The sequence below is a fragment of the Thauera sp. WH-1 genome, from assembly GCF_047806685.1.
Taxonomy (GTDB): Bacteria; Pseudomonadota; Gammaproteobacteria; order Burkholderiales; family Rhodocyclaceae; genus Thauera.
In genome coordinates this window covers 55,558-111,672 of sequence record NZ_JBLQGP010000008.1, presented here as the reverse complement: position 1 = coordinate 111,672, position 56,115 = coordinate 55,558, and the positions used below count along the sequence as shown (strand labels likewise).

At 69.6% G+C, this 56,115-nt stretch carries 52 protein-coding genes (2 of these 52 cut by a window edge); 31 read left to right on the top strand and 21 right to left on the bottom strand.

Going from position 1 to position 56,115, the window contains the following annotated elements; translation table 11 throughout:
- Positions 1–2,812 carry the 3' portion of a response regulator gene (locus ACMV5O_RS10235; RefSeq protein ID WP_416163362.1) on the top strand. 248 nt of this gene lie to the left of the window's left edge, so the window shows 2,812 of its 3,060 coding nt (coding positions 249–3,060); the start codon falls outside the window, past its left edge; it ends in the stop codon at positions 2,810–2,812.
- Entirely contained in the window at positions 2,809–3,762 is a 954-nt protein-coding gene (locus ACMV5O_RS10230) for a diguanylate cyclase (protein ID WP_416163361.1), read from the top strand. Before ACMV5O_RS10235 ends, ACMV5O_RS10230 begins: the two co-directional genes overlap by 4 nt.
- A 12-nt stretch (positions 3,763–3,774) precedes the next feature.
- On the opposite strand, the gene ACMV5O_RS10225 is transcribed toward ACMV5O_RS10230, so the two are convergent.
- A complete protein-coding gene (locus ACMV5O_RS10225) occupies positions 3,775–4,662 on the bottom strand; it encodes a ketopantoate reductase family protein (protein ID WP_416163360.1) in 888 nt (295 codons plus the stop codon).
- 302 nt (positions 4,663–4,964) lie between these two features.
- Between ACMV5O_RS10225 and ACMV5O_RS10220 the strand changes: the two genes are divergently transcribed.
- The 4 genes from ACMV5O_RS10220 (at position 4,965) to ACMV5O_RS10205 (ending at position 10,535) form a co-directional block, all read left to right on the top strand.
- Entirely contained in the window at positions 4,965–6,158 is a 1,194-nt protein-coding gene (locus tag ACMV5O_RS10220) for a porin (RefSeq protein WP_416163359.1), read from the top strand.
- Between the two features lie 209 nt (positions 6,159–6,367).
- The gene (gene adh, locus ACMV5O_RS10215) at positions 6,368–7,888 is read left to right on the top strand and encodes an aldehyde dehydrogenase (protein ID WP_416163404.1); all 1,521 of its coding nucleotides are present in this window, start codon (positions 6,368–6,370) and stop codon (positions 7,886–7,888) included.
- A 91-nt stretch (positions 7,889–7,979) separates the two neighbouring features.
- Positions 7,980–8,360 (top strand): DUF779 domain-containing protein, encoded by a 381-nt coding sequence (locus ACMV5O_RS10210; RefSeq protein ID WP_416163358.1) that lies wholly within the window; start codon positions 7,980–7,982, stop codon positions 8,358–8,360.
- A 174-nt stretch (positions 8,361–8,534) separates the two neighbouring features.
- On the top strand, positions 8,535–10,535 hold the full coding sequence (locus tag ACMV5O_RS10205; protein WP_416163357.1) for a sigma-54-dependent Fis family transcriptional regulator: 2,001 nt from the start codon (positions 8,535–8,537) through the stop codon (positions 10,533–10,535).
- A 63-nt stretch (positions 10,536–10,598) separates the two neighbouring features.
- Here the strand turns inward: ACMV5O_RS10205 and ACMV5O_RS10200 are convergent, their stop codons facing one another.
- From ACMV5O_RS10200 to ACMV5O_RS10175, 6 genes are all read right to left on the bottom strand, one after another.
- On the bottom strand, positions 10,599–13,409 hold the full coding sequence (locus ACMV5O_RS10200) for a DUF6498-containing protein (protein WP_416163356.1): 2,811 nt from the start codon (positions 13,407–13,409) through the stop codon (positions 10,599–10,601).
- A gap of 13 nt (positions 13,410–13,422) precedes the next feature.
- Positions 13,423–14,031: a LemA family protein gene (locus ACMV5O_RS10195; protein WP_416163355.1), complete on the bottom strand. Its 609-nt coding sequence runs from the start codon at positions 14,029–14,031 to the stop codon at positions 13,423–13,425.
- A gap of 93 nt (positions 14,032–14,124) precedes the next feature.
- A complete protein-coding gene (locus ACMV5O_RS10190) occupies positions 14,125–16,311 on the bottom strand; it encodes a TonB-dependent receptor family protein (protein ID WP_416163354.1) in 2,187 nt (728 codons plus the stop codon).
- A gap of 162 nt (positions 16,312–16,473) precedes the next feature.
- Positions 16,474–17,463 carry a prolyl aminopeptidase gene (pip, locus tag ACMV5O_RS10185; protein ID WP_416163353.1) on the bottom strand — a complete coding sequence of 330 codons (990 nt, stop codon included), beginning with the start codon at positions 17,461–17,463 and terminating at the stop codon, positions 16,474–16,476.
- Positions 17,464–17,498: 35 nt separating this feature from the next.
- Positions 17,499–18,590 carry an AI-2E family transporter gene (locus ACMV5O_RS10180; protein ID WP_416163352.1) on the bottom strand — a complete coding sequence of 364 codons (1,092 nt, stop codon included), beginning with the start codon at positions 18,588–18,590 and terminating at the stop codon, positions 17,499–17,501.
- An 88-nt stretch (positions 18,591–18,678) separates the two neighbouring features.
- Positions 18,679–20,013 carry a hemolysin family protein gene (locus ACMV5O_RS10175; protein ID WP_416163351.1) on the bottom strand — a complete coding sequence of 445 codons (1,335 nt, stop codon included), beginning with the start codon at positions 20,011–20,013 and terminating at the stop codon, positions 18,679–18,681.
- Positions 20,014–20,348: 335 nt separating this feature from the next.
- Between ACMV5O_RS10175 and ACMV5O_RS10170 the strand changes: the two genes are divergently transcribed.
- The 6 genes from ACMV5O_RS10170 to pqqE all read left to right on the top strand — a co-directional run bounded on the left by ACMV5O_RS10170 (position 20,349) and on the right by pqqE (position 24,048).
- The gene (locus ACMV5O_RS10170; RefSeq protein ID WP_416163350.1) at positions 20,349–20,501 is read left to right on the top strand and encodes a hypothetical protein; all 153 of its coding nucleotides are present in this window, start codon (positions 20,349–20,351) and stop codon (positions 20,499–20,501) included.
- A 130-nt stretch (positions 20,502–20,631) separates the two neighbouring features.
- Complete coding sequence (gene pqqA / locus ACMV5O_RS10165) at positions 20,632–20,706, top strand: pyrroloquinoline quinone precursor peptide PqqA (RefSeq protein WP_002927495.1); 75 nt, start codon at positions 20,632–20,634, stop codon at positions 20,704–20,706.
- An 86-nt stretch (positions 20,707–20,792) separates the two neighbouring features.
- The gene (gene pqqB, locus ACMV5O_RS10160) at positions 20,793–21,707 is read left to right on the top strand and encodes a pyrroloquinoline quinone biosynthesis protein PqqB (RefSeq protein WP_416163349.1); all 915 of its coding nucleotides are present in this window, start codon (positions 20,793–20,795) and stop codon (positions 21,705–21,707) included.
- Positions 21,704–22,504 carry a pyrroloquinoline-quinone synthase PqqC gene (gene pqqC, locus ACMV5O_RS10155; protein ID WP_416163348.1) on the top strand — a complete coding sequence of 267 codons (801 nt, stop codon included), beginning with the start codon at positions 21,704–21,706 and terminating at the stop codon, positions 22,502–22,504. The genes pqqB and pqqC overlap by 4 nt, the downstream gene beginning before the upstream one ends.
- A complete protein-coding gene (pqqD, locus tag ACMV5O_RS10150; RefSeq protein WP_416163347.1) occupies positions 22,501–22,782 on the top strand; it encodes a pyrroloquinoline quinone biosynthesis peptide chaperone PqqD in 282 nt (93 codons plus the stop codon). Before pqqC ends, pqqD begins: the two co-directional genes overlap by 4 nt.
- A gap of 105 nt (positions 22,783–22,887) precedes the next feature.
- Positions 22,888–24,048 (top strand): pyrroloquinoline quinone biosynthesis protein PqqE, encoded by a 1,161-nt coding sequence (gene pqqE, locus ACMV5O_RS10145; RefSeq protein WP_416163346.1) that lies wholly within the window; start codon positions 22,888–22,890, stop codon positions 24,046–24,048.
- A 133-nt stretch (positions 24,049–24,181) separates the two neighbouring features.
- Here pqqE and ACMV5O_RS10140 read toward each other — a convergent pair whose 3' ends face one another.
- Complete coding sequence (locus ACMV5O_RS10140) at positions 24,182–24,604, bottom strand: DUF4395 family protein (protein ID WP_416163345.1); 423 nt, start codon at positions 24,602–24,604, stop codon at positions 24,182–24,184.
- Positions 24,605–24,936: 332 nt separating this feature from the next.
- On the opposite strand from ACMV5O_RS10140, the gene ACMV5O_RS10135 reads away from it, so the two are divergent.
- The gene (locus ACMV5O_RS10135) at positions 24,937–25,392 is read left to right on the top strand and encodes a class I SAM-dependent methyltransferase (protein ID WP_416163344.1); all 456 of its coding nucleotides are present in this window, start codon (positions 24,937–24,939) and stop codon (positions 25,390–25,392) included.
- Positions 25,393–25,492: 100 nt separating this feature from the next.
- On the opposite strand, the gene ACMV5O_RS10130 is transcribed toward ACMV5O_RS10135, so the two are convergent.
- The 4 genes from ACMV5O_RS10130 to ACMV5O_RS10115 all read right to left on the bottom strand — a co-directional run bounded on the left by ACMV5O_RS10130 (position 25,493) and on the right by ACMV5O_RS10115 (position 30,235).
- Positions 25,493–27,493, bottom strand: a complete 2,001-nt coding sequence (locus tag ACMV5O_RS10130) for an alkaline phosphatase D family protein (protein WP_416163343.1) — start codon at positions 27,491–27,493, stop codon at positions 25,493–25,495.
- 99 nt (positions 27,494–27,592) lie between these two features.
- Positions 27,593–28,243 (bottom strand): response regulator, encoded by a 651-nt coding sequence (locus ACMV5O_RS10125; RefSeq protein ID WP_416163342.1) that lies wholly within the window; start codon positions 28,241–28,243, stop codon positions 27,593–27,595.
- Positions 28,240–29,634: an ATP-binding protein gene (locus tag ACMV5O_RS10120; protein WP_416163341.1), complete on the bottom strand. Its 1,395-nt coding sequence runs from the start codon at positions 29,632–29,634 to the stop codon at positions 28,240–28,242. Before ACMV5O_RS10120 ends, ACMV5O_RS10125 begins: the two co-directional genes overlap by 4 nt.
- Positions 29,627–30,235, bottom strand: coding sequence for a Fis family transcriptional regulator (locus ACMV5O_RS10115; protein WP_416163340.1), 609 nt, complete (start codon positions 30,233–30,235; stop codon positions 29,627–29,629). The genes ACMV5O_RS10120 and ACMV5O_RS10115 overlap by 8 nt, the downstream gene beginning before the upstream one ends.
- A 482-nt stretch (positions 30,236–30,717) precedes the next feature.
- Here ACMV5O_RS10115 and ACMV5O_RS10110 point away from each other — a divergent pair, with 482 nt between their 5' ends.
- The 9 genes from ACMV5O_RS10110 to ACMV5O_RS10070 all read left to right on the top strand — a co-directional run bounded on the left by ACMV5O_RS10110 (position 30,718) and on the right by ACMV5O_RS10070 (position 39,044).
- A complete protein-coding gene (locus ACMV5O_RS10110; RefSeq protein ID WP_416163339.1) occupies positions 30,718–31,707 on the top strand; it encodes an ABC transporter substrate-binding protein in 990 nt (329 codons plus the stop codon).
- Positions 31,708–31,745: 38 nt separating this feature from the next.
- Entirely contained in the window at positions 31,746–32,540 is a 795-nt protein-coding gene (locus ACMV5O_RS10105) for an ABC transporter permease (RefSeq protein WP_416163403.1), read from the top strand.
- Positions 32,541–32,544: 4 nt separating this feature from the next.
- Positions 32,545–33,369, top strand: a complete 825-nt coding sequence (locus ACMV5O_RS10100) for an ABC transporter ATP-binding protein (RefSeq protein ID WP_416163338.1) — start codon at positions 32,545–32,547, stop codon at positions 33,367–33,369.
- Positions 33,362–34,123 (top strand): ABC transporter ATP-binding protein, encoded by a 762-nt coding sequence (locus ACMV5O_RS10095; protein WP_416163337.1) that lies wholly within the window; start codon positions 33,362–33,364, stop codon positions 34,121–34,123. Before ACMV5O_RS10100 ends, ACMV5O_RS10095 begins: the two co-directional genes overlap by 8 nt.
- 90 nt (positions 34,124–34,213) lie before the next feature.
- Entirely contained in the window at positions 34,214–35,203 is a 990-nt protein-coding gene (locus tag ACMV5O_RS10090) for a PQQ-dependent catabolism-associated beta-propeller protein (protein ID WP_416163336.1), read from the top strand.
- 131 nt (positions 35,204–35,334) lie between these two features.
- Positions 35,335–36,531, top strand: a complete 1,197-nt coding sequence (locus ACMV5O_RS10085) for an amino acid ABC transporter substrate-binding protein (protein ID WP_416163335.1) — start codon at positions 35,335–35,337, stop codon at positions 36,529–36,531.
- Positions 36,532–36,632: 101 nt separating this feature from the next.
- Positions 36,633–37,442, top strand: coding sequence for an ABC transporter permease (locus ACMV5O_RS10080; protein ID WP_416163334.1), 810 nt, complete (start codon positions 36,633–36,635; stop codon positions 37,440–37,442).
- A gap of 66 nt (positions 37,443–37,508) precedes the next feature.
- A complete protein-coding gene (locus tag ACMV5O_RS10075) occupies positions 37,509–38,051 on the top strand; it encodes an SRPBCC family protein (RefSeq protein ID WP_416163333.1) in 543 nt (180 codons plus the stop codon).
- Positions 38,052–39,044, top strand: coding sequence for a beta-propeller fold lactonase family protein (locus tag ACMV5O_RS10070; RefSeq protein WP_416163332.1), 993 nt, complete (start codon positions 38,052–38,054; stop codon positions 39,042–39,044).
- Between the two features lie 56 nt (positions 39,045–39,100).
- On the opposite strand, the gene ACMV5O_RS10065 is transcribed toward ACMV5O_RS10070, so the two are convergent.
- Positions 39,101–40,009 (bottom strand): MBL fold metallo-hydrolase, encoded by a 909-nt coding sequence (locus ACMV5O_RS10065; protein WP_416163331.1) that lies wholly within the window; start codon positions 40,007–40,009, stop codon positions 39,101–39,103.
- Between the two features lie 101 nt (positions 40,010–40,110).
- Here ACMV5O_RS10065 and ACMV5O_RS10060 point away from each other — a divergent pair, with 101 nt between their 5' ends.
- Positions 40,111–40,650 carry a DUF3280 domain-containing protein gene (locus tag ACMV5O_RS10060; RefSeq protein WP_416163330.1) on the top strand — a complete coding sequence of 180 codons (540 nt, stop codon included), beginning with the start codon at positions 40,111–40,113 and terminating at the stop codon, positions 40,648–40,650.
- Between the two features lie 48 nt (positions 40,651–40,698).
- Here the strand turns inward: ACMV5O_RS10060 and ACMV5O_RS10055 are convergent, their stop codons facing one another.
- The 7 genes from ACMV5O_RS10055 to ACMV5O_RS10025 form a co-directional block, all read right to left on the bottom strand.
- Positions 40,699–41,523 (bottom strand): quinoprotein dehydrogenase-associated SoxYZ-like carrier, encoded by an 825-nt coding sequence (locus ACMV5O_RS10055; RefSeq protein ID WP_416163329.1) that lies wholly within the window; start codon positions 41,521–41,523, stop codon positions 40,699–40,701.
- Between the two features lie 23 nt (positions 41,524–41,546).
- Positions 41,547–42,500 carry a quinoprotein relay system zinc metallohydrolase 2 gene (locus ACMV5O_RS10050; RefSeq protein ID WP_416163328.1) on the bottom strand — a complete coding sequence of 318 codons (954 nt, stop codon included), beginning with the start codon at positions 42,498–42,500 and terminating at the stop codon, positions 41,547–41,549.
- A 36-nt stretch (positions 42,501–42,536) separates the two neighbouring features.
- Complete coding sequence (locus tag ACMV5O_RS10045) at positions 42,537–42,920, bottom strand: hypothetical protein (RefSeq protein WP_416163327.1); 384 nt, start codon at positions 42,918–42,920, stop codon at positions 42,537–42,539.
- Positions 42,921–42,936: 16 nt separating this feature from the next.
- The gene (locus ACMV5O_RS10040; protein WP_416163326.1) at positions 42,937–43,656 is read right to left on the bottom strand and encodes a hypothetical protein; all 720 of its coding nucleotides are present in this window, start codon (positions 43,654–43,656) and stop codon (positions 42,937–42,939) included.
- A gap of 117 nt (positions 43,657–43,773) precedes the next feature.
- Entirely contained in the window at positions 43,774–44,670 is an 897-nt protein-coding gene (locus tag ACMV5O_RS10035) for a quinoprotein dehydrogenase-associated putative ABC transporter substrate-binding protein (protein WP_416163325.1), read from the bottom strand.
- 17 nt (positions 44,671–44,687) lie between these two features.
- The gene (locus ACMV5O_RS10030; protein WP_416163324.1) at positions 44,688–45,110 is read right to left on the bottom strand and encodes a c-type cytochrome; all 423 of its coding nucleotides are present in this window, start codon (positions 45,108–45,110) and stop codon (positions 44,688–44,690) included.
- A gap of 138 nt (positions 45,111–45,248) precedes the next feature.
- Complete coding sequence (locus ACMV5O_RS10025; protein ID WP_416163323.1) at positions 45,249–47,087, bottom strand: methanol/ethanol family PQQ-dependent dehydrogenase; 1,839 nt, start codon at positions 47,085–47,087, stop codon at positions 45,249–45,251.
- A gap of 410 nt (positions 47,088–47,497) precedes the next feature.
- On the opposite strand from ACMV5O_RS10025, the gene ACMV5O_RS10020 reads away from it, so the two are divergent.
- The 7 genes from ACMV5O_RS10020 to fae all read left to right on the top strand — a co-directional run bounded on the left by ACMV5O_RS10020 (position 47,498) and on the right by fae (position 54,584).
- A complete protein-coding gene (locus ACMV5O_RS10020; RefSeq protein WP_416163322.1) occupies positions 47,498–48,688 on the top strand; it encodes an ATP-grasp domain-containing protein in 1,191 nt (396 codons plus the stop codon).
- Positions 48,675–49,694 (top strand): triphosphoribosyl-dephospho-CoA synthase, encoded by a 1,020-nt coding sequence (locus ACMV5O_RS10015; RefSeq protein ID WP_416163321.1) that lies wholly within the window; start codon positions 48,675–48,677, stop codon positions 49,692–49,694. Before ACMV5O_RS10020 ends, ACMV5O_RS10015 begins: the two co-directional genes overlap by 14 nt.
- A gap of 56 nt (positions 49,695–49,750) precedes the next feature.
- Positions 49,751–50,785 carry a beta-ribofuranosylaminobenzene 5'-phosphate synthase family protein gene (locus tag ACMV5O_RS10010; protein WP_416163320.1) on the top strand — a complete coding sequence of 345 codons (1,035 nt, stop codon included), beginning with the start codon at positions 49,751–49,753 and terminating at the stop codon, positions 50,783–50,785.
- An 88-nt stretch (positions 50,786–50,873) separates the two neighbouring features.
- A complete protein-coding gene (locus ACMV5O_RS10005) occupies positions 50,874–51,779 on the top strand; it encodes an NAD(P)-dependent methylenetetrahydromethanopterin dehydrogenase (protein WP_416163319.1) in 906 nt (301 codons plus the stop codon).
- Between the two features lie 13 nt (positions 51,780–51,792).
- Positions 51,793–52,791 carry a methenyltetrahydromethanopterin cyclohydrolase gene (gene mch / locus ACMV5O_RS10000; RefSeq protein ID WP_416163318.1) on the top strand — a complete coding sequence of 333 codons (999 nt, stop codon included), beginning with the start codon at positions 51,793–51,795 and terminating at the stop codon, positions 52,789–52,791.
- Position 52,792: 1 nt separating this feature from the next.
- Entirely contained in the window at positions 52,793–53,758 is a 966-nt protein-coding gene (locus ACMV5O_RS09995; protein ID WP_416163317.1) for an ATP-grasp domain-containing protein, read from the top strand.
- Positions 53,759–54,074: 316 nt separating this feature from the next.
- The gene (gene fae, locus ACMV5O_RS09990; RefSeq protein ID WP_416163316.1) at positions 54,075–54,584 is read left to right on the top strand and encodes a formaldehyde-activating enzyme; all 510 of its coding nucleotides are present in this window, start codon (positions 54,075–54,077) and stop codon (positions 54,582–54,584) included.
- Between the two features lie 112 nt (positions 54,585–54,696).
- Here the strand turns inward: fae and ACMV5O_RS09985 are convergent, their stop codons facing one another.
- A complete protein-coding gene (locus ACMV5O_RS09985; RefSeq protein ID WP_416163315.1) occupies positions 54,697–55,209 on the bottom strand; it encodes a dihydroneopterin aldolase in 513 nt (170 codons plus the stop codon).
- Between the two features lie 379 nt (positions 55,210–55,588).
- Here ACMV5O_RS09985 and ACMV5O_RS09980 point away from each other — a divergent pair, with 379 nt between their 5' ends.
- Positions 55,589–56,115, top strand: partial view of a flavoprotein gene (locus ACMV5O_RS09980; RefSeq protein ID WP_416163314.1) — the 5' portion only. 130 nt of this gene lie beyond the right edge of the window; the window shows 527 of its 657 coding nt (coding positions 1–527); its start codon is at positions 55,589–55,591; the stop codon falls past the right edge of the window.

The following is a 56,115-nucleotide window of genomic DNA, read 5'->3' as shown; positions in this document are numbered from 1 at the left end:
CCTGCTCTCGGCCCTGTCGAGCAGCCGATTCATCCTCGATGGGCGCATCGTGCTGGCCGACGGCAGCGTCTTTGCGCGCCATGCCGACGATGCGCGGCCGACGCGCGGGGGCGAGTTCACCCCGGTGATCCCGCCGACGTTGGCCGGCCACGTCTTCAATGAGCACAGCATCACGGTGTGGGCACCGGTGTTCGAGGGCAGCCGGCCGGTGGCGAGGGTGGAGCTGCGCGCCTCGCTCGAGCAGATCCAGGCGCTGTCGAATCGCGCGCTGCGCGACTCGCTGCTGGTCCTGCTGGGGGTGCTGCTGGTCTCGCTGGCCTTCGGCTGGCTGCTGTTGCGCCGGCTGCTCGCACCGGTGGGCGAGCTGGGCGCGCTGATGCACCGGCTGGCGGCCGATGCCGGCCTGCCCGACCGTGCCCGGCCGCGCGGCGGTGAGGAGATCGCCGCGCTGGGCCGTGGCTTCAACCAGCTCATCGACACCATCCAGGCGCGCGATGCCGAGCTTGCGCAGTACCGCGGCAACCTCGAGCGTCTGGTTGAGGCCCGCACGCGCGCGCTGGAGCGCGCGATTGCGGATGCGCGTGAAGCCAATCGCACCAAGTCGGGCTTTCTGGCGCGCATGAGCCATGAGATCCGCACGCCGATGAATGCCATCGTTGGGCTCGGCCGCCTGCTGCAGCGCAGCCGCCTGTCGCGACAGCAACGTGACCAGGTCGACAAGATGCTGGCGTCCTCGGAGAGCCTGCTCGGCATCATCGATGATGTGCTCGATTACTCGCGCATCGAGGCCGGCAAACTGTCGCTCGAGTCGATTCCCTTCGAGGTGGGCGAGGTGTGCCAGCGTGCGCTGGGCGTGGTCGCGCTGCGCGCCGAGGAGAAGGGGGTCGAGCTGCTGTTCCGCTGCGCGCCCGATGTGCCGCGCCGCCTGATCGGTGACCCACTGCGGCTTGGCCAGGTGCTGATCAATCTGCTCGGCAACGCGATCAAGTTCACTCACGAGGGCGAGGTCATGCTCGCGCTCGAGCGCTGCGACGGCGCGCCGGGCCAGGCCATGCTGCGCTTGGCCGTGCGCGATACCGGCATCGGCATCGAGCCGGCCTACCGTGAGCGCTTGTTCGAGGCCTTCAGCCAGCTGGACGACTCTGTCACGCGGCGCTTCGGTGGCACCGGGCTGGGCTTGTCGATCTGTGCCCAGCTCGTGCGCATGATGGCGGGCTCGATCGAGGTCGACAGCACGCCGGACGTGGGAACGGTGTTTCGCGTCGTCGTGCCCCTGGCCGTGGCCGCGGAGGGGGTGCCGGCTGCCGAGCCGGCCCGGGCGATGCCGGCCCCGACGCGTTATCGGCGCGCACTGGTGGTCGATGACAATCCGACCGCTGCGGCGCTGCTGCTCGAGCTGCTCGAGCAGCAGGGGCTTGCCGCGCGCGCCTGCGCAAGCGGCGAGGAGGGGCTGGATGCGCTGCAGCAGGCAGCCGCTGCCGGGGCGGCCTTCGATCTGGTCCTCGTTGACTGGCAGATGCCGGTGATGGACGGGCTGCAGTTCGCCGCCCGCATCGATGGCCTCGGCCTGCCGGGCGCACGCCCGGCGGTGGTGCTGGCGATCACCGTGGGGGCCTACGAAGCGGTGGCCGAGCGCCTCATCAGCTCGGGCGTCGATTCCGTTCTGGTCAAGCCGGTGACCGAATCGGCCTTGCTCGAGGCGCTTGCCGAGGCGGCGAATCCCGCCGTCGCTCGTGATGCGCACGGGGCTGATGCAAGCGGCATTCCCGATCCGGCGCGCCTGGCGCGCATCCGTGGCGCGCGCGTGCTGATCGTCGATGACCTGCCGCTCAATCGCGAGGTGGTGCGCGAGTTCGTCAGCCTGGCCGGGCTGGCGGTGGCGGAGGCGGCCAATGGGCGCGAGGCCATCGACCGGCTGGCGGCGGGCGACATCGCCCTCGTGCTGATGGACGTGCAGATGCCGGTGCTCGACGGCCTGGCGGCAACGCGGCTGATCCGTGGCGACGCCCGCCACCGCGACCTGCCCATCCTCGCCATGACCGCCCACGCGATGAGCGGCAGCCGCAAGCAAAGCCTGGCGGCCGGCATGAACGATCACCTGACCAAGCCGATCGACCCGCAGCTGCTGTACGCGGCCTTGCTGAAGTGGATTCCCCCGGCCGACTACGCGTCCGCCGCCGAGCACGCGCCGGGCGGAAGGGCGCAGCCGGCGCTGCTGCCGCCGCTCGCGGGCATCGACAGCGAGCGCGGTCTGGCCAACCACATGGGGCGGCCCGGCCTGTACCGGCGCATCCTCAACAACTTTCGCAAGCAGTTCGAGCACGCCGCGGCGGCGCTTGAACGTGCGCTCGCGCGCGGCGACGTGGTGGCCGCGCGGCGACTCGCGCACTCCCTCAAGTCGGCCGCGGCCACCATTGGTGCGACGGCGCTGTCCGCGCTGGCCCGCCGCGCCGAGTCGGCCCTGCAGGCCGGGCAGGCGCCCGAGCCTGCGGTGCTCGCCGCGCTGGCCGCCGAGCTCGATCGCGTCCTCGCCGCGCTGGCGCCGCTGGCGTCCACCGCCGCACTGCGGCCCGCCGGCGTGGCCGACGACCTCGCACGCGCGCAGGGGCTGCTGCTGCGTCTGGGCGAGCTGCTCGAGCGCCATGACGCGGCCGCCGAGGGCGTGGTCGGCGAACTGCTCGAATGCCTGCATGACGAGGCCCAGCGCGCTCGGATTGATGTGGTGCGCGAACTCATCGAGGATATCGAGTACGAACGTGCGCTGGTGCAGCTCGATGCGCTGCGCCAGGATCTGCAACGGATGACCGGATGAATCCCGCCTTCACTGTCCTCATCGTCGACGACGAGAAACATAACCGCAGCCTGCTCACTGAACTGCTGGGCGAGGACTACCGCCTGATTCTGGCCAAGAACGGCGAGCAGGCCCTCGAGCGCGCGCGCGAGCACCGCCCCGACCTGATCCTGCTCGACGTGCTGATGCCGGGCATGGACGGCCATGCCGTGCTGCGCCAGCTCAAGCACGACGACACCACGCGCGACATCCCGGTCATCTTCATCACCGCGCTCGACTCCACCATCGACGAGGAAAAGGGGCTCGAGCTCGGCGCGGTGGACTACATCACCAAGCCCTTTCATCCGCCGATCGTGCGCGTGCGGGTGCGCAACCACCTGCAGTCGGTGCATCAGCGCCGCCTGCTCGAGCAGCTCGCGATGCTCGACAGCCTCACCGGCATCCCCAACCGCCGCCGCTTCAACGAGGTGTTCGAGCTCGAATGGCGGCGCTGCCTGCGCAACCGCGACGCGGTGTCGCTGCTCGTCATCGACATCGACCACTTCAAGCGCTTCAACGACGACTTCGGCCACACCGAGGGCGACGAGGTGCTGCGCCGCATCGCCGGCACGCTGCAGCGCGCGCTGCGGCGGCCGGCCGACTTCGTGTGCCGCTACGGCGGCGAGGAGTTCGTCATCCTGCTGCCCGGCATCCCGATGGAGGGCGCGCTCGCGCTGGCCGAGTCGGCACGCTGCGACGTCGAGGCCCAGCGCGTGCCCGCGCCCGGTGGCATGCAGCTGCCGGTCACCGTCAGCATGGGGGGCGCGACCTGCCTGCCGCAGCGCGCCGAACCCGATCATGCGCTTTTCGCGCGCGCCGACGCGGCGCTGTACGCGGCCAAGCGGGGTGGTCGCAATCGCGTGGTGTGGTCGCCGGCGTCCGCCGCGGGCGAAGCCGCCGCGCCCTTCGCAGCGGCCGCCGGGCGCGACTGAGCGCCGCCGCCTTCAGCGCGGGCGGGCCTCGAGCAGGCCGAGCAGCCGATGCACGGCCTCGTGGGTCGGCACCGCCATCCCCTCGCGCCGGGCAAAGGCGATCAGCACGCCGGTGATCGCCTCGAGCTCGGTGCGCCGGCCCGCCAGCACGTCCTGCAGCATGCTCGCGCGGTTGGCGCCGGTGGCCTCGGCCACCGCACACACGCGCGCATGCGCGGCGGCTTCGTCCAGCGTCAGCCCCTGCGCGTGCAGCACCGGCCAGGCCTCGGCCACCAGCGCATCGAGCCAGATGCGGTAAGGCGGCGCCAGCAGTTCGCCATTGCGCACGCGGAACAGCGCTGCGAGTGGGTTGATGGCGACATTGACCAGCAGCTTCGCCAGCCGCGCCGGCACGATGTCGTCGACCACGCGGGCATCGAAGCCGGCCTGCGCCAGCAGCACCGCCAGCCCTTCGAAGCCGGGTGGCATCAGCACCTCGCCGTCGCCCGACGGTGTCACCCCGCTGTCGTCACGAAACGCCCCCGCGGTGGTGATGCCCTGCGCCGTCAGCGGCAGCGCGCAGTGTGCCCGCAATACCGGCTCGGTCAGGCCGTTCTGCAGCGATAACACGCCCTGCGGCTGCATGCGCGCCGCGGTGCGCGCCGCCTCCGCCGTGTCGCCTGCCTTGACCAGCACGATCACCCACTGCGCCTGCGGCGCCGCTTCGGGCGCCCATGCCTCGGGCATGAAGTGCGCGTCGCCGACGCGTACCCCGGCGCGCAGCGCCGCAGCGGCGGCGTCACGCGCGACCAGGGCGACACGCGTGGTGCGCGCCAGCCGCGCAGCGAAGCTGAGGCCGAGCGCGCCGGCACCGATGAGGGCAATGGGGTAGCGGGCAGGGGCGGGCGGAGTCGGGGTCATCGAGGGCTCCAAGGGCGGTGGGTGGCCGCGGCGCCTGCGCGATGGCGGCCTGGCGTCGGCGCGTGCGCGATTCTAGCCGCGCGGCGGCCGCGCTGTTCCGAAGTTTCGTTTCGGATCAGGGGCGGGCAACGCCCCGGTGGAACATCTGGAGCAGGGCCACAGCCCGCCACCGACCCGCATCCCCATGGCTGGCGCGCCCTGCAGCGCGATGGCACAGCGATTGCACAAGGCCGCCCCAGGCCGGCGCTTCGCCCCGGCTCTGACGTGCAAACGACAAGACGACCATCCACGAGGAGGAAACAATGGATAACACGACGATGCGAAAGGGATCCCGGGCAGCGCAGGGCAGGCGGCTCGGCCTGCTGGCCGGGGCGCTGATGGCGCTCGGCATGGGGCCGGCCCATGCGGTGAGCTTCACGCAGGGGGATGCCACGCTCGACATCAACGGCACCATCAACGGCTTCTACTCCCACCGCAGCGCGGAATCGGGCGGGGTCAAGACCAACAACTCGGCGCTCACCAACGGCCTACTGCCGGGCTGGATCAACTTCGTGTTCACCACCAAGGTCGACGGCCTCGACATCAAGGCCCATGTCGGCTTCGCCCCCGGCATCAACGACAAGTCCGACGTCGTCGGCCTGCCCAGCGATCCGGGCTGCGGGGGCGCCACCGGCTGTGACAGCCCCTTCACCCAGATCGACACCCGCAACCTGTACTTCCAGTTCGGCAACACCGACTGGGGCACGGTCAAGTTCGGCCGTGACATCGGCCTGTTCGGGCAGAAGATCATCCTGTCCGACATGACGCTGCTCGGCCTCGGCGGCAACAGCTACGCCTCCACCCCCTTCAACACCACCTTCGGCATGATCGGCCACGGCTACATGTACACCGGCTTCCAGCCGCAGATCACCTACACCACGCCGACGATGGGCGGCCTGTCGGCCTCGTTCGGGATCTTCGACCCGAACAAGTTCGCCGGCGACGAGACCAAGGATCCCGGCTTCCAGGCCATGGCCAACTACGACTGGGAGGCCGGCACGGCCAAGGGTTCGCTGTGGGCGGGGGCGATCCACCAGCGCACCAGCGGCGCCGGCAGCTTCAACGCCGGTGGTTTCGAGCTTGGCGCCAAGATCGGCATCGGCGCCTTCGAGGCGGTGGCCTACGGCTTCGACGCCAGCGGGCTGGGTCTGTCCACGGTGGGCGCGTTGTTCTTCTCGCCCTTTGCCAAGAACGATGGCAGGGGTTACTTCCTGCAGGGCACCTATACCGTGGGCAAGACCAAGTTCGGTCTCAACTTCGGCGAGAACCGTGACCGCGGCGGCCTGCTGACCGATACCAACACCTTCCGCTCGGCCACCGTCGGCGTCTATCACAGCCTGAACAAGTACATCACCCTGGTCGGCGAATACAACCAGGAGAAGGGCGAGGGCGCCGACCTGTTCCCGGGCGACCTGAAGACGCGGACGATTTCCGTCGGCGGCATCCTGTTCTTCTGAGGCCGTGCCCGGGTTGCTCCATAAATGCCGGATAAATGGAGCAGGTGGAGCAACCCGGGCAATGCTCCAGCCGCTTTTCTGAACGAACATGAGCTCAAGGGACCACGCAAGTGACTGAACTGCAAGAGATCGAGTTGCTGGCACGGGCCCTGCTGAATGAATCGCGTGGCAACCTGCCCGCACACCGTAAAGATCGAGGAGACGACACCATGCTGTACGCACTGCCCGGCCAGACCGATGCCAAGGTCCAGTTCAAGACCCGCTACGACAACTTCATCGGCGGCCAGTGGGTGGCCCCGGTCAAGGGCCAGTATTTCGACGTGGTCACGCCGATCACCGGCCAGAAGTACACCCAGGCCGCACGCTCCACCGCCGAGGACATCGAGCTCGCGCTGGACGCCGCGCACGCCGCCTTCCCGAAGTGGGGCAAGGCCGACGCCACCACCCGCTCGAACGTCCTGCTCAAGATCGCCGACCGCCTGGAGGCCAACCTCGAGCTGCTCGCCTACGCCGAGACCGTCGATAACGGCAAGCCGATCCGCGAGACGCTCAACGCCGACATCCCGCTCGCCGTCGACCATTTCCGCTACTTCGCCGGCTGCCTGCGCGCGCAGGAAGGCGGCATCTCGGAGATCGACGAAAACACCATGGCCTACCACATCCACGAGCCGCTGGGCGTGGTCGGCCAGATCATCCCGTGGAACTTCCCGATCCTGATGGCGGCGTGGAAGCTGGCGCCGGCGCTGGGCGCGGGCAACTGCGTGGTGCTCAAGCCCGCCGAGTCCACTCCGATCTCGATCCTGGTGCTGATGGAGCTGATCGCCGACCTGCTGCCGCCGGGCGTGCTCAACATCGTCAATGGCTATGGCCGCGAGGCCGGCATGCCGCTCGCCACCAGCAAGCGTATCGCCAAGATCGCCTTCACCGGCTCGACCTCCACCGGCCGCGTCATCGCCCAGGCCGCCGCCAACAACCTGATCCCTGCCACACTCGAGCTGGGCGGCAAGTCGCCCAACATCTTCTTCGCCGACGTCATGGACAAGGACGACGCCTTCCTCGACAAGGCGATCGAGGGCCTGGTGCTGTTCGCCTTCAACCAGGGCGAGGTGTGCACCTGCCCGAGCCGCGCGCTGATCCAGGAGTCCATCTACGACCGCTTCATCGAGCGTGCGGTCAAGCGCGTTGCCGCCATCAAGCAGGGCAGCCCGCTCGACACCGACACCATGATGGGTGCGCAGGCCTCTTCTGAACAGATGAGCAAGATCCAGTCCTATCTGCAGCTCGGCAAGGACGAGGGCGCCCAGGTGCTGATCGGCGGCGCGCGCGCCCAGCTCGACGGCGACCTGGCCGACGGCTACTACATCCAGCCGACGCTGTTCAAGGGCCACAACAAGATGCGCATCTTCCAGGAGGAGATCTTCGGGCCGGTGCTCGCGGTGACCACCTTCAAGGACGAGGCCGAGGCCTTGTCGATCGCCAACGACACCTTGTACGGCCTGGGCGCCGGCGTGTGGAGCCGCAACGGCAACGTCGCCTACCGCATGGGTCGCGCCATCCAGGCAGGGCGCGTGTGGACCAACTGCTACCACGCCTACCCGGCGCACGCGGCCTTCGGCGGCTACAAGGAGTCGGGCATCGGTCGCGAGACGCACAAGGTCATGCTCGACCACTACCAGCAGACCAAGAACCTGCTGGTGAGCTACAGCGAGAACAAGCTCGGCTTCTTCTGATCGGCACCCTGTTTCTCCCTCTGCCCGTAGTCGGGTAACTTGCCGGGGGCGGGCGACCGCCCCCGTTTTTTTCGATCTGGAGGCACGCGACATGGTCGAACGCGTCATCGCCACCCCCGCGACGCTCGCGCTGATCGCGCAACTCAAGGCCGAGTATGGTCCGGACCTGATGTTCCACCAGTCCGGCGGCTGCTGCGACAACAGCGCCGCCAACTGCTACCTGCCCACGGATCTGACCATCGGCCCCCACGACGTGCACCTCGGCGACATTGGCGGCGTGCCCTTCTACATCAGCGCCTCGCAGTACGAATACTGGAAGCACACGCAGCTGATCATCGACGTGGTCGACGGCCACGGCGGCACCTTTTCGCTCGAGGGCAACACCGGCAAGGCCTTCCATACCCGGTCCCGGCTGTTCACCGACGACGAGTTCGCCGACATCGAAGCGGAGGATCGCAGGCTCGGGCGGTGACGCCAGCTTGGCGAACAGGATAGGTAGTGGATGCGGGCACCATTCTTGCTTTGAATGTCTCCTGAAGCCGGATGCGCCAGGGTGGCGCAACTTGGCGCCGAGGATCATCGATGGGGCGGGCGGCGGGCGTGATGCGCGCGCCGCCAGTGCCCGTCGGCATGGGGAGACAGGAAGATGGGGCAGATTCACGCGCGTGCCACGCAAGGTGGTGAGCTCGAGTCCTTGCGGCGGCGATACCTGGAGCGCGGCGACGTACCCGAGGGTGGGCTTTCGGCTCCGGTGCTGCGTTCCTGGGAGCGCTGCCAGCGCCTCGGCCTGGAGGTTGGCGAACGCGGCCGGCCCGCCAACACGACGCGTGCCGACCTGATGCTCGCGCGTGAGCGCAACGCCGCCCTGCTCAACCACGCGGGCGGCGTGATGGAGCACCTGTACGAACAGATCCGCGCCTCGGGCAGCATGGTGCTGCTTGCCGACGCGAGCGGACTGATCCTGCACGGTGTCGGCGACCCGTCCTTCGTTGACCGTGCGAGCCGGGTCGCCCTGCAGCCGGGGGCGAGCTGGAGCGAATGCCAGCGCGGCACCAATGCCATCGGCGCCACCCTGATCGAACGCGCACCGGTCGAGATCTTCGGCGCCGAGCATTACCTCGAATGCAACGGTGTGCTCACCTGCAGCGCGGCGCCCATCTTCGATACGAAAGGCGTCTTGCTGGGCGCGCTCGACATCTCCAGCGACCACCGCAAGCCCCAGCCCCACACCCTGGGTCTCGCCCGCATGGGGGTGAGACTGGTCGAGCGCCGCATGTTCGAGAGCGAGCATGCGCGTCACGCGCTGTTTTCCTTTCATGACCGCCCCGAGGGTGTCGGCGGCCTGCAGGAGGGGTTGCTTGCGGTGGATGCCGATGGCGAGATCGTGGCGGCGGATTGTCAGGCCTGCATGCTGCTCGGCATCGAGGGTCGCCGCATCGGGCGTCTGGGCGCCTTCGGCAACCTGTTCCGCAGCGGTTTCGGCACCGTCATCAGCAGGGCGGCGCGTGATCCGGCCGCGCTGATGGAGCTCGAGCTGCGCGACGGCGCGCGCGTGTACGCGCGGGTCCGTGTCAGCCCGGCCTGGAACGCGAACGCCCACGCCGGGCCGAGCGGCCGCGTGCGGCTGGCGCAGGGGCAGGACCCGTCGCGCTCGGCGTGCCAGCGCGTCACCCTCGACAGCTTGGCCACCGGCGACCCCGCCCTGAAGTTCACCCTCGACCGCTGTGCCAAGGTGATCGGGCGCAAGATCCCGGTGCTGATCCAGGGCGAGTCGGGCTCGGGCAAGGAGCTGCTCGCGCGCGCCTGCCACAACAGCGGGCCGCGCGCCGAGGGCCCCTTCGTCGCGGTGAACTGTGCGGCGATCCCCGAGCATCTGATCGAATCCGAGCTCTTCGGCTACGTCGGTGGCGCCTTTACCGGCGCGCGCAAGGAGGGTGCCATCGGCCGCATCCAGCAGGCCGACGGCGGCACGCTCTTTCTCGACGAGATCGGCGACATGCCGCTGGCCATGCAGGCCCGGCTGCTGCGGGTGCTGCAGGAGCGCTGCGTGCAGCCGGTGGGCGGGGGGGAGCCGGTCGCGGTCGACATTGCGCTGCTGTGCGCCACCCATCGCAACCTGGGCGACCTGGTCAAGGCTGGGCTGTTCCGCGAGGATCTCTACTACCGGGTCAACGGCCTCACGGCGTCCCTGCCGCCGCTGCGCGAGCGCACCGACCTGCGCCAGCTCGTGCGCCGCCTGATCGACGACAGCCGCAACCGTCCGGACGCGCGCGACATTGCCGTCGATGCCGCGGCGCTGCGCCTGCTCGAATCCTATGCCTGGCCGGGCAACATCCGTCAGCTGCAGAACGTGCTCGAGGTGGCGCTCGCGCTGCTCGATGCGCATGAAGACCGCATCCTGCCCGAGCACCTGCCCGAGGAGGTCCAGTGCGCGTCGCCCCTCACGCGCGCGGCGGCGGCTCCTGCTTCAGCGGTGCCGCCGCCGGCCGCATCCCGCGCGCCGCTGCGCGGCCGCCGCCCCAAGGACATCGACGACGCCACCATCCGCGAGGTGCTCGAGCGCTTCGACGGCAATCTGTCCGCCGCGGCGCGCCATCTGGGCGTGGCGCGCAACACGCTGTATCGGCGCATGGGCTGCGATTTCTGAACGGAGCTGAATCGAGCGGACCTGAGCGCGCGCGATGGATGCTTGCGCGCACGAACTGCGTGTTCAGTCCGGCTGCGCGGCGCTGGCGCCGTCTTGCGGCGATGTCGATGCCGCCAGTCTGGACTGGTGCGCCTTGCGGTGCAGGCGGACGTCGAGCGCGATCTTGCCGGCGACGAGCATCAGCAGCACCGGCGCGATCGAGCCGCCGCCGGACAGGATCACCACGAACATGCCGGCGATCATCGCCACATGCAGCACGACGATGCGCTTGTACGGGTCCCACATGATCTCGCCCAGCTTGCGGCCGGCGTCCTCGTTGCGCACGAAGTGGTGGGTGACGAGCGAGAAGCCGTGGCTGATGAAGAAGCCGATCGTCGCCACCACCATGCCCATCTGCTCATGGGCGATCCAACGCAGGATGCCGAACAGGTGCTGGAACAATACGAACGGGCCGGGCCATTCCACCGGGCTGACGTAGGGCTCGATCACGTCGCCCGGCAGCCCGGCCATGGTGGCGATGCCCATCAGCACCATGCCGTGCCCGGCGCAGAAGAAGCCGTAGTGGAAGACGAAAAACAGGCCCGGCTCGAAGAAGGCGCGCACGCCGCCCGCGCGCACCAGGCGCAGCAGGGTGTAGACGCCGAGCACCAGGTTCTCCAGCCAGTAGACCAGCAGCAGGGTCTGCGCTTCCCAGGCGAGGAAGAGCACGCCGAACACCGGCACCAGGTTGGCCGCGACCAGGGCCTGGAGCGGCGCGCGGTCGGCACGGGACAGCGCGTCGCTTGGCGAGGCCTGCGCATCGAGCGCGAGCGCGGGCGGCACGGTCGCGGCCGATGCCTGACTGGCGCCGGGCTGCGCGGCAGTGCCGGTCGTCGCGAAGGGGGTCATGCTGGCCATGGGCCGCGGGCAGTCGAGCGCACCGCACACCACCGCGAGCAGCTCGGCTTCGCCCGGGGTGATGCGGGCGTCGTGGCGAGCCGCGGCGTCGAGCGCCGCCACCAGCCGGCGGCGGTAGCCCGGCGTGGTGTCGGCCAGGGCGTCGAGCGCCTGGTCGAGCGCGTCCAGGCGGATCTGCGCAATCGGCAGCGGCCCCGCCAGGCCGTCCGCGGGGGCGAGGGCCGCGCCGCGGGCGAAGGCCGCGCGTGCTGCTTCGGGCTCGCGCTGCCCGGCATGGGCGAGCACCGACAGCAACAGGCTGCAGTGTGCGCCGAGCGCCTGCGGTGACACCCTCAGCGGCTGCGGCGTGCGCGGCAGCAGCGCGTCGCGCAGCAGGCGCAACAGCAGGAAGGCGGACAGGCTGCCGCGGCCGCCGGCACCCACAACCGCGCTGGCCTGGGCGAGCAGGCGTTCGCGCGCGCTGCGCGGGAGCTCGCGCAGACTGCCGAGGGCGAGCTCCATCAGCGCCAGGCGCTGGCCGGCGGGCGGCAGCGACCGGGCAGCGTCGGCGGCCGCGGCGGCGCGCATCGGGTCGCCCTGGCCCGCCAACGCGGCGAGCTGGGTGGAGTGGCGCGGCGGGTCGCGGGAGAGCAGCAAGGCGAGCGCCACCGCGGCCGCGCCCTCTGCGCTGGCGACGCGCTGGCGCAGCGCGCCGGGCAAGGCCTCGAGCGTGTGCTGCGCGGCCTGCAGGGCCGTCGCGGGCGGGGACGCGAAGGCGAGCGGGACGAGCTCGAGCGCCGGTATTGCGCTCGCGGTCTTGGTCGGGGCAGCGGGCACAGCCGGCACAGTGATCGACGCGCTGGCCACGGAGGCGGGCTCGGCCAAGGTCGGCGCGGCGCTCGCGGGCGCTGCGGGCGTGGGCTGCGTGCCGGGCTCGAGCAGCCCGGCATGGGGGAGGGCCGCCGCCTCCCTGGGCGCCGCCGTCGGCGTCGCGGCAGCGGGGGCGGTGGCAAGGTCCGGGGCGATCAGCCGGCCGCCGCTCAGGCGCCGGATGCGCTCGGCCAGCGGCGGGTGGGTGGCGAGCAGGCCGCCCGCGCGGCGCAGGGCGCTGCTGCGGCCGTCGAACAGCATGTGGCTCACCGCCTCGCCCTGGCCGTGCGCCAGGCCGCTGGCCTGCTGCGCCACCTTGTGCAGGGCGCCCAGCAGGCCTTGCGGGTTGCGGGTGAATTGCACCGCCGAGGCATCGGCGAGGAATTCGCGCTGGCGCGACACCGCGGCACGCACCAGGCGGCCGGCAAGCCCGGTGAGGTAGCCGGCCACCACCAGCACCAGGCCGAGCACGACGAGGCCGTTCTTGTCCTTGCCCGAGCTGCGTCCACCGCCGCTGCGCAGCAGCACGCGGCCGGCGCCGGCGAGCATGAAGAGCCCGTGCAGCACCCCCAGCAGGCGCATGTTGAGGCGCATGTCGCCATTAAGTATGTGACTGAACTCATGGGCGATCACGCCCTGCAGTTCGTCGCGGGTGAGGCGCTCGAGCGCGCCGCGCGTCACCGCCACCACCGCCGCACGCGGATGGTCGCCGGCGGCAAAGGCGTTGATCGCGGTCTCGTCCTCGAGCAGGTACACCGGCGGCGCCGGGATGCCGGCGGCGATCGCCATCTCGTCGGCGAGGTTGAGCAGCCGGCGCTCGGCTGCGTCGGTGGTGTTGCGTGCCACCAGCCGTCCGCCCAAAGCGCGTGCCACCGCCTCGCCGCCGCCCGCGGCCAGCGCCGCCACTTTCCAGGCCGAGCCCCCGCCGATGACCCCACCCACGGCCAGCGCGACGAGCAGGAAGAGGCCGGGCTGCCACAGGGCGACCCCCTCGCCGTGCTCGCCCGCGGTCATCGGCAGCAGCGCGAGATAGACCAGCGCGATGCACGCGGCCAGCGCGCAGGCGAAGCCGAGCAGCAGCCAGCGCCCGGCGCGGCGGGCGCGGTCCTGTTCGGCGAAGAAGTCCATCGCCCCGCCGGGCTCAGGGCTTGCCGAAGCTCACCCGCGGCGCCTGGCGCGCCTCGGCGTTCTCCAGCTGCCACAGCTCGGCGGCGGCGAAGTTGAAGCTGTTGGCGACGAGGCTGTCGGGGAACTGCTCGCGCCGCGTGTTGTAGGCCATCACCGCGTCGTTGTAGGCCTGGCGGGCGAAGGCGATGCGGTTTTCGGTGCTGGCGAGCTCTTCCTGCAGCTGCGCCATGTTCTGGTTGGCCTTGAGGTCGGGATAGGCCTCGGCGAGGGCGAAGAAGCGGGTGAGCAGTCCGCCCAGCGCGGCTTCGGCGCTTGCCAGCTCGCCCACTGCGCCTGCGCCCGGCGTGCCGGCCACATCGCCCGCGGCGCCCGCCGCGCGCTGGGCGGCGGACTGGGCGCGGTTGCGCGCCGCGATCACCGCCTCCAGCGTCTCGCGCTCGTGCGCCATGTAGCCCTTGGCGATGTCGACCAGGTTGGGGATCAGGTCGTAGCGCCGCTGCAACTGCACGTCGATCTGAGAGAAGCCGTTCCTGACCCGGTTGCGCAGCGCCACCAGGCCGTTGTAGATGACGATGCCGTAGCCGGCGAGGCCGACCAGCAGCGCGAGGATGATCCATTCCATGAGCTTGCCCTCCTAGACCCGGCATGCTGCCAGAGTTTCGCCCACGGCGACGTGCGCGCGGTCACGCTGGCAGGACCATGGAAGGGAAGGGGCTCAGAAACGATAGCTTGCGCTCGCACCGGCGAACCAGCTGCGCTCGGGGCCGGGCTCGTAGTAGCGGCCATTGCCGTCACCCACGATGACCGAGCCGATGTGCTTGCGGTCGAATACGTTGTCGACGCGCAGCAGTTGCGCCAGCGTCCATGGGCCATGCTTCTGCTCGGCGGACAGGCGCAGGTTGAACAGCGTGTAGCCGGGTGCAGGGCGATCGTCGTTGAGATCGTTGACGTACACCTTGCTGCGATACAGGGCCTCGCCCGCCACCGTGAGGTCGGCGATCGGTTTCCAGGCGAGTTCCGCATATGCGGCGAACTGCGGCACGCCGGGGATGCGGTTGCCGGCGGGCACGGTCGCGCCGCGGCTGACGAAGGCCTCGTCGTATTCGGCCTTCAGCCAGGTCAGCGAGGCGCGCCCGGTCAGGCTGGGGCTGAACTCGGACTCGGCGGCGAGCTCGATGCCTTCGCGCAGTGTGCGGCCCGCGTTCTGGTAGCTGGTGCGCCCGCCGCTCGATTCGGCGACGACGATCTCGTCCTTCGTCTCGATGCGGAACACCGCCGCATTGACGCGGGTCGTGTCGCCGACGAAGGCCTTCAGGCCCAGTTCGGCCTGTTTGCTGGTGGAGGGCCGCAGGCCGAAGTTGAAGCCGGTCGATGGCGTTGCGTAGGAGAGTTCGTTCAGCGTCGGCGTCTCGAAGCCTTCGCCGTAGCTCGCATAGGCATTGAGCACCGGGCTGATCGCATACACGACGCCGAGCGAAGGCGTGGTTTCGGTATAGCGCGCGCTGCCACTGTCGTCGCCATTCGTGCCGACGATGTAACGATCATCGACCTTGAACGCCACGCGGGAGTGGCGGATGCCCGCCGACCATTGCCACGGCCCCTGTTTCCACAGCGCCTGGAGGTAGGGGTCGGTGCTGGTGATGGTGTCGATCTCGTTGCGGCGCAGATTGCCCTTGACGCCCAGGGTGGTGCCGATGAAGTTCTCGTAGCCGCGGCGATCGTCTTCCGAGCGGTCGTAGTCGAGGCCGACGGTCACGGTCAGCTCGCCGTCGCCGAAGCTGCGCTGGGCGATCCAGCGCGCCCCCAGGCCGTAGAAGTCGCGGTCGAAGTCGACCACGCCGCCGGCGTGACGCGCGTTGCCCTGCGGCCCGGTAGGGATCGACTGGTACTGGGTGACGCTGCGCCGCCCGCTGTAGGCGGACACCTGCAGCCTGTCCTCGCCCAGGCGGCGCTCGTAGGTCGCCCCGCCCTGCAGGTGGTGGATGCTCTTGCGCGTGTTGAACTGCTTTGCGACGTCCTCGACGGCACGCGGATCGCGTTGATAGGTCTCCCACCTCACCCCCAGCGGATCCAGCGTGTCGGGCTGGCGCAGGCCGTTGGCGACCAGGGTCAGCGTGCTGTCCTCGTCCGGACGGAAGGTGAGCTTGGCGAAGCCCTGGTCGCGGCGGGTCTTGCTGTGGTCGCGGTAGCCGTCGGTGTCGAAGCGCGAGGCGTCGACGACGAAGCCGACGCCGGACTGCTCGCCCTCCAGGCCGACGCCGAACTTGCTCGTGCCCCAGGCGCCGAACAGCGCGTTGGCGCGCAGGCGCGGCGCGCCCTCGCCGTTGCGCGAGAAGAGCTGGATCACGCCGCCGGCGTGGTTGCCATACACGGTGGAGAAGGGGCCGCGCATGACCTCGATGCGCTCGGCGGTGTCGAGGTTGAAGGTGGCGGCCTGGCCCTGGCCGTCGGGGTTGGTGGCGGGGATGCCGTCGGCAATGAGCTTGACGCCGCGGACGCCGAAGGCGGCGCGGGCGCCGAAGCCGCGCACCGAGATCTGCAGGTCCTGGGCGTAGTTCTGGCGGTTCTGGATCACCAGGCCGGGCACGCCGGCGAGCGCCTCGGAGGCATTGACGCCGAGGTTGCCCGCCTGGTTGGCGCGCATGTCCACCGAATCGACCGAGTAGGGCAGGTCGAAGCTCTCGGTCGCCACCGGGCTGCCGGTCACCACCACCGGGTTGAGCACCACCGCACTCGGGCTCGCCGTGGCGCCATCCTGCGCGCCGGCAAGACAGGCGAAGCCGGCCAGCGCGCCCGGAACGCCGAGGCGGAGCAGCTGCGCGAGCGTCTTCGTGCGCGGCTGCGCGCGGCCGGCGGTGCGGGGAGCGGGGGCGACGGGGGCGGCACGATGCTTGGGTTTCACGGTCGGACTCCTCGGCGGGGCATGGCTGGCCGGGCATTGTCGCCGATGGCCCCTTGTCGCCGCCTCAACGCAGGGCCGAGCGCCGCCTACAGAAAATCATGAGACCGCCGGCGCGGGCCGCATTCAGCGCGCTTCGGCGCGCTTCGGCGGGGCGGCGAGGGCTCAGCCTGCCGCCCAGGTGTCGAAATCGCCATGGTCGGCGAAGTGCGCCAGGGCTTCGATCAGCGCCCGCGCCATCGCCGGCTCGAAGGGGCTGTGGCCGGCGGCGTCGATCAGGCGCAGGCGGCTGCCCGGCAGCGCCGCGTGCAGGCGCAGCGCGTTGCGCGTGCGGCATACGAGGTCGAGGCGGCCATGGACCAGCGCGGTGGGAAGGCCGGCCATGCGCTGCGCCGCCTCGAGCACGCCGTCCTCGTCGAGGAAGCAGCGGTGGGCGAGGTAGTGCGCCTGCACGCGGTACTTGTCGATCAGCGCCGCCAGCGCCTCGGTGTTGCGCGCGGGTGGCGGTGGCGCTGGCCGTGCGGGTGAGATCACCGCGTCCTCCCACGCCGCCCAGGCCTGCGCCGCATGGGCGGCCGCGCGCGCGTCGGTGCCGGCGAGCGCGGCGCACAGCGCGGCGAGCGCGCGGCCCTCGGCGGCTTGCGGCACGGCCGCGCACAGTGCGGCCCAGGCCTCGGCACAGATCGCCCCGGCGCCCTCGGGGCCGAAGAACCAGTCGAGGTCGGCCTGCCCGGTGAGGAAGCTGCCGCGCAGGATGGCGCCCAGGCAGGCCTGCCGATAGGCGCTGCAATACGCCACCCCCAGCGCCGCGCCCCACGAGCCGCCGAACACCAGCCAGCGCTCGATGCCCAGGTGAAGGCGCAGGCGCTCGATGTCCTCGACCAGCTCGCGGGTGGTGTTGGCGCGGCAGGCGCCGCGCGGCGTGCTGCGCCCGCAGCCGCGCTGGTCGAACAGCACGACGTGAAAGCGCGCGGGATCGAACAGCTGGCGCTGGCGGGCATTGCAGCCACTGCCGGGCCCGCCGTGCAGGAACAGCACCGGCAGGCCGTCGGCGTTGCCGCAGCGCTCGAAGTACAGGCGGTGTCCGTCGCCGACGTCGAGCAGGCCGTTTGCGAGGAGGGGCGAGGGCGGGAAGAGGGGGGCGTGGGGCAGCATGGCGTGGGGAGGCGGGTTGTGCGGCCGCGGGGACCTCAGTCCGGGCTCGTCGATGATGGACGCTTGCGGCCGGCCAGGTCCGACTCCTCGATCCACTCCCGCCACACCGCCATCAGCACGGCAAGCACGACCGGCCCCAGGAAGAGGCCGACCAGGCCGAATGCGGCCAGGCCACCGAGGACGCCGAACATCACCAGCAGAAAGGGGATCTGGGTTGCGTTGCTGATGACGAGCGGGCGGACGAGGTTGTCCACCCAGCTCACCACCAGCGCCCCCCACAGCAGCAGGCCGATGCCGGCTGCCGTGTCGCCGCTGACGAGCAGCCACACGCCCAGCGAACCCCACGCGAACGGCGTGCCGAACGGGATCATCGCAATCAGGGCGGTGACCGCTCCGAGCAGCACCGGCGCCGGCAGGCCCGCCCACCAGTAGCCCAGGCCGGCCACCAGGCCTTGCCCCAGCGCGGTCGCAATCAGCCCCCACACCACTGCCTTCGTCATGCCGCCGACCGCGGCGAGGTAGGCATCGACGCGCTCGCCAAGGAAACGGTGCAGCACGACCTGGACCTGGGCCAGCACACGATCGCCATCGCGGTACAGGAAGAACACGGTGATCAGCGCAAAGCCGAGCTTGGCGGCGTTTCGCCCCACATCGCCGAGGAGGGCGACGGCCTGGTCGCTGCCCTGTCGCACCCACTCGGTGAGTTGCGCCTTGAAGGCGTCGGGATCCCCGGTGAGGTCGTTGAGAAGTGCCTGCAAGGCGTCGCCGATCCACGGGATCGCGCGGATGAAATCCGGCAGCCCCAGCGAGCCCGCCTTGATCTGTGCGGTGACCGTGGCAATGGCCACGCCGACCTCGGTCCTCAGCAGCGCACCCATCCATAGCGCGGGCAGGATGAATGCGGCGCTGAGCAGCAGGGTCATCAGCAGCGCACTGAGGCTCGGGTAGCGCCGCAGGCGCGCGCGCAGCCTGCGGTAGAGCGGCCAGGTCGCAAACGCAATGATGATCGCCCAGGCCACCGGCACGATGAAGACGTGCAGCACGGCATAGCTGAGCACCAGCAGGCCGCCGAGCAGGAAGCCGAGGATGACTCTGCGGGCGACTTTCTCTGCAACCTGATCGATCATGATGCTTCCCTTCGCGCTCGAGTGCTCAGCAGCCTTGCCGCGCGTGGATCAGCCCTTGGATCGGCGGCTGGCGTGCGAACAAGGCCAGTCAGTCTTTCAGGGGGGGCGGCGGCTCGACGTCGGCCGCCGCCTCGGGGACGGGGTCGGGCAGTCGCGTCGCCAGCACCTTGTCGATGCGCTTGCCGTCGAGGTCGATGACCTCCAGGCGCCAGTTTTCCCAGGTGGCGACGTCGCCGGTGCTGGGCATGCGGCCGAGCAGCCACATCACCATGCCGGACAAGGTGTGATAGCGGCCCTTCTCCTCTTCGGGGACGGTCTTGATGACCAGGCGGTCCTTGAGCTCGACGATCGGAATGAGTCCGTCGAGCAGCCAGGAGCCGTCCTCGCGCTGCACCGCCCACGACTCCTCGGTGTCGTGCGGCAGGAACTCGCCGGTTACCGACTCGATGACGTCGTGCAGCGTCACCATCCCTTGCACCTCGCCATATTCGTCGATCACGAACACGATGTAGGTGCCCGAGGCGCGGAACTGGTCGAGCAGCTCCATGCCCGTGAGCGATTCGGGCACATAGACCGGTGCCTGCAGATCCTGCGTGAGGTCGATGCTCTCGCCGCGCAGCATCCGCGAGAAGATCTTCTTCGCGCTGGCGATGCCGAGGATGTCATCCAGCCCATTGCGGCACACCGGGAAGCTGGAGTGCGCGGATTCGGCCACCAGCGCCAGGTTCTCGTCGAGCGGGCGATCGACGTCCAGCGAGACGATGTCCGCGCGCGGCACCATCAGCGAGCCGATCTGACGATCGTCGAGGCGGAACACGTTGCGCACCATCTCGTGTTCGCTCTTCTCGATGACGCCGGCCTCCGAGCCCTCGTTGAGCAGCGCGTGGATCTCTTCCTCCGTCACACTCGGGCCGGTGTTCTCGCGCTGGCCCATCAACCTCAACAGCAAGGCCGTCGAGCCGGCCAGCAGATGCACGAACGGGCGCGAGGCGATGGCCAGCACGTTCATCGGGCGCGCCACGAGGCGGGCAATGCCTTCCGGGTTGATCTGGCCGATGCGCTTGGGGACGAGCTCGCCGACCACGATCGAGACATAGGTGATGACCACCACGACGAGGACGGTCGAGCCGATCTCGCTGGTGCGCTGCTCCATGCCCAGGGTCTGCAGCCAGTCCGCCAGCGGGCCCGCCAGGGCCGCCTCGCCGACGATGCCGTTGAGGATGCCGATCGAGGTGATGCCGATCTGGATGGTGGACAGGAAGCGGGTCGGATCCTCGCCGAGCTTGATGGCGACTTCGGCCGAGCCGTCACCGTCCTCCGCGAGGCGCGCGAGGCGAGCGCGCCGCGCGGTGACGAGCGCGATCTCCGACATCGCAAAGACACCGTTGAGCACGATGAGGGCGATCAGTAGGGCAATTTCCATGGTTCAGGGTCAGCGGAGCGTGCAGCGGTAAGGATGAGCAAGAATCTGCCGGGCGGCATGATCGAGAGCGGACAGCAGCGAGCGTGCCTCGAGACGCCATGCAGGCGTCGGGCATGCCAGGCAAACCCGAGCAACGCGGACTGCGGGTCGTTTCGTCGGTGTCGGTGAACGTGATACGCCCCAGGGGCAACATCGGCCTGGGGCGTCTTCCGGAGCGGGGCGCGGCCCTTCGTCCGGGAAGGCAGAGGGAGAACTCTGGCGGCTGGAGCGGCGACTCATAGGGCGGAGTGCAGGGCACCCCGCGCGATCCTTGATCTGTTTCGAGGAAAGCAATCATGCCCGAGCTGGCCGGGTGTGTCGAGATCCGGGCAAGGGCGGTCGCCGCCTTGCTCTCGCATATGTCGGCGCTCGGCGTGGCCGAGATCGTGGAACGCGAGGCCGGACGGCGCGCTGGTGGCGGCAGCCCTCGGGCATCAAGATTTTCATGAGGCCTGGTTCCGCACTTTCGTGATGCGAATTATTCCGCGTCCAGTCACTCTTATACACACGGCCGGCGAACCGGTCGGCGGTGCCAGGGAGCGGCGCCGATCCCACCCAGAGACGACACAGGAGACGACCATGAAATGGGAAACCCCCGCAGCCAGCGACATGCGCTTCGGCTTTGAAATCACGATGTACATTGCCAACCGCTAAGGCGTGATCCGGGGCGGTGCGGCGCGCGTCCCCGCGCCGTCCCGCCCTTTTCACGTGCGCGTGCGGCATGCACGCCAGGAGAACCGATGAAGATCCGCGTGCTCGGTTCCGCCGCCGGTGGCGGCTTTCCGCAGTGGAACTGCAACTGCCCCAACTGCGACGGCCTGCGCAAGGGACGCATCCGCGCCCAGGCCCGCACCCAGTCCTCGATTGCCGCCAGCGGCGACGACGAGAACTGGGTGCTGTTCAACGCCTCGCCCGACGTGCTGCAGCAGATCCGCAGCTTCCCCGCGCTGCAACCGGCGCGCGCGCTGCGCGACACCGGCATCGCGGCGATCGTGCTTATCGACGCCCAGATCGACCACACCACCGGCCTCTACATGCTGCGCGAGCACCGCAAGCCGTGGCCGGTGTGGTGCACCGCCTGCGTGCGGGAGGACCTGTCGGTGGGCAACCCGGTGTTCGGCGTGCTCGGCCACTACAGCGGCATCGCCTGGCGCGAGCTGCCGCTGCAGGCGCGCTTTGCCATCGAGGGCGCGCCCGGACTCGGCTTCGAGGCCGTGGCGCTGACCAGCAACGCGCCGCCTTACTCGCCGCACCGTGACCGTCCGCAGCCGGGCGACAACATCGGCGTCACGCTCGTAGATGCGGCCAGCGGCAAGCGCCTGTTCTACGCCCCCGGCCTGGGCGAGATGGAGCCCCATGTGTGGGAGGCGATGCAGGCTGCCGACTGCGTGCTGGTCGATGGCACGCTGTGGACCGACGACGAGATGATCCGCCTCGGCGCCTCGGGCAAGACCTCGCGCGCCATGGGGCACCTGCCGCAGTCCGGCCCCGGCGGCATGCTCGAGTGGCTGGACAAGCTGCCGGCCAGCACGCGCAAGGTGCTGATCCACATCAACAACACCAACCCGATCCTCGACGAGGACAGCCGCGAGCGTGCCGAGCTGGCCGCGCACGGCATCGAGGTCGCCTTCGACGGCATGGAGATCGCGCTGTGAGCTACATAGACCAGATCAGCATCGAGCACACCGCAGCGCTCACGTCCCGCGCGGATGATCTCCCGCCATGGAGCCCGGCCGAGTTCGAGTCCCTGCTGCGCGATAAGGGCACGAGCTACCACATCTACCATCCTTTCCACGTGATGATGGCCGAGGGCAAGCTCAGCCGCGAACAACTGCAGGGCTGGGTGGCGAACCGCTTCTACTACCAGATCTCGATCCCGGTGAAGGACGCCGCCATCCTGTCCAACTGCCCCGACCGCGCGATCCGCCGCGAGTGGATCCAGCGCATCCTCGACCACGATGGCTTCGAGATCGGCGACGTGAAGGACCCCGGCGGCATCGAGGCCTGGATCCGGCTCGGTGAGGCGACCGGCCTTTCCCGCGACGACGTGACCTCGCTGCGTTTCGTCGCGCCGGCGACGCGCTTCGCGGTCGACGCCTACATCAACTTCGCCCGCCAGCGCCCGTGGCAGGAGGCGGTGGCCTCCAGCCTCACCGAACTCTTCGCGCCGCACATCCACCAGCAGCGCCTGGACACCTGGCCGACACACTACCCCTGGGTCGATACCGCCGGCCTGCAGTACTTCCGCAACCGCCTCACCCAGGCGCGGCGCGACGTCGAGCACGGCCTGCGTTTCACGCTCGAGTACTTCAGTCAGAGCCGGGCGATGCAGCAGCGCGCGCTCGACATCCTGCAGTTCAAGCTCGACGTGCTGTGGGCGATGGCCGACGCGATCATGCTGAGCCAGTGCGAGGTGGCGATCGTCGGCCCGCGCAAGGGGGCGGCACGATGAGCGAGACGGCGACGATCGGCCTTGAGGCCACTCCGCGCGTGTCCAGGCGCTTTCGCCTGCAGTGGGAGGAGGCGCAGCAGGCCTGGGTGCTGCTCTACCCGGAAGGCATGGTCAAGCTCAACCAGAGCGCGGGCGAGATCCTGCGCCGCTGCGACGGCGCGCGCAGCGTGGCCGAGGTGGTCGCCGACCTGGAGCAGGCCTTCGCCACCACCGGGCTCGAGGCCGACGTGATCGCCTTTCTCGAATTGGCGCGCAAACAGCAGTGGGTGGAGGTGTGAGGTGAGCATGAACCCGCCGCGCCCATGTCTGCCGCGCCCACAGGGCGGACCCGCCGCCAGCGCGTTTGCTGCACGCGCGCTGGCGTTCGCCGGAGGCTGCCAATCATGACTGCGCCCATTCCTGCCCCCATTCCCGCCCAGCCCGGCCCGCCGCTGTGGCTACTGGCCGAGCTCACCTACCGCTGCCCGCTGCACTGCGTGTTCTGCTACAACCCGGTCGATTTCGCCCACACCCCGGACGAGCTCTCCACCGACGACTGGCTGCGCGTGCTGCGCGAGGCGAGGGCGGCGGGCAGCGTGCAGTGCGGCTTCTCGGGCGGCGAGCCGCTGCTGCGCGATGACCTCGAGGTGCTGGTCGCCGAGGCGCACCGGCTCGGCTTCTACACCAACCTGCTGACCTCCGGCGTCGGCCTCACCGAGGTCCGGGCGAGGGCGCTGAAGGACGCCGGCCTCGCCCACATCCAGCTCTCCTTCCAGGATTCCACCAGGGAACTCAACGACTTCCTGTCGCACACCCGCACCTTCGAGCTCAAGCAGAAGGTGGCTGCCACGATCAAGGACAATGGCTGGCCGATGGTGATGAACTGCGTCATCCATCGCCTCAACATCGACTACATCGACCGCATCATCGACATGGCGGTGGAACTGGGCGCCGAGTACCTGGAGCTCGCCAACAGCCAGTACTACTCGTGGGCGATGATCAACCGCGACCAGCTGCTGCCTTCGCGCGAACAGATCGAGCGCGCCGAGCGCGTCACCAACGCGCGACGCCAGCGCTACGGCGACCGCATCCGCATCTTCTTCGTCGTGCCCGACTATCACGAGAAGCGGCCGAAGAAGTGCATGAACGGCTGGGGCAACGTCTTCCTCACCGTCACCCCCGACGGCACCGCCTTGCCCTGCCACACCGCGCGCATGCTGCCCGGGCTGGCCTTTCCCAATGTGCGCGACATGGACGTGCGCCGCATCTGGTACGAGTCCGAAGGCTTCAACCGCTATCGGGGCACGGGCTGGATGAAGGAACCCTGTCGCAGCTGCCCGGAGCAGGACAAGGATCTCGGCGGCTGCCGCTGCCAGGCCTTCATGCTCACCGGCGATCCGGCGGCGGCCGACCCGGTGTGCGACAAGTCGCCTTCGCATCACAAGGTGATCGAGGCGGTCGAGCGCGCCGAGCGCGGCGAAGTGGCGGTGGTGGAGCGCCCGCTGGTGTTTCGCGGGCCGGAGGAATCGCGCCGGCGTCTCGGCGGTCTGGCCGGGATCAAGTGAGCATCGTGTTCCAGTGTGCGCGGGCGCAGGGCGCAAGGCCTGGGCCATGAGGCGCGATGGCTCTCCGCAAAGCAGAAAGCCCGGCGAGATGGCCGGGCTTTCCAGTTTGCAGCGGGTAATCCCGTAGAGCGGATCAGGCGGCGCTGCGGACCTTGTACCACATGGCATAGGCCCAGCACGCGGCGCAGAAGCCGCTGATGAGGTCGATGAAGGCGAACACCATCAGCACCGCGGCCGGGATCAGGCCGATCTCAGAACCCAGCAGCCAGGTCACGAGCATGATCGTGCCGGCGATCGCCACCAGCTTGTCGGCGAACATCTTGGCGCCGGCGTTGATCGGCTTGGCCAGGCCGAGCTTGCGCGTGAGGGCGGAGAAGCCGAGGTAGGAGGGGCACTTGTGCGGCGAAACGAAGCCACGCAGCAGGCCGCCCAGCGCGAGGATGACGGCGAGCCACTTGTAGGGCGTGAAGAAGTAGAGGGCGCTCACCGCCAGCGTGACGGCGGCATGGAAGCGGTAGGCGTTGGAGCAGACGGGGGCAATGTCGAAGCGCAGCATGACAGGACCTGGGGCGAGAGTTGAGTTGCATGTGAGTATATCAACGAATACTGATTGATCAAGATGACTGTTGTTCCAGGAAACCAGCCGATGGGCCAGCGGGCCGTCATCGCCTGTGGCCGGGAGCGGACCCGTCGCGGCACCCGGGGTGCGCCGCCAAGGGTATCCAGACGCAATTTCGCATGCGGATCGGGCGGCGGCGGCGCTACCATGGCAATCCTTCAACTTCACGAGTGCAGGCGCTCATGCCGGTCGGTTTGCTGTTTGCCTTGCTACGCGATCCTGCATCCACCGGAGCGGTGCTCCCTTCGTCACGTGCGCTGGCAAATGCGATGGCGCATGCCGCTGTGGGTGCCGATGCCGTGGTCGAGCTCGGCGCGGGAACCGGGCCGGTCACCGAAGCCTTGCTGCGGCACTTGCCGGGCGTGCCCTTGATCGCGGTTGAACTCCAGGCCCCGCTGGCGCGACGCCTGCGGGCGCGCTTCCCGTCGATCGACGTGCGCCAGGCCGCGGCCAAGCAGGTGGTCGACGGCCTGGTCGACCACCCCGGGCGTGTGGTGCTGGTCTCCAGCCTGCCCTTCCGCTCCCTGCCGAAGGAGGTGGGGGCGGAAACGGTGGACAGCATCTGCGCCTTCCTGGCGCAGAGCCCCGAGCGCAAGCTGGTGCAGTTCACCTACCAGCCGCGGGCCCCGTTTGCGGCGCCGCGCGAGCTGCGCTGGCACCGTCGCGCGGTGGTGTGGCGCAACACGCCGCCGGCCGGCATCTGGGAGCTGCAGGCGGCGCGCTGAGCCGCATGCTGGGTCCCCCGTCGCCCTCTGCATCGAGACACCCTGAGCGATTTCCGCCTCGCCCCCTCTCCGAGCGCTCCGGTGCGCGGGGCGAGCGCTGTCAGTCCCAGCGCGACGCGTCCTCGTCGCGCTCGAAGCCGATCGTGCGGCCGTCGGCGAGCAACTCGCGAATGCGCCACGGCACGCCCTCGGCGTCCAGTTCGACCAGCCCGATGCCGCTCCCGTTGAGCAGGCGACGGCCCTGCGCCGCGCCCTCGTAGCGGCGCGGCGTGACGCGCATGTGGCGGCGGCGGGTGAACCAGTTGAGCGGCGAGCGTGGCGAGTACAGCCAGCGGTTCAGGCGGTCGAGCACGCCGAGCAGGCGCGGCGGAAACTCGTTGCGCACGCCGCTGCTGCAGATCTGCCAGATGTCCGGCCCGCGCACCCGGCCGCGCAGCTCGACGTCGTAGACGAAGGCGTAATGCACGTCGCCCGACAGCACGACGAAGTGCTGCGGCGTCTTGCGGTGGCGGAAGATGTTGAGGATGGCCTGCGCCGAGCCCGGGTGCGCCATCCAGTTTTCCGCGTCGACCATCAGCGGGTGGCCGAACCAGGTGAAGATGCGCTGGATGGCCTCGATCAGCTTGACGCCGAAGATCGGCGCCGGCGACACCAGCAGCACCGCGGGCAGGCCGCGCAGGGTGTGCTGCAGGTCGGTCAGCGACTCCCAGTCCATCAGGCCCGAGGGCTGGCGCGCGGCGCGCTCCGAGCGCCAGCGCTGGGTGCGGGTGTCGATGACGACCAGGGGCGGCGTCGTGGGCCAGGTGTAGTGCCAGGCTTCGAAGCGGCGCAGGTGCTCGATGCAGTCGTGGTGGGCCGGGTCGCCGGGGGCGTCGAGACTGGCCTGCAGGCGCGCGAGCGTGTCGTCGTCGAGCACTTCCGGCCGGTTGCCCCAGGCCTGGTTGATCGCATAGGCGAGCAGCGCGTTGCCGATGATGCGGTGCGAGAAGGGGTGGCCATAGGCGATCTCTTCCCATTCGCGGCTCAGGTTCCAGTCGTCGGTGATGTCGTGGTCGTCGAAGATCATCGCCACCGGGATGTGAGCCAGCACGCGGCGCACCGCCGGCAGGTCGGCGACGAAGGCCTCGATCGCCTGACCTTCCGTGGCGAAGCGCTCGGCGTCCTCGGCGCTCAGGCCGGGCGGTGGGTCGAGTTCGAGCCCGCGCCAGGGGGCGGGCGACCACACCAGCAGATACATCGCCAGCACTTCGGCGAGCGTGATCAGGTGGTTGTGGGCGCTGGCCGAGGTGAACACGGGCTTTTCCACGCCGCCAAAGAAGATCTCGATCAGGGCGTAGTTGCGCTTGTGCCGGGGCAGCAGCTTGTCGCGCCGGTAGTAGCCGTCGGCGTGGTGGTAGAGCTGCTCGGCATCGGTGACGCCGGCCTCGTCGATGCCCTCCAGCCGCTCGACCGGCAGGCCGAGGCGGTCGATCAGGCTGTGGATCGCGCGCAGCATCGGGCCGGCCACATCGTCGGCATAGATCTGGTCGCCGGTCATCACCAGCGCGGAGGGCCAGGCCGGCAGGCCATCGGCTTCCGGCGCCGGTTCGGCGTCGAGCGCGTTGCGGGCGACCAGTTCGGCGAGCAGGGCATCGGCGCGCAGCAGGCCGTCGCCGCCGTGATGATGCGGCTTGCGGCAGGAGCCGTGCAGCAGCGAAGCCACCTGCGGCGCGAACACGAAGCCGGGCGTCTCGCGGCCCGGATAGCACAGATCCGGGGCCCACTCGCTTGCCTCCACCCAGTGCGCGCTGGCGTCGTCGCGCGCCGCGAGCGCGAGCCGGTAGCCGATCCACTGCCCGGCGGGCAGGGGGCGGTCGAGGGCGAGGTCGAGCAGCAGGTAGTGCAGGTGGCGTCCGGCGCTCAGCACGCGGCAGGTGGCGCTGCCCGGCGCCGGCTCGAGCCGCAGCGGCGGCTCGCCGCCGATGTCGAGTTCGATACGCGCGCGCAGCGGATGGCTGCTTGCGAGCCAGATCACGATGCGCTGCGCCTCCACGCGGCGCAGCATGGGGCCGGCGAGCACCAGCGGGCGATCGCCATTGGCGAGTTTCGATGGATCGGACATGGGGGCAGGTGCGGGCGCGGCAGACTTCATGCCGCGTTTATATCAGGGCACAGCCTGTCTGCGGCAGCGTGGCGGCCGCGGCGCGGAGCACGGATGCGGCTAGACCTCGATCAGGCCGCTGCGGATCGCGATCAGCGCCAGCTCGGCGGCGTTGGACACGTCGAGCTTCTGCTTGATGTGATACAGGTGGGTGCCGACGGTGCTCGGGCTGAGCTTGTGGCTCTCGGCGATCTCGGCCACGCTGCGGCCCTGGGCGAGTTGCAGGAAGACCGCGAACTCCTTTTCGGTGAGCGCAGCCACCGGGTCCTGCGCGCCGGAGAACTGCGCCAGCGCCAGCGCCGGGGCGATCTCGGGGTCGATGTAGCGCTGGCCGCGGGCCACGGTGGCGACCGCACGCAGCAACTCCTGCGGCTGGGCTCGCTTCGACAGGTAGCCGGTGGCGCCGGCGCGCAGCGCGCGCGCGGGGATCTGCGCGTCGTCGTGGGCCGACAGCATCAGCACGCGCGCCTCGGGATGACGGGCGAGCAGGCGCTCGAGTGCACCAAGCCCACCGATGCCGGGCATCGACACATCCATCATCAGCAGCTCGGGACGCGTCTCGGCGAAGGCGACGACGGCTTTCTCGCCACTGTCGGCCTCGCCGACCACCTCGGCACCGGCGCCCTCGAGCAGCAGGCGAAAGCCCATGCGCACGGCGGCATGGTCGTCGGCAAGCAGGATGCGAAGGCCTTGCAGGGACTGCACGCTCATCCTTGTCCGGAGTGTCCAGGGTGTTCTGACGGTTCGCAAACGGTCGGCCGCGGCAGGCGGGCGCGCACGCTGAGCCCGCCCTGCGGCGGGCGGCTGAGCTCGAACTGCCCGTGCAGTTCGGCGACGCGTTCGCGCATGCCGATGAGGCCGAAGCGATCGGGGGCGGGATTCTCGCCCAGGCCGCAGCCGTTGTCGATGATCTCGACCTCGATCTCGCCGCCGCGCAGCGCGAGGCGGACCTCGACCCGCGTCGCATGGGCGTGGCGCACCACGTTGGTCAGGCTCTCCTGCACCATGCGCAGGATGGTGAGGCCGAGGGTGTCGGAAACCGACTCGTCGAGCGGTTCGATCAGGCAGCGGATGTCGATGTCGCCATGGTGCCTCGCCCACAGCTCGCAGTAGCTGTGGATGGCCTCTTCGAGGCGCAGGCGCTCGCTCGCGGTGTCGGTGCGCAGGCGCTGCAGGATGGTGCGCACGCCTTCCTGCATCTGGCTGGTCATGGCGAGGATGGCCTGCGCACTGCCATTGAGCCCGGGCTGGTCGGTGCTGCGCTGGATGATGGCACCGGCGATGGCGCGCACCGCGGTGATGCCCTGGCCCAGTTCGTCGTGCAGTTCGCGCGCGATCGCGCGGCGTTCCAGCTCAAGTCGCTGCTGTACGGCATGGGCGAGGGCCTGGTCCTGCTCGAGGCGGGCGTTCTCGGCCAGGCTCTGGTCGAGGCTGTCGGCCAGGCGGTTGTAGCTGTGCGCGAGCAGCGCCAGCTCCCGCGTGGAATATTCCGGCAGGCGCAGGTCGAACTGGCCGCTTGCCCCGCGCTCGAGCGCGGAATGGATGTCGGCGACCGGGGCGAGGGCGCGATCGATGGCAAAGCGGGTGGCGAGCCAGATCACCAGCAGCAGCGCCAGCGCCCAGCCGAGCGCGGCGCTCAGGTTGTCCCAGGCGTCGAGCACCGCGCGCGAGGTATCCGGCGTCAACACGATGCGGAGGTCGCCGGCGGCGAGATTGCGCGGCGCCAGCTCGGGCGCGACCCAGCGGTCGAACAGGGATGGGGCAAAGCGCCCGGCCTTGTAGGGCGAGGCCGGCGACACGTAGAGGCGCACGCCGTCGGCGTCGAAGACCTCGAGACTGTTGGCGCGGATGCGGCCGACCGCGGCGAGGTGGTTCATCAGGCGCTCGCGCGCCTCGGGGCCATCGGCCAGCGTCTCGGGGATCAGCACGTTCAGCCATTGCTCGGCGACGCGGGTGGCGGCCTCGACTTCCTCGTGGATGGCGTTGCGCGTCTCGCGCATCCACACGAGGGCGCTGATAGCCATCATCACCGCGATCAGTGCAGTGAGCACGAGGCTGAGCCTGCCGTGCAGGCTGGGGGGATGGGCGCTCGGTTCAGTCATCGTGCTGCCTCCTCCTGAGGCTGGCCTGCGCCGAATAGTCGCGACCGCGGCGATCGCGCAGCGTGAAGGGCTGGCGCAGGCCGAGCGCGGCATAGCCGACGATGCCGCACCACTGGGTGGCGAAGCAGCTCGGCGCCGCCTCGAGCGCGGCCTGCGGGCCGGTCGCGAGCAGTTCGTGGGCGACGCGATTGGCGGCAAGCAGGCCGCCGTTGGCATCGAACAGGGTGAGCGCCTCGAGCGGGCTGCCGAGCACTGCCGGGTAGCGATGGAAGCGCAGCAGCAGGAAGCCCTGCGGGTCGGATTCGATCAGGCGGTGCTCGATGATCCGCGCTGCCGTCTGCACCAGCGCATTGGCGTGGGTGAGCCATTCGAGGCGCGCGACATCGGCATCGATGAAGCCGAGCAGGCCGCCGTCCGGGGGCAGGATCGGCACCGCGATGCCGATGCCGCGCCCCCCTGCCGCGACCGGCACCGACTGGCGCAGCGCGGCGCGACGCGGTGCGGCGCTGCTGGCGCCGATGGCACGCAGGATGCCGCCCTGACTGTCGGCCAGGATGACCGTCACCGAGGGGCTGTCGAGCTGGCGGTGGAGGTCCTCCATGGCAGGCGCTGCCAGGGCGACGAGACGGGCGTGCGCGGCTGATGTACGAGTCCGCCCATACCGGTCAGGCGCGAGCGCTTCCGCTGCCGACGAGGGCAGGGGCAAGCGCGCAGAGTCTGTGTCGGAGAGTGGCATCATTTCCCGCTGAGGGCCGAGCAAATGGGTCGGGGTCCTTCATGCACGATCCATGCCGGAAGGGTGCAGCCACGTGCAGACGCCCTCCCTTGTGGCAGCGCAGAGCGCAGGCCGGCGTGCGGCGCCTCAGATGCTTCGGGATTGAGCAACAGGTGTTCCCATTTGGAACATTCGCGGCCTGGCGGCGGCCTGATGTGTGACGCTAGGGTCCGTGGACCGGTGCCGAACCGGGCGATCGGCCAGGTTGGCATGAAATCTGCAGCAGATCACCGGAGTTGTTGCTTCACAACGTTCAGTGGTGTCGAGTCCGACGCCGCACGCCGCGAGGCGCACCGGAGATCGCCCCTATGCCCGCCCTGTTCACACGACTGCTTTGCCTGCTCATGTCTTTCGGCGTGTTGGCAACGGCTGCGCAGGCGGCCGAGCGCCCGGTCGTGCGCGTCGGCATCCTGCAGTTCGGCACCGTGAGCTGGGAGCTGGAGGTGATGCAGCGCCAGGGCTTGCTCGAGCGCGAAGGCGTGGAGATCCGCATCGTTCCGCTCGCGCTCAAGGATGCGGCCAATGTCGCGATCCAGGGCGGTGAGGTCGATGTCATCGCCAACGACTGGATCTGGGTGTCGCGCATGCGCAGCGAGGGGCGCGACTACGTGTTCGCGCCTTATTCCCAGGCGGTGGGCGGGGTCAGCGTGCGCCCCGACGCCGGCATCGCGAGCTTTGCCGACCTCAAGGGCAAGCGCCTCGGCATCGCCGGCGGCGCGCTCGACAAGAGCTGGCTGCTGCTGCGCGCCTATGCGCGGCGCACCGTGGGCGAGGACGCGGCCACCTTCGTGCGCCCCCAGTTCGCCGCGCCGCCGCTGCTCAACGAACTCGTCATGCGCGGTGAGCTGCCCGCGGCGATGAATTTCTGGCACTACACGGCGCGCCTGACGGCGGCAGGCATGCAGGAGCTGATCAGCATGCCGCAGATCCTCGCCGGGCTCGGCATCGAGGACGAGCTGCCGCTGGTGGGCTGGGTGTTCCGCGAGCGCTGGGCGCAGGCCAGCCCGCAGGCGGTCGAGGGCTTTCTGCGCGCCTCGGCCGCGGCCAAGCAGCTGATGCTGGGGTCCGACGCCGTGTGGGAGGAACTCCGCCCGCTGATGCGTGCCGAGGACGAGGCGACCTTCGTCGCGCTGCGAGAGGGCTTTCGCGCAGGCATCCCGCGCGTGAGTGACGACGAGGCCGAGCGGGTCGCCGGCCAGGTGTTCGCCATCCTCGCCGCCGAAGGCGGGCAGGCGCTGGTCGGCAGCGCGAGCACGCTGGCGCCCGGCACGTTCTGGAAACGGAGCCCGGATCGGTGACGGGCCGGCGTCTGGGCACCGTCGAGCGTCCGCCCTTCATGCCGCCCGCCGCGCGCAGCCAGGCTCACGGGCAACAGGCGCGTGCCGCGAGCGGGCGTGACCGCTGGCTGCGGGCCGCGTCGCTGCTCGTGTTCGTGCTGATCTGGCAGCTTGGCGCCTGGCTTGCGGACAACCACACCTTGCCCACGCCGGCAGCCGTGCTGGCGCGCATCTGGGACGAGGTCGCGTCCATGGCACTGCCGGGCCACCTCGCCATCACCTTGTGGCGGGTCGTGATCGCCTTTGCCGCCGCGATGCTGATCGGTGCCCTGGTCGGCATGGCGATGGGGCGCTGGCGCCAGTGCGACGCCTTCTTCGATGCCTGGCTGGTGCTGGGGCTCAACATCCCGGCGCTGGTCACCATCATCCTGTGCTACGTCTGGTTCGGCCTCAACGACTGGGCGGCGATCCTGGCGGTGGCGATCAACAAGATCCCGACCGTGATCGTCACCGTGCGCGAGGGCGCGCGCGCGGTGGATCCAAAACTGCTCGATGTCGCCCGCGCCTACCGCCTGTCGCGGCGCACCACCTTCCTGCGCGTGTATCTGCCGCAACTCGTGCCCTACCTGATGGCGGCGGCGCGCTCGGGGCTGTCACTGATCTGGAAGATCGTGCTGGTGGTGGAGCTGCTCGGGCGCAGCGAGGGCGTCGGCTTCCAGCTCAACGTCTTCTTCCAGTTCTTCGACATCACCGGCATCCTCGCCTACACGCTGGCCTTCGCGGCCGTCGTGCTGATGGTCGAGGCCTGGCTGCTGCGCCCGCTCGAGCGCCGGCTGACTGGGTGGAGAGGCTGAGGCGATGCTCGACATCCGCATCGACCGCAAGCGCTACCCCGACCGCGGCGGGCGGCCGCATCTTGCGCTGTCGGGGCTGCAGCTCAGGGTGCAGCCGGGCGAGTTCGTGTGCGTGGTCGGCCCCTCGGGCTGCGGCAAGAGCACGCTGCTCAACATCGTCGGCGGCCTAGACCGCGACATGGAGGGCCGGGTCGAACTCGATGGCGCCTTCCCCGAGGATGTCGGCTTCATGTTCCAGGAGCCGCGCCTGATGCCCTGGCTGAGCGTGCTCGACAATGTGCTGCTGGTGGCGCGCGAGGCCGGCGACGCCGGGCCGGGCGCCGGCCGGAGCAAGCCGGGCACGCGCGCGCGGGCGGTCGAGCTGCTGCGGGCGATGGAGCTGGGCGACGTGCTCGACGCCTATCCGGGCCGGCTGTCGGGCGGCATGATGCGGCGGGTGGCGCTGGCACGTGCCTTTGTCAACGAGCCCCAGCTGCTGCTGATGGACGAGCCCTTCGTGTCGCTCGACACGCCGACCGCGAACCGCCTGCGCGAGATGCTGGTCGAGCAGTGGCAGCGTTGCGGCGCGAGCGTGCTCTTCGTCACCCACGACCTGCGCGAGGCGCTGGCGCTGGCCGACCGCGTGTGCTTCCTGTCGGCGGCGCCGGCGCGTGTCGTGCTCGAGCTCGAGGTCGAGCTGGCGCGGCCACGCCAGCCGGCGACGGCCGAGGTGGGCCGCCTCCATGAACGCCTGATGGCACAGTACCCCGACCTGCTCGGCGGGCTGGCGCTGGCCACAGGCCCGACCGGCAACGAGGACGGGAACGGGGAGGACCGGGGACATGACTGAAAATGCACGCGAGGTGCTGCTGTCGGTGCAGGGCGTGCGCAAGTCCTATGGCACGCGGCCGGCCTTGAAGGGCGTGGACCTGCAGGTGTGCGCCGGCGAGTTCGTCGCCCTGCTCGGACCCAACGGCGCGGGCAAGAGCACGCTGTTCCAGTTGCTCACCGGCCTGTTCAACGCCGATGGCGGCCAGGTGCAGGTCTGCGGCCACGACATGCGGGTGGCGCCGGTGCGTGCGCTCGGGCGCATCGGCGTGGTGTTCCAGCAGATGACGCTGGACATGGACCTGAGCGTCGACGCCAACCTCCTCTTTCACGCCCGCCTGCACGGCTTGGGCCCCAAGCTGGCCGCGGCGCGCATCGACGACGCACTCGGCCGCCTGGGCCTCACCGAGCGCCGCCGCGACCGCGTGCGCGAGCTCTCCGGCGGCAACCGGCGCAAGGTGGAGCTGGCGCGTGCGCTGATCCACCGCCCCTCGGTGCTGCTGATGGACGAGGCCACGGTCGGCCTGGACCCGGCCTCGCGCCGCCACCTGCTCGACGAGGTGCTGGCCTTGCGGGACACGGGGGTGGGCGTGCTGTGGGCCTCGCACCTGGTCGATGAGGCCGAAGCGGCCGACCGCGTGCTGGTGCTGCATCGCGGCGAGCTGCTCGCCGCGGGCACGCCGGCGGCGTTGGTCCAGGCCTCGGGCTGCGCGAGCCTGGCCCAGGCCTTCCTGAACATGACCGGGGCGGGGGCAGGGGTGCCCGAGCCGGCCTGATTTTTTTGCGGGGGTTTTCCCCGCGCTTTCGAGGCAGTACCCGAGTCGCAACGGGCTCGGCAATCCAAGACCAATGAGGAGACGACGACGATGAACCGACTGAAGACCCTGGGCTGCGCGGTGGCCACCTCGCTGATGCTCGCCTTGCCGGCGGGTGCTGCCCTGGCCAAGGACACCGGCTACATCTTCATCAGCAGCGAGAACGACAACGCGGTCACCGTGCTCGACGGCAAGACCTTCCAGGTGGTCAAGGCCATCCCCACCGGCGAGCGCCCGCGCGACATGAAGCTGACCGCCGATCGCGAGCAGATCTTCGTCATCGCCAGCAACAGCGAGCGGGTGGACGTGATCGACATCGCCAAGCTCGAGGTGGTGCGCAGCATCGACGTCGGCGAGGACCCGGAGATGTTCGACTTCAGCAAGGACGGCAGCAAGATCTACGTCTCCAATGAGGATGACGCCCTCGTGTCGGTGGTCGACGTGGCCAAGAACGAGATCCTCGCCACCATCGAGGTCGGCGAGGAGCCCGAGGGCATCCTGGTCAGCAAGGATGGCAGCCGCCTGTACGTGACCTCGGAAGTGGCCAACATGGTCCACGTGATCGACACCGCGACCAACGAGATCCTCGCCAACGTGGTGGTCGGTAACCGCCCGCGCCGCTTCGCCGACACCCCTGACGGCAGTGAGGTGTGGGTCACCAACGAGCTCGGCGCCTCGGTGACCATCCTCGATGCCAAGAGCAATACCATCAAGGAGACCGTCAGCTTCGCGCCGCAGGGCTTCCGCAGCGAGGAGGTGACCCCGGTCGGCATCACCATGACCGGCGATGGCAAGACCGCCTACGTCACGCTGGGCCGCGCCAACCACTTCGCCGTGGTCGATGTCGCCAGCCGCCAGATCAAGGACTACGTGCTGGTCGGCAGCCGCGCCTGGGGCGCCACGTTGAGCCGCGACGAATCGATGCTGATCATCGTCAACGGCCTGTCGGACGACATCTCCATCGTCGACACCAAGACCAACAAGGTGCTGCGCTCGGTGCCGGTGGGTCGCGTGCCGCACACCGCGGTGATCGACGACTGATCGGCGGGTCCGGGGCGCGCGGTGCCTGTGGGCCCCGCGCCCGATCTGTCTTCCTTTCTGTCTGAGTATCCGCCGGCGACGGCCGTGGCGCTTGCGCCCGGCCTCGCGTCCGGCGGAGCGCTGGAGATTCGATGATGTTTGCGCGAGCTTCGTTACGCACCGTTGTCACCTTTGCCCTGCTGGCCTGGACCCTGCTCGCCGCCAATGCGGCGATGGCGGCCGAGGTGATCCGCTTCGGCTATCTGGAACTCGACAAGGATGCGCGTTACGACGACAAGAAGGCCTTCTTCCGCACCCTGTCACGTCCGCTGGGGCCGCCTTTCGCCGGCGCCGAGGTGGCGATGCGGGAGGTGCGCTTCGTCGGCCAGGCGCTCGGGGTCAGCTTCGAGCTCGCGCGCGCCAAGGGTGCCGACGCCGCGGCCCTGCTCGCCGAACTCGACAAGCTCCATGGCGAGGGCGTGCGCTTCTTCCTGATCGATGCGCCGGGCCCGGTGGTGGCCGAGCTGGCGGCGAAGACGCGCGGCCGCGAGCTGCTGCTGTTCAACGTGTCGGCGCCGGACGACGCGCTGCGCCAGGCCCAGTGCCAGGCCCACCTCTACCACACCCTGCCCAACCATGGCATGCAGACCGACGCGCTGGCACAGTTCCTGGTGTTCAAGAAGTGGCGCAACGTGCTGCTGCTGCAGGGGCCGCGAGACGAGGACAAGCTCATCGGCGCTGCCTTCGAGAATTCAGCGCGCAGGCTCGGCCTGAAGATCGTGGACAAGAAGGACTTCGTGCTCAGCAACGATCCGCGTCAGCGCGAACAGGGCAACGTCGGCCTGCTTACCGCAGGCGGCGACTACGATGTGGTCTTCGTCGCCGACAGCGATGGCGAGTTCGCCCGTACCGTGCCCTACGATACCGTGCGCCCGCGCCCGGTGATCGGCGCCGAGGGCCTGGTCGCCGAGGCCTGGCACTGGGCCTGGCCGCGCCACGGCGCGCCGCAGCTCACCGGCCGCTTCGACCGCCAGGCCAAGCGCCACATGGGCAGCGCCGACTGGGCGGCGTGGATCGCGGTGAAGGCGGTGGTCGAGGCCGTGGTGCGCACCGAGAACGCGCCCTTCGACAAGCTGGTCGCCTATCTCGGCAGCGAGGAGATCACCATTGACGGCTTCAAGGGCAACCGACTCAACTTCCGCGACTGGGACCGCCAGCTGCGCCAGCCGATGCTGATCGCCACCCACAACGCGGTGGTCGAGCGCGCGCCGATCCAGGGCTTCCTGCACCAGAGCAACAACATGGACACGCTCGGTTTCGACCGCCGCGACAGCCAGTGCAAGCCCTGAGCAGGCTCTGATGTGCTGCGAACGACGAGGTGATGGATGAGCATTGAACCGGGCGGGAGCATGATGGATGCGGGATACGCCAGGCGCGGGGAGGGCGGTGCATGAGGCTCGCCCACGCCCTGCTCGCGCTGCAGGCGGTCACCAGCCGCGAGATCGCCAAGTTCGTTCGCCAGGGCGGGCGGCTGGCGTCCGCCCTGGTGCGCCCGCTGCTGTGGCTGGTGGTGTTCGCCGCCGGCTTCCAGAACGTGTTCGGCGTCTCCATCATTCCGCCCTACGACACCTACATCCCCTACCAGACCTACATCGTGCCCGGGCTGCTGGGCATGGTGCTGCTGTTCAACGGCATGCAGTCCTCGCTGGCGATGGTCTACGACCGCGAGATGGGGGTGATGCGCCTGCTGCTGACCGCGCCGCTGCCGCGCTGGTACCTGCTGTTCTGCAAGCTGCTTGCCGGCACCCTGCTGTCGGTGCTGCAGGCCTATGTGTTCCTGCTGATCGCCGCCCTGTTCGACGTCGATGTGCCGCTCGACGGCTGGCTGTTCGCGCTGCCGGTGCTGGTGCTGTCGGGGATGATGCTGGGCGCGCTCGGCCTGTTGCTGTCGGTGCATGTGCGCCAGCTCGAAAACTTCGCCGGCACGATGAATTTCGTCATCTTCCCGATGTTCTTCATCTCGCCCGCGCTCTATCCGCTGTGGAAGCTCGAGGAGTCGGGGGCGCGGGTGATCCACTTCCTCGCCACCTGGAACCCCTTCACCCATGCCGTCGAGGCGACCCGCTTCGCGCTCCATGGCCAGGTGTCGGTACCCTCGCTCGCCATCGTCGCCGGCTGCCTGGTGGCCTTCTTCCTGCTCGCGGCCTGGGGCTACGATCCGCAGCGCGGCATGCTCAGGCGGACCGGCAAGCCGGGTTGAGCCCGCGGGCTCGCGTCCCGCGAATGTGTTGCACCCACCCATGACGAACCCTCACCTGGAGACACCATGAGACTCACCCGCAGAAGCGTCCTGACCCTCGCCTTGTGCAGCGTTTTCGCCGGCAGTGCCTGGGCCCACGGCCCGAGCCGGCAGAAGGTGGAGCTGAGCATCGACATCGCCGCGCCGGCCGACAAGGTGTGGGCGCGGGTGGCCAACTTCCACGACATGTCCTGGCTTCCGCTGGTGGCGCGCACCGAAGGCGAGGGCGGCAACGAGGTGGGCGCCAACCGCCTGCTGGTGCTCAAGGCCGAGGGCGAGCCGACGATCGCCGAGCAACTCACCCGCTACAGCGCCGAGCGCATGAGCTACTCGTACAAGATCACCCAGGTGGACGTGAAGGTGCTCCCAGTGACGAACTACACCTCTCACCTCACGGTGAGCGCCGACGGCGACGGCAAGTCCCGGGTGGAGTGGCGCGGTGCCTTCTATCGCGGCTTCCCCAACAACGACCCCCCGCCCGAGCTCAATGACGCCGCCGCCATCGCCGCAGTCACCGGCGTCTATCGGGCGGGGCTCGAGGCCTTGAAGGCCGAGTTGGAGGCGCGCTAGTTGCATTCGGCCCCGCGCCGCATGAGCCTGGCCTGGCTGCTCGCGGGCGGGCTCGCTTGCGGGCCCGCCGGTGCCGATTCTGGTGCCGACGCCGGAGGCACGGTCGAGCGTGCCTTCGTCACCAATCAGTCGGCCGAGACCGTGTCGGTGGTGGCGCTGCCGGACATGAGGGTGATCGCCACCCTGCCGGTGACCGGCAAGCCCGCCGGGGTGGCAGTGACCAGCGACGGCCGGCGCGCTTTCGTGAGCAGCCCGGAAGGCGCCTTCGTCACCGTGCTCGATACCGATCCGCCTGCCGTGCGCGGGCGCATCGCACTCGAGGGCGGCCCGCTCGGCATCGCCGTCCATCCGTCGGGTGCGCCGCTGTATGTGGCCGACTGGTATGCGCAGCGCGTGTTCGTGGTGGACCCGGCAAGCGGCCAGCGCCTGGCCGAACTCCCGACTGGCCTCTCACCCTCCGGGCTTGCGGTGTCGCCGGACGGTGCCCTGCTGGCCTCGGCCGACCGTGACAGCAACCAGGTATCCATATTCCGGACCGCGGATCATGTCCGCGTGGCCGTCGTGCCGACCGGCGAGCGCCCTTTCGGCCTCGGCTTCAGCCCCGATGGCGCCTTCCTGCTCAGTACCGATGTGGGCTCCGATGCGGTCACGGTGATCGAGACCGCGGGCTGGACGGTCGCGGCGACGGTGATGGTAGGCGAACGTCCCTATGCGGTGGCCTTCGCCGGCGGCCAGGCCTTCGTCACCAACCAGTACGCGGGCACGGTGTCGGTGATCGATGTGGCGCGCTGGCAGGTGGTGGCCGAGGTGAGTACCGGGGAGTATCCCGAAGGCATCGCCGCGGCGGCCGACGGGCGCAGCGTGTATGTGGCGAACTGGTTCGACAACAGCCTGTCCCGAATCGATGTCGATTCGCTGACGGTGGTGGGCGAGGCGCGCACCGGGGACGGTCCGCGCGCCTTCGGCGCCTTCATTGCGCGGGTGGCGCGGTGAGCGGGCGCGTTTGCGGGCAGCGGCGCCCGTTCGCCAGCGGACGTGCGGGCTGCCGCTCAGTCGTCGAGCAGGGCGCGCTCGCGCGCGAGGTAGAGCTGCTGGACGTTGCGTCCATGCACGGGCTGGTAGCGCGCCCAGCCGTGATACGCGGGCAGGTCGGCAGCCTCGATGGCGGTCGACAAGGCGGCATCGGTGGCGAACAGTTCGCCCACGCGGGCGTCGACATCGAGCAGGTATTGCCGCAACTGCGCCAGTTCCTGCGCACCGCCGGGCGCGCCGTAGCCGGGCACGATCACGTCGCCGGCAGCGGACAAGGCCTCGAGTCGCGCGAGGGCGGCGCGCCAGCCCTCGAGGCGGCCATCGCGCAGCTCGGGCACACGGTCGAAGCTGGCAAGGGCGCCGGCGAACACGACGCCGCTGCGCACATCGCGCACGATCAGGTCGCCCGGCGAGCTGCCCCAGCCGGGATGGATCAATTGCAGCCTGCGGCCGCCGGACTCGATCACGCTGTCGCCGTCGATCAGCCGCTCCGGCACGATGACGCGCGTGCCTGCCATCTCCGCCTCGCCGAGCAGCGCGCGCAGATTGTCGAGGCAGGTGTCGCAGCGTGCGCCGATCAGTTCGGCGCTGGCACGGTGCGTCAGCAGCGGGATGCCGCGCTCGGCGAAGGCGGCGGCGCCCATCACGAACTCCTGCAGCGGCTGGGTGAGGATCACCAGCACCACCGGCTTGCCGCCTATCTGCTCGGCGGCCTGCAGCAGGGCGTGCCCGTGGCGCCGCGAAGCCCCGCTGTTGATCATCACCGTGCCGCGCTCACCGACGACGAAGCCGATGTTGCCGACCTCGCCACGGTTGGCCGGGGCGGCCTCGGCGCTGTCGCCCAGGAAGACATACACCCCCTCGCCAAGTACCCGCGCCTGGCCGGCAGAAACCGGCGGCAGCAGGACGAAGCTGGTCGCGAGCACGCACAGCAGGGCCTGCAACCAGCCCCGACAGCGACGCGAACCTGAATCGCGCCAGACACCCCGGCAAGACATCACCCCAGCCCCCACAGGAGAAGACCACCATGATCGATACGATACGCCGGCTGCGGCAGCTCGTCGCCGGCACGCTGTTGTGCGCGGCGAGCGCCATCGTGCTTGCCGCTCCGCCCTCGCTGGCGATGGTCGGCTTCGAGCTGCTCGAGGACCATCCCGACGGCAGTCGAAACGCCGACCAGCAGGCGAGGCTGAAGATGATCGACGCCGAGTTCCGCAAGCTGGTGGCCGAGCGCGAGCTCTATCGGTCCGTCGATCTCGCGCCGCACCAGGCGCTGGTGGATCGGGTGCGCAACAGCACCGAATTCCTGTTCCGCTGCACGCATTGCAAGGCCGAACTGGCCGCCGGCATCGGCAGCGATTATGTCGCCGTGGGCTGGGTGCAGAAGGTCAGCAACCTGATCCTCAACGTCAATATCGAGATCATCGAGGTGGCGACGAACCGCGTCGCCCTCGTCAAGTCGGTCGATCTGCGCGGCAACAATGACGAGAGCTGGCTGCGCGGCGTGCGCTTCATGGTGCGCGACATGGCCGAGAAGCGCGCGCTCAACCCCCGCTACGGCCTGTGAGCGCCGCCGCGGCGCCGCAGTCCAGGCCGCCTGCGGTGGCCGGCGCCGCTACTTGGGCGCCACCGTGAGCACGGTCTCGAACTTGAGGTCGTTGGTGTCGATGACTTCGGCCTTGAGTTCGCCTTCGCCGCGGGGCAGGAAGTAGAAGCGGAAGTTCGGGTTCTCGCTGATCGAAAAGTCCACGTCGGCGCTGAGCACCGGCTCGCCGGCATAGCTCACCTGGACGCGGCGCACGAAGTAGGCCGGCGTATACAGCCGGGTGAGCTGGTCCATGGCGAGGCCGGAGTTGTTCGGGTGGCTGATCATCAACTGCGCCAGCGCCGGCTTGCCGGCCTCGATGTCGCCGTCGACACGGAAGCGCATCTTGCCCAGGCTCGCCATCGCCGCCGCCATGTCCTTGCCCGGCGGCGCCGAGCAGCCGCCCGAGGCCTTGACGAAGCGGGTCGCCATGAAGAGCTCGCCGTCGTTCATCTGCGCGATTGCGCGCACATGGGTGTAGGCATCGACCCGCACCCGGGTCTCGATGTCGGCGCGACCGCTGGCGGGCGTGAAGTGGAACACCGCGCCGACGGGCGAGGGGTTGTTGTCGATGACGAGGTAGACCTTCTCGATGTAGCGCTCGGTGCTTTGCTCCACATGGGTGCGAATCGACACCGGCACGATCGCTGCATCCTGGGCGCGATCCGGCGCCTCGATGCTGAGGATCGCCTCGGCCGGGCTGGTGATGCTGCGGTCCTGGAACAGCGCGCTGCGCACCTGTTGCCAGCTGGTGCTGGCTTCGGGATCGTCGGCGTTGGGCTGCTGGGCCAGGCTGGCGCCCGACGCGCCGAGCGCGAGCGCGGCGGCGAGCAGCAGGGATCCGAGCGTGTTCATGCGTCCTCCCGGGCCGATCGGCCCTAGTCTTCCCATTCCAGTTCGGCATAGGCCGCGGTCAGGTTGCGGCGATGGAATTCGTCCACCAGCAGCCAGTCGTCGACACCGGTGCCCGCCAGCGCCTCGACCGCCGCGGCGATCGGCGTGCCGGCGTCGATGGCTGCGCGCACGCCGTCGCGCACGCCGAGCAGGTAGCGGCGCTGCACGGCCATCTCCGCCTTCCAGTCCGCGCTCGGGGCGCCATGCCCGGGTACGGCGAGGCGCAGGTCGAGTTGCTCGAGCGCGTCCATCACCTCAAGCCAGCCAAGGAGGCGGCCGTCGATCACCGGCAGGTGGCCTGCGAACAGCAGGTCGCCGAGGAAGATCAGGCCGTGCTCGACAACCTGAATGCTGAGGTCGTTGTCGGTGTGCGCAGTGGGCCAGGCGCGCAACGTGAGGCGCACGCCGCCCAGATCGAGCTCGTGGCGGTCGTCGACGAGCAGGTCGGGAAAGATCACCCCCTCTGCCGTCAGTTCCACACCGAGTTCGCGCTGCAAGGCATCACGATAGAAGGGGGCCCGCGCCGACAGCGATGCCGGTAGCCGGGCATGGCCGACGAAGCGCGGTCGCGGCTCGAGGGCGGCGAAAGCCTGGTTGCCGAGGAGGTGGTCCGGGTGCACATGGGTGCTGATCACGTAGCACACCGGCACGGGCGTCACCTGGCGCACGGCAGCCAGCAGCGCTGCGCCCAGCTGCGGGCTGCCACCGCTGTCGATGACGGCGACGCATCGGCTGCCGACGACGAAGCCGAGGTTGGCGACATCGCCCGCATTCGCCTGCGACCACAGCTGTTGCTGGCCCTGATGCACGAAGACACCTGGCGCAATCTCCGCCATGGACAGGGTGTCGGCCGCGCCCGCAGCCTTTACTGCGCCCAGCAGCAAGGCCGTCAGCAACACGAGGCGCCGGCAGGCAAAGGGGGGCAGGCAGGGTTTCACGGCCCGATCCAGTGCATCACGGCCGCAGGGCGTGGTTCAGCGGCTGGCAGCCGAGGTGTTGATGAAGCAACCCTCCTTGGCCTTTGCCTGCAACTCATTGTACTTGCGCACCTCGCCGCGCCAGTGCTTGCCGCGGTAGTAGCCGCCACGCTCGCCGCCGATGGTGTTGGCCAGCGCGGCGGTGTGCATTGTGCGGTAGTCCTCGAAGCTGATCTCGCGGGCGATCGCATCGAGCGCGCAAGAGCACTTGCTCGACATCTCGAAGTAGGGCCCCGGGTGCTCGCGCATGCATTCGAACACGTAGTCCACGCGCTCGTTGGTGGGGAAGTCGTTGGCCATCGCCGGCAGGCTCAGCGCAGCGGCGAGGCCGAAGGCAAGGCCGTAGAGGGGACGGACGAGGGGACGCATGGAGCTGCTCATGATGTTCTCCTGGGGGTCAGCGGCCCTGCGCGGCCAGTTCGAGCGGGGTGGCTCCGGCGAGGAACATCTCCTCGACCATCAGCGGCTCGGCACCGGCCTCGGGGCTCTTCATGTGGGTCGCAATGCCGAACACGCCGCCGGGTACGGCGTCGGACAGCCAGAACACGTAGTCCTTGTCCGCGTACTGGCTGAAGCGCTCACGGTTGGGGTCGTCGTCGTAGGGCGAGATCATCACCTGCCGCACCGGGATGGACTTGCCCTGGTACTCCGCACGGCGCTCCTCGACCTTGGCGCCGTTGTAGATCGCCATGCGGATGCGCTTGCGGAAGTGGTTGGCCTGGCCCTTGGTCAGCCGGTTCATCTCGCGCACGTCGTGCTCGAGAAAGTACAGGATGACCGGGTTGGCGCGGGCGCCCTCGACCTCGGGCAGGGTCGTGCTGCGGTCCGCGCTGAGGAAGTCGGCCTCGGCATCGCAGCAGGTGCCGGCGTCGGTCGGCGACAGCTTGAGCGCCACCTTGTCCTCGAAGCCATCCTCCAGCGTGCCATGTTTGCGGAAGCGGTACTCCAGTGTCTGCGGCGGGCTGATGGCGGACAGGTGCTCGGTCATGAAGATGATGCGTTCGGCCGGCGAATAGTCCTGCGCATCGGGCGCCGCCTGCGCGAGCGCGCCGGCGGCATGGGTCAGCGACGCGAGGGTGAGGGCGGCAAGCAGGGACAGGGAGCGGGGTGTGCGCATGGGTCTCACATCTGGGGACTGCGGATGTGTCAGGGCGGCTGGCGGAGGCTGGCCGGCGTTGGCGACGGGCATCAGCGCGCAGTGGGGGCGCTCATGCCGCGCCCCGCGGCGACGACGTCATTTCGAGACGATGCGCTGTTCCTCGTCGACCAGTGGCACGTGATACGACTTCAGGATCTCCTGGATCTCTGCCTGGTGGGTATCGAGGAAGGTCTCGATCTGCTGCTGCCATTCGGGTTCGCCGCGCCGGATGCCCATGCCGAAGGCGAAATCGAACTGGATTCCGGGTTCGGACTTCATCGGCACCACGTGCATCGGCGGCTGGATCTGTTTCGCGTAGTAGCCGGCGACCGGGCCCCACACCATGGCGACGTCGATCTTGCCGGACACGAGGTCCTTGTCGATGATGTCGCCCACATAGTGGTCCATGGCGACATTGATGGTCTGATAGGGCACGCCCTGATCGACCAGGTTGTGGCGATCCATCCACTTCGACACCGGCGACTTGTCGTACAGGCCGATCTTGAGCTTGGACAGGCGTTCCGGCCCGAGCGCAAGGAAGTCTTCGACGCTCTTGACCTCGTCCAGCCCCTTGCCGGCGGGGAAGATCATCGCGTAGGTCGAGCGGTAGTAAGGCTTGGTGACGGCGACCTGGTCGAAGCCGACCGGCAGGCCCATGATCACGTCGCAGGGGTAGTCTTCGCCCGGCAACTTGTAGCGCAGCGTGTTGCGGATGAAGACGAAGCGCTGCGGATAGTTGAAGTAGGTGACCGGCACGCCGAGGTGCTTGCCGAAGAGCTCCGCGATGCGGTTCTCGAAGCCCTGCTCCTTGTCATTGGAGAAGGGTAGGTTGTTTGGATCCTGGCACACGCGCAGGGCATCGCGGCCGTTTGCCTTCCCTTGCTCGGCAAGCGCCGCAGGCGCGGTCGCCATGAGCAATGCGGCCGAGAGGGCGCCCGCGAGGCGGGTGGCGAGTACCCGGGGGCGAAGGTGTCGCGCTTGGGGCTCAGTCATCGGGGCTCCTGTGGCCATCATTCGATGCCAGTGACGCGCGCGCGCGTGATCGCACCGTCCGAGCGCCCCTTGAGGTAGGCGTAGAGCTTTTCGATGTTGTCCATCACGCGCGGATCGCTGCCGAAACTCTGCATGCCCTTTTCCAGGCGGCCGTCGCGCACGACGGCGACGAACTCTTCCTTGGTCAGGGTCTTCATGCTCTCGATCAGCGAGGGGCCGACCATGCCTTCCTGGTTCGCGCCATGACAGCGGTCACAGGCGGCTGCCCGCCAGGTGCGGAAACCCTGCAGCGTGTCGGCGTCGACCTTGTAGCCGTCGACGACCGTGTACAGCGGCTTGTCGGACTCGCTGGTCTTGGTCGCCGCCTGGGCATCCTGGGCCTGCGTTGCGCTGCCGAAGCAGAGCAGTGCGAATGCAATGGCGAACTGCCTGTTCCTCATGAGGGACTCCTCCTCCGTGCGGGCCCGGGAGGGCCCGCTGGTCTCAATGTGCGTCTCGGGACGCAACTGTGTGTGTGTTCCTTTGAGTACCCGCGCCGGATTCGGTTCGATCTTGCCGGCGCGGGCGTCTTCAGACGATCAACGGTTGGGAAGCGCGAAGATCGTCAGCGAGCCACCCAGCTGGGTGTAGTTCTGCAGGTCGCGGTAGCCGCCCACCGCACCCAGGCCGTCCGTGTCCTGCTCGAGGCCCGCCGCCATGCCGATGCCGGCCCAGCCGCCGATGCCCGAGAACACGCCCAGGTACTGCTTGCCCTTGTGCAGGTAGGTGAACACGTTGCCGATGATGCCCGACGGGGTCTTGAAGCTGTAGAGCTCCTTGTTGATGTCGTTGGCATCGACGCACTTGAGGTAGCCTTCCAGCGTGCCGAAGCAGGAGATGCCGCCCGCGGTGTTGAGCGCGCCGCTCCAGACCGAGAACTTCTCGGGCTTGGACTGCACGATCTTGCCTTCACCCGCGTCCCAGGCGATGAAGTTGCCCATGCCGCCATGGCTGTTGGGCGTCGGGTACATCGACAGGGTGGCGCCGACATAGGGCTGGCCGGCGACGTACTCGACCTCGAAGGGCTCGTAGTCCATGCACACGTGGTTGGTGGGCACGTAGAACAGGCCGGTCTTGGGGTCGAAGGACGCAGGCTGCTGGTCCTTGGTACCGAGGGCTGCCGGGCAGATGCCCTTCACATTCACGTCCGGGCCATGGTCCGGGTTGGTGAATTTGGAGGTCGAGTACTGGGCGACGACCTGCGGACGACCGGTCTTCATGTCGATATGCGAGGCCCAGTTCACCGTCGGGTCGTACTTCTCGGCGACGAGCAGCGCGCCGTTGGTGCGATCCATGGTGTAGGCGAAGCCGTTGCGGTCGAAGTGCACCAGCGCCTTGGTGTCCTTGCCCTTGACCTTGATGTCGGCAAGGATCATTTCATTGACGCCGTCGTAGTCCCACTCGTCGTGCGGCGTCATCTGGTAGACCCACTTGGCGACGCCGGTGTCGAGGTCGCGGGCGAAGATGGTCATCGTCCACTTGTTGTCGCCCGGGCGCTGCGAGGGGTTCCAGGTCGACGGGTTGCCGGTGCCGTAGTACACCAGGTTCAGTTCGGGATCCCAGCTGAACCAGCCCCAGGTGGTGCCGCCGCCGATCTTCCACTGGTCGCCTTGCCAGGTCTTGAGCGAGGAGTCAGGGCCGACCGGCTTCAGCTCGCCGTCGGTCCAGGTCATGGTCTTTTCCGGGTCGACCAGCATCTCGTTGTCGGGGCCGACGCTGTAGCCCTTCCAGACCTGCTTGCCGGTGTTGATGTCGTAGGCGGCGAGGAAGCCGCGCACGCCCCATTCGCCGCCCGAGATGCCGGTGATGACCTTGTCGCCGAACACGTGCGGGGCCTGGGTATTGACCGCGCCGAGCTTGGGATCGCCGTTCACCACACTCCACAGCACCTTGCCGTCCTTGGCGTCGAGCGCGACCAGGGTGCTGTCGGCCTGCTGCAGGAAGATCTTGCCTTCGGCGTAGGCGAGGCCGCGATAGACGGTGTCGCAGCACATCTGCGCGATCACCGAGGGATCCTGGCGCGGCTCGTAGCGCCAGACGATCTTCTGCGTGTCGAGGTCGAGCGCGAAGACCTTGTTCGGGAAAGGCGTGTGGATGTACATCATGCCGTCGATGACGAGCGGCGAGCCTTCGTGGCCGCGCAGCACGCCGGTGGAGAAGGTCCACGCGACCTGCATGTTGCCGACGTTGTCCTTGTTGATCTGGTCGAGCTTGCTGTAACGCTGGTTGTAGAAGTCGCCGGCCTGCGCTGCCCAGTTGCCCGGGTCGTCCATCTTGCTCTTCAGGTCGGCGTTGGCGAATGCGAGCCCGGGCAGGGCCAGCAGTACGGCGGCCAGGAGTTGCGTGTTGCGACGGGCGGGTTTCCCGATCTGTTTCATTGTCGTCTCCTCACTTTTCAACACTGCGTTGTTTTGCCACACGAACCAACTTCCACCTCGCCGCGGCACACGAGGAATGCTGCTGCAAGCCCCCCGCGACCGGCCGGGGACGCGACTGCCCTGAAACTGCGCTATTCAATGCAAAGGCTGTGCCAGGGCCGGTTTCGCGAACAGCGTCGACGGCTGGCGCGGTCGTGCCCCGATCCACATCGATGTTTGTGGCCGATGCGGGCGATCGTGGGCGGCAGACCGCGCCTGTACCGGGTCGCCGCGCCCGGACGGGTCAGCCGGCGCGCTGCAACGCTGCTTAAATCTGGGGCAGGTGCTACTTTTTGGGACATGGGGCAGGGCCACTCGAGGCCCTCTGCGCGGGCAGCGCGCGGCGCCGGGTGAAGTGGCAGAATGCGGCGATGCACCTCGCGCCTCCCTCCATCGCTCTCGTCGCCCGCTCGGCGCGCAGCCTCGTCGAGTGCGCGCGGCAGAGCGGGTACGCGGCGATTGCGCTTGACGTGTTTGGCGACCTGGACACCCGCGCAGCCGCGATCGAGCATGTGGCGATCGGCGACGGCGGCTTGCGCATCGCCCCTCAACGGTTGCTCGCCGCGCTCGGCGGCCTGCGGGCGCAGGGCGATGTCATGGGATGGGTTGCCGGCAGCGGTTTCGAGGCCCAGCTCGAGCTCCTCGAGGCCGCGGCCGGAGTGTTGCCTCTGATCGGCAACACTCCGGCGACGGTAGCCCGTGTGCGTACGCCAGGGAATTTTCTCGCGCTGCTGGCGCGGCTCGACATTGCGCACCCGCCGTCGCGGCTGAGCGCGCCTGCCGACCCGCGCGGCTGGCTGAGCAAAGATGCCCACGCCTGCGGCGGCTGGCACGTGCGCCGCCTGGAGGCCGCGAATCGCGGACCGGCGCGGCCGGGCAGGGGAGCTTACTTTCAGCGCGAGTTGCCTGGCGCGCCCATGTCCGCGCTGTTTCTGGCCGATGGGGAGGCGGCGCGGGTGGTCGGTGTCGCGCGCCAGATCGTGCGCCCGCTCGGGCGCCGCCCCTTCGTCTTTCGCGGCGGCGTCGGGCCGGTCGCGGTGGCGGAGGAGGTGGCCGCGCAGCTCGCGCACATCGCCGGCCGGCTCACCACCGCGCTCGCCCTGCGCGGGCTCAATGGCATCGACTTCATCGTGGATGCGGACGGCACGGTGCAGCTGCTCGAACTCAATCCGCGCCCGACGGCCGCGATCAACCTCTTCCACGACGCTTTCGAGGTGGGATTGCTGCGCGCCCACGTGCTTGCCTGCGAGGGCCGGCTGAGCCCGCTGCGGGCGCGCTGCGCCCCTGCCGTGCGCGGCTACGAGACGGTGTTTGCCCGCGCTGCCGGGCAGGTGAGTGCGGCACTGGTCCGCGCCTTGCTCGACAGCGGCTGGTGCGCCGACGTCCCTACCGCTGGGACGCGCCATGCGCGTGCTGGGCCGGTGTGTACGGTGTTCGCGCACGGGCCGTCGGTGGTGGAGGTCGAGGCGCGCCTGGTCGAGCGGCGGTGCGCGGTCCTGAATGCGCTGGCATCGGGGGGCGGCCTGGCGGAAAAGGAAGAACGACAGCATGACGAGCAATGAAGCCGTGGTTCGGCGCCGGCAACGCGGCGAGCTGCGGGCCGATGAAGGGCGGGCCGATGAAGGGCGGCTTGCAGGAGGGCGCCGCGCCGGGGGCGAGGCTGCCGCGGTGGACGCAGGATTTGCCCACGCGCGCGCCGCTTTCCTGTGGGCCTGCAGCATGGATGTGGCGGTACGCAAGCCGGGCAACGTGAGCGTGGCCTCGGCCGGACACGACATGAGTGCGCGACAGTTCCTGCACAGCGCCCGGGTGTCGGCCGGGCCTCTGTTCGATGCGCGTCTGTCACCGGGCGCGCGGTTGGAGGCTGCGGCCCGCGCCACCCGCGAGGCGGTCGGCTGCAACACCAATCTCGGCATCCTGCTGCTGTGCGCGCCACTCGCCTGTGCCGTGGAGCACCAGCCGGCCGCCGGCCCCGCCGCGCTGCGCGACGCGCTGCGTGCGGTGCTGCGCCGCCTCGACCGCAACGATGCGCGGGCCGCCTATCGCGCCATCGCGATTGCCAGCCCGGGCGGACTGGGGCGGGCCGAAGAACAGGATGTCGCCGCCGAGCCGAGCGTGGACCTGCGGGCGGCGATGGCGCTCGCGGCGCACCGCGACCTCATCGCACGCCAGTACGCCGAAGACTATGCGCAGATCTTCGGGCTGGGTCTGGACGCCTTCGCCGGGTCCGTGCACGCGCCGCTCGCGCAACGCGTGCAGGCGGTGTATCTGGCCTGGCTGGCGACCTGGCCGGACTCGCACATCGTGCGCAAATACGGCGAGGCGCAGGCGCGCGCCGTGTGTGCCGAGGCGCAGCCCTGGCGCGAGCGCCTTGCGCGCGAGCCGGCGGCCGCGGACGGGCAGGCCTTCGCTGACTGGGATGACTCGCTGAAGGCGCGCGGGCTCAATCCCGGCACCAGCGCCGATCTCACCGTGTGCACCCTCTTCGTCGGCGCGCTGCTCGCGCCCGACCTGCTCCATGCCGCGCCGCCGAACACGGCTGCGATCGATTGGAACGAAGCTTGCTAAATATGTTGGGATCGAATCGACGAGACGGCCTGCGAGCAGCGGGCGAGACCCCCACCATGAGCTTTCCTCGCCAATCTTCCGAGCACTCGAGTGACGCCGAGCGCTGCGTCAGCGTCGACTCGCCGGCGCGTCTTCACCTGGGGTTTCTCGACCCCAATGGCAGCCTGGGCCGGCGCTTCGCCAGCCTCGGGCTGGTGATCGATGGCTTCTCGACCCGGCTCGAACTGCGCCCCGATGTGCGCAACCGCATCGTCGTCGCCGACGGGGCCGCGCCCGACGCGGCGGCCCGGCTCGAGCGCTACCTCGCCACGCTGCAGCGCGAGACCGGCCTCGACGCCCCCTTGTGCGTGCGTCTGCTCGCTGCGCCGCCGGCGCATGCGGGCTTCGGCTCCGGCACCCAGCTCGCGCTCGCCATCGGGCGCGCCTTCAGCAGCTTCCATGGTCTCGAGATGCCGACCCGGCACCTCGCCGCGATCCTCGGCCGGGGCCGGCGCTCGGGCGTCGGCATCGCCGGCTTCGACCGTGGCGGGCTGCTGCTCGACGGCGGCCCGGGCGCGGACGGCAGTGCCGCGCCGCTGCTGTCGCGCATTACGTTCCCGGCCGAATGGGCGGTGGTGCTCGTGCTCGACGAGCGCATCGGCGGCCTGTGCGGCAGTGCCGAGCGGGTGGCGATGGATGCGCTGTCACCGTTTCCGCGGGCGCTGGCGGCCGATGTCTGCCACCAGGTGCTGATGCGGGTATTGCCGGGGGCAATCGAGCAGGCCTTCGAGCCCTTCGCCGAAGGCATTAGCACCATCCAGCGCCTGATCGGCGACTATTTCGCGCCCGCGCAGGGCGGTTCGATGTACACCAGCGCGGCGGTCGGCCGCACCCTGGAATGGCTGGGGCGGCGCGAGCCTGCGGGCATCGGCCAGAGCTCCTGGGGGCCGACCGGCTTCGCCTTGATGCGCTCGCGCGCGGCGGCCGAGGCCGCACTCGCGGCGGCGCGCGCAGCCGGCGCGGTCGACCCGGCGCTGCGCATCGTCATCACCACCGCCAACAATCGTGGCGCCCAGGTCGGCCTGGGCGCGGCTGCGCTGGCCCGCGTCTGAGGCCGGGGCGGCCGCAGCGGCGGGCCGGGTCGCAGCCCCGACCATCCCCACATCATTCACGACACGCTTTCGAGCGAGGAGGGCTTTCATGGAGCGCAGCTACATTCTTCACATGTTCACCCCGGGCAAGCAGATGAGTCCGTTCGACATCAACATGGCGGTCGATGCGGGCTACCAGGTGGTCGTGCCCTACTGCGGGGTGAGCCTGGACGAGATCACCGGCCTCACCCAGGACGCGATCTTCTCGCGCGGCCCCAAGGGCGTGAAGGCGACCGGGATCTTCATCGGCGGGCGCGACGTGCTGCTCGCCGCCGACATGCTCGAGCGCGCGCGCAAGGCCATGGTGCCGCCCTTCGAGGTGTCGGTGATCGCCGACCCGAGCGGCTCCTACACCACCGCCGCCGCGCTCGTGGCCTGCGTCGAGCAGCAATTGCACAAGGCGCACGGCACCGACTTTGCCGGCAAGCGCGTGCTGATCCTGGGCGGCACGGGCACGGTCGGGCGCATCGCCGGTGTGCTGGCGGCGCGGCTGGGGGCGAAGGTTGCGCTGGCGAGCCATCGTGACCAGGCCAACGCCGAGCGCGCTGCCGCCGAGACCGCGGCGCGCTTCGACTGCACGCTGCGTGGCGTAGGCACGGCCACCGAGGCGACGCGCCAGGCCGCGCTGGCCGAGGCCGACGTCGTGCTCGCCACCGCCGCGGCGGGCGTGCAGGTGATGAGCGCGGCCGATCGCGCCTGCGCGGGCGCGCTGCTGGTGGCCGCCGACGTCAACGCGGTCCCGCCCGAGGGCATTGCCGGCGTCGGCGTGATGGACAGCGGCAAGGCGCTCGACGGCAGCCGTGCCGTCGGCATCGGCGCCCTGGCGGTGGGCAACGTCAAGTACCAGGTCGAGAACGGGCTGCTGGTGGCGATGCGCAATGCCGACAAGCCGCTCTACCTGGGCTTCGCCGAAGCCTTCGACAAGGCGCGCGAGATCCTCGCCGCCAAGGGCTAAACGGGGAGGCAGGATGAGTGCACAGCACAAGGTTCAGGCCCGCGGCCTGAGCGTCAATCGTCTCGCCGCCCCGCTGGTGGCAAGGCTGATCGATTCGGCCGCGGCGCTCGGGGTGGAGGTGGCGCGGCTGGACAACGGCGTGACCGTGATCGATGGCGGCATCGGCACCCGCGGCAGCGTCGCCGCCGGCCTGCTGATCGGCGAGATCTGCATGGGCGGGCTGGGCGAGGTACGACTGTCGGCGCGCACGGAAGAGACCTGGACGAGCTGGCTCGACGTCGGCAGCGCACAGCCGGTGCTGGCCTGCCTCGCCAGCCAGTACGCGGGCTGGAGCCTTGCCGCGAGCAAGGAGGAGGCAGGCGGCAAGAAGTTCTTTTCGCTCGGGTCGGGGCCGGCACGCGCGCTCGCCGGTCGTGAGGACCTGTTTGCCGAGCTCGGCTATCGCGACCAGGCCGAGCGCGGCGTGCTGGTGCTCGAGGTCGATCGCCGGCCGCCGCCGGTGGTGGTCGACAAGATCCTGCGCGACTGCGGCCTGGCGCCCGAGGCGCTGACGCTGATACTGACGCCGACCACCAGTCTGGCCGGCACCACCCAGGTCGTTGCCCGCGTGCTCGAGGTGGCGATGCACAAGGCGCACGAACTGGGCTTCGCGCTCGCCGACGTGGTCGATGGGCACGCCGGCGCGCCGCTGCCGGCGCCCAGCCCCGACGGCGGCGTGGCGATGGGGCGCACCAACGACGCCATCCTGTATGGCGGACGGGTGCATCTGAAGGTCAGGGGCAGCGACGAGGCCGCGCGCGACCTGGCGCAGCGCCTGCCGTCGTCTAATTCGCGCGACTACGGGCGCTCCTTCGCCGACATCTTCCGCGACTACGAATACGACTTCTACAAGATCGATCCGGCCCTGTTCGCCCCGGCCGAGGTGTGGGTGAGCAACCTCGACAGCGGCCGCAGCTGGCATGCCGGCGCGCTCGACATGGCGCTGCTGCGTCGGCTGTGGCTGGAGGCCTGAGGTGCTGCACGACCCCCGGCGCATCGCCATCTTCACCGACGAGACCGGCTGGCACACCCGCCGCCTGCGCCAGGCGCTGGCGCGGCGCGGCTTCGAGGGCCGCTGCGTGGACCTCGCCGACTGCCGCTTCGACACCGCGGCCACGCCCCATGGGCTGCTGATCCCGGGCTTCGGCAAGGCGCTGCCGTGCGCCGCCGTCGTGCGCGGCATCGCCGGTGGCAGCCTGGAGCAGATCACCAAGCGCCTGGGCATCCTGCACGCGCTGCGCGAGATGGCGGTGCCGGTCTACAACGAGGCGCGCGCCATCGAGCGCAGCGTCGACAAGGCCATGACCAGCTTCCTGCTGCATCGCGCCGGCGTGCCCACGCCGCCCGCATGGGCGCTGGAGGACGAGGCGCAGGCGCGCCGCATCCTCATGCGCGAGGCTTCGGCCGGCCACAGCCTGGTGCTCAAGCCGATGTTCGGCTCGCAGGGCAAGGGCCTGCAGCGGGTCGGGCTGGTCGATGGGGCGTTCGCGCCCTTGCCGGCGCTGGCGGGGCTGGGTGGGCTGGCTTACCTGCAGCGCTTCGTGCCGCAGGCCGAATCGGCTGCCGCGCCCGGTTTCGACTGGCGCGTGCTGGTGATCGGCGGGCGCGCATGCGCGGCGATGAAGCGCGTCAGCGGCCACTGGGTGCGCAATGTGGCGCAGGGTGCGCGCTGCGTGCGCTGTGCGCTCGAGCCCGGCCTGGCCGCGCTCGCCGAGGCTGCGGCAGCGGCGCTGGGCATGGATTACGCCGGCGTCGACCTGGTGCCCGATGGCCGCCATGCGGCCGGCGCCCAGGTCATCGAGGTCAACGGCGTCGCCGCCTGGCGGGGCCTGCAGCGGGTCACCGAGTTCGACATCGCACAGGCCCTGGTGGACGACCTGCTGGCGCGGCGGCTTGGCCTGGCCCTCGATCGCGGGGTGGCACAGGTGTGTCATTTTTGATCAGGTGTATCGGCGCCTGGGCACCGGCTGAACACCTGCGGGTGCGCGATTGCGCAGGGCAGGGCCGTGGCCGACGGCCGTGCGCGCTGCCACTGGCCTGCTGACAAGGACCGAAAACGCATCAAGTCGGCGCATTTGCAGGTGGATGGGCGGCCGGGGGGCGCGCGGGCAAAAAAACTCGGCGCTGCGGCGGGCTCGAGTCTCGATCTGGCACGGTTTCTGTATTGCATGTGGGGGTGTCCGGAACCGCACCCGCCACCGGACAGCTGGCTGCCTCAGGGACAGCCATACAACCACATCGAATGGAGAAACAAGAATGGCAAAGATCGATCGCATGCTCGTAGGGGAATCCCTGGTCGGTGACGGGAACGAAGTCGCGCACATCGACCTCATTCTCGGGCCGCGGGGCAGTGCTGCCGAAACGGCTTTCGCCACTGCGCTGACGAACAACAAGGACGGCTTCACCTCGCTGCTGGCAGTGGTGGCGCCCAACCTGCTGTGCAAGCCGGCCACGATTCTGTTCAACAAGGTGACCATCAAGGGCGCCAAGCAGGCCGTGCAGATGTTCGGCCCCGCCCAACGTGCGGTCGCCATGGCGGTGGCCGACAGCGTCGAGGACGGCACCATTCCGGCTGACGAGGCCGACAACCTCTTCATCTGCGTCGGTGTGTTCATCCACTGGCTCGCCGAGGACGACAAGAAGATCCAGGACTACAACTACCAGGCCACGCGCGAGGCCATCAAGCGTGCGGTCAACGGTGAGCCGAGCGCGGCCGAGGTGCAGGCGAAGAAGGGCAGTTCGGCCCACCCCTTCGCCGCGGGCTGAGTCGCCAGGTCTCGACCCGGGGCGCCCCGCGCACGCCGGGTCGTCCGCAGCAAGAAGGCCGAAGCATCCGCTTCGGCCTTTTCGTGCTTCGCGCGCGGCGCGCGCGCGGGGCTCAGCGGCGCTCGCCCGGCACCATGCCGGCGCCGAGCAGGCTCAACACCTCGGCCGGGCCGCGGCGCTCGGCCTGCGGCTTGCGACGGCGCTCGATCATCACGCCTACGCTGTCGACGTCCTCGAACTTGCGCGGCTTGGTCACGCGCACGCGCACCCAGTGGGCACCGAAGCGACCCAGCAACAGGCTGGCCACGGCCTCGGAGAAGGCCTCGAGCAGGCGGTAGCGGTGGTTGGCCATCATTTCGCGCAGGGCGACGCGCACCTCGCCGTAGTCGATCGTGTCGCCGATATGGTCGGTGTCGCAGGCGCGGCTGCGCGGCAGGCCGGCGGCAAGGTCGATGCGCACCGGCTGGGTATCGTGCAGCTCGTCGTGATGGATGCCGATCACCGTCTCGCCAACGAAGCCGTCGATGAAGATGATGTCCAGGCCCTGTGCCATGGATTCGTGTTCAGGGGCAGCATGCAGGTTGAGCGCATCGGACATGGGGCGGTGGCTGTGCAGTGGAATCAAGGTCTGGTTCTCCATCCTGGGTGTGCAGTGAGTGTGCCGCCTTGGCAGCCTCGGGTCGAGTCTTGAAGCGAGAACCGCGCCACCTGCATTGGCCCGCGTGCGGCCGCAGCCGCCAAGGGGGCACGGGGGCAAGGGGGCAAGGGGGCAAGGGGGCAAGGGGGCAAGGGGGCAAGGGCCGCCGCGACGGCGTGACTATAATCGTCCGTCTTGCCGCTTGCCCCGGTCCGCCACCGGCGACCGGGCACGCAAGTTGCTGAACATGCCCTCGAGCGTCGTCCCGCAAAACGGCCCTCGAGCATTGCCCTCGCGATCGGCCGCGGGCGCCCGCCACTGTGCCGCCGCCGCGCCATGCCGCCTTCGCCAACCACCGGAAGCATCGATGTCGCACACCGCAACACCGCACCGCCACCCGTCCCGCGTCGAGCCCGACGATGACGACTACCGCCTGCCCACCGGCGGCACTGCCGGCGACATTGCCCGCCGCAGCCGCTTCGCCTGGGCCCTGACCGGCTCTGGCCACTATCTGGAAGAGTGCATCGAGCTCGCCCTGCGCCTGCCCGACGTCGATCTCTTCCTGTCGGCGGCGGCGGAGGAGGTGCTGCCGCTGTACGACTACCGCATCGCCGAGCTGCGCGAGCGCTGCCGCGTGTTCCGCGACAAGACGGCGAGCTCGGTGCCGGTCGGCATGCTCTACGACGACGTCTACCACACCGTGATCGTCGCCCCGGCGACCAGCAACACCGTGGCCAAGTGCGCCTTCGGCATTTCCGACACGCTGCCGACCAACATCTTTGCGCAGGCGGGCAAGCTCGAGATTCCGGGCATCGTGCTCGCCTGCGACATGCGCCCGGTGGTGATCACCAAGAGTCCGCGCGAGTGGGTCGAACTCAAGCCGCGCAACATCGA

Bases quoted from the DNA above. Each gene is read 5' to 3' on its own strand.
- ACMV5O_RS10230 (WP_416163361.1), top strand. From the start codon at position 2,809: ATGAATCCCGCCTTCACTGTCCTCATCGTCGACGACGAGAAACATAAC.
- ACMV5O_RS10225 (WP_416163360.1), bottom strand. From the start codon at position 4,662: ATGACCCCGACTCCGCCCGCCCCTGCCCGCTACCCCATTGCCCTCATC.
- ACMV5O_RS10220 (WP_416163359.1), top strand. From the start codon at position 4,965: ATGGATAACACGACGATGCGAAAGGGATCCCGGGCAGCGCAGGGCAGG.
- adh (WP_416163404.1), top strand. From the start codon at position 6,368: ATGCTGTACGCACTGCCCGGCCAGACCGATGCCAAGGTCCAGTTCAAG.
- ACMV5O_RS10210 (WP_416163358.1), top strand. From the start codon at position 7,980: ATGGTCGAACGCGTCATCGCCACCCCCGCGACGCTCGCGCTGATCGCG.
- ACMV5O_RS10205 (WP_416163357.1), top strand. From the start codon at position 8,535: ATGGGGCAGATTCACGCGCGTGCCACGCAAGGTGGTGAGCTCGAGTCC.
- ACMV5O_RS10200 (WP_416163356.1), bottom strand. From the start codon at position 13,409: ATGGACTTCTTCGCCGAACAGGACCGCGCCCGCCGCGCCGGGCGCTGG.
- ACMV5O_RS10195 (WP_416163355.1), bottom strand. From the start codon at position 14,031: ATGGAATGGATCATCCTCGCGCTGCTGGTCGGCCTCGCCGGCTACGGC.
- pip (WP_416163353.1), bottom strand. From the start codon at position 17,463: ATGCTGCCCCACGCCCCCCTCTTCCCGCCCTCGCCCCTCCTCGCAAAC.
- ACMV5O_RS10180 (WP_416163352.1), bottom strand. From the start codon at position 18,590: ATGATCGATCAGGTTGCAGAGAAAGTCGCCCGCAGAGTCATCCTCGGC.
- ACMV5O_RS10175 (WP_416163351.1), bottom strand. From the start codon at position 20,013: ATGGAAATTGCCCTACTGATCGCCCTCATCGTGCTCAACGGTGTCTTT.
- ACMV5O_RS10170 (WP_416163350.1), top strand. From the start codon at position 20,349: ATGCCCGAGCTGGCCGGGTGTGTCGAGATCCGGGCAAGGGCGGTCGCC.
- pqqB (WP_416163349.1), top strand. From the start codon at position 20,793: ATGAAGATCCGCGTGCTCGGTTCCGCCGCCGGTGGCGGCTTTCCGCAG.
- pqqD (WP_416163347.1), top strand. From the start codon at position 22,501: ATGAGCGAGACGGCGACGATCGGCCTTGAGGCCACTCCGCGCGTGTCC.
- pqqE (WP_416163346.1), top strand. From the start codon at position 22,888: ATGACTGCGCCCATTCCTGCCCCCATTCCCGCCCAGCCCGGCCCGCCG.
- ACMV5O_RS10140 (WP_416163345.1), bottom strand. From the start codon at position 24,604: ATGCTGCGCTTCGACATTGCCCCCGTCTGCTCCAACGCCTACCGCTTC.
- ACMV5O_RS10135 (WP_416163344.1), top strand. From the start codon at position 24,937: ATGGCGCATGCCGCTGTGGGTGCCGATGCCGTGGTCGAGCTCGGCGCG.
- ACMV5O_RS10130 (WP_416163343.1), bottom strand. From the start codon at position 27,493: ATGTCCGATCCATCGAAACTCGCCAATGGCGATCGCCCGCTGGTGCTC.
- ACMV5O_RS10125 (WP_416163342.1), bottom strand. From the start codon at position 28,243: ATGAGCGTGCAGTCCCTGCAAGGCCTTCGCATCCTGCTTGCCGACGAC.
- ACMV5O_RS10120 (WP_416163341.1), bottom strand. From the start codon at position 29,634: ATGACTGAACCGAGCGCCCATCCCCCCAGCCTGCACGGCAGGCTCAGC.
- ACMV5O_RS10115 (WP_416163340.1), bottom strand. From the start codon at position 30,235: ATGGAGGACCTCCACCGCCAGCTCGACAGCCCCTCGGTGACGGTCATC.
- ACMV5O_RS10110 (WP_416163339.1), top strand. From the start codon at position 30,718: ATGCCCGCCCTGTTCACACGACTGCTTTGCCTGCTCATGTCTTTCGGC.
- ACMV5O_RS10105 (WP_416163403.1), top strand. From the start codon at position 31,746: ATGCCGCCCGCCGCGCGCAGCCAGGCTCACGGGCAACAGGCGCGTGCC.
- ACMV5O_RS10100 (WP_416163338.1), top strand. From the start codon at position 32,545: ATGCTCGACATCCGCATCGACCGCAAGCGCTACCCCGACCGCGGCGGG.
- ACMV5O_RS10095 (WP_416163337.1), top strand. From the start codon at position 33,362: ATGACTGAAAATGCACGCGAGGTGCTGCTGTCGGTGCAGGGCGTGCGC.
- ACMV5O_RS10090 (WP_416163336.1), top strand. From the start codon at position 34,214: ATGAACCGACTGAAGACCCTGGGCTGCGCGGTGGCCACCTCGCTGATG.
- ACMV5O_RS10085 (WP_416163335.1), top strand. From the start codon at position 35,335: ATGATGTTTGCGCGAGCTTCGTTACGCACCGTTGTCACCTTTGCCCTG.
- ACMV5O_RS10080 (WP_416163334.1), top strand. From the start codon at position 36,633: ATGAGGCTCGCCCACGCCCTGCTCGCGCTGCAGGCGGTCACCAGCCGC.
- ACMV5O_RS10075 (WP_416163333.1), top strand. From the start codon at position 37,509: ATGAGACTCACCCGCAGAAGCGTCCTGACCCTCGCCTTGTGCAGCGTT.
- ACMV5O_RS10060 (WP_416163330.1), top strand. From the start codon at position 40,111: ATGATCGATACGATACGCCGGCTGCGGCAGCTCGTCGCCGGCACGCTG.
- ACMV5O_RS10055 (WP_416163329.1), bottom strand. From the start codon at position 41,523: ATGAACACGCTCGGATCCCTGCTGCTCGCCGCCGCGCTCGCGCTCGGC.
- ACMV5O_RS10045 (WP_416163327.1), bottom strand. From the start codon at position 42,920: ATGAGCAGCTCCATGCGTCCCCTCGTCCGTCCCCTCTACGGCCTTGCC.
- ACMV5O_RS10040 (WP_416163326.1), bottom strand. From the start codon at position 43,656: ATGCGCACACCCCGCTCCCTGTCCCTGCTTGCCGCCCTCACCCTCGCG.
- ACMV5O_RS10035 (WP_416163325.1), bottom strand. From the start codon at position 44,670: ATGACTGAGCCCCAAGCGCGACACCTTCGCCCCCGGGTACTCGCCACC.
- ACMV5O_RS10030 (WP_416163324.1), bottom strand. From the start codon at position 45,110: ATGAGGAACAGGCAGTTCGCCATTGCATTCGCACTGCTCTGCTTCGGC.
- ACMV5O_RS10025 (WP_416163323.1), bottom strand. From the start codon at position 47,087: ATGAAACAGATCGGGAAACCCGCCCGTCGCAACACGCAACTCCTGGCC.
- ACMV5O_RS10020 (WP_416163322.1), top strand. From the start codon at position 47,498: ATGCACCTCGCGCCTCCCTCCATCGCTCTCGTCGCCCGCTCGGCGCGC.
- ACMV5O_RS10015 (WP_416163321.1), top strand. From the start codon at position 48,675: ATGACGAGCAATGAAGCCGTGGTTCGGCGCCGGCAACGCGGCGAGCTG.
- ACMV5O_RS10010 (WP_416163320.1), top strand. From the start codon at position 49,751: ATGAGCTTTCCTCGCCAATCTTCCGAGCACTCGAGTGACGCCGAGCGC.
- ACMV5O_RS10005 (WP_416163319.1), top strand. From the start codon at position 50,874: ATGGAGCGCAGCTACATTCTTCACATGTTCACCCCGGGCAAGCAGATG.
- mch (WP_416163318.1), top strand. From the start codon at position 51,793: ATGAGTGCACAGCACAAGGTTCAGGCCCGCGGCCTGAGCGTCAATCGT.
- fae (WP_416163316.1), top strand. From the start codon at position 54,075: ATGGCAAAGATCGATCGCATGCTCGTAGGGGAATCCCTGGTCGGTGAC.